The sequence below is a fragment of the Campylobacter sp. CFSAN093227 genome (genome assembly GCF_012897855.1).
Taxonomy (GTDB): Bacteria; Campylobacterota; Campylobacteria; order Campylobacterales; family Campylobacteraceae; genus Campylobacter_D; species Campylobacter_D jejuni.
The window spans coordinates 344872-402305 of record NZ_CP040610.1; the positions used below are offsets into that span (position 1 = coordinate 344872).

At 30.7% G+C, this 57434-nt stretch carries 59 protein-coding genes, 2 tRNA genes, 2 rRNA genes and 1 pseudogene (2 of these 64 only partly in view); 44 read left to right on the plus strand and 20 right to left on the minus strand.

What is annotated here, in order from left to right:
* The 5 genes in view from FBF06_RS01810 to FBF06_RS01830 are tightly spaced (at most 10 nt apart) and all read left to right on the plus strand, a layout consistent with a single transcriptional unit that may run on beyond the window.
* On the plus strand, window positions 1-773 hold the 3' portion of the coding sequence (locus tag FBF06_RS01810) for a D-2-hydroxyacid dehydrogenase (RefSeq protein WP_002854730.1). 163 nt of this gene lie to the left of the window's left edge; 773 of the gene's 936 nt are visible here — the last part of the coding sequence; its start codon lies beyond the left edge, outside the window; the stop codon is at window positions 771-773.
* Complete coding sequence (locus tag FBF06_RS01815) at window positions 763-1254, plus strand: YajQ family cyclic di-GMP-binding protein (RefSeq protein WP_052791660.1); 492 nt, start codon at window positions 763-765, stop codon at window positions 1252-1254. Before FBF06_RS01810 ends, FBF06_RS01815 begins: the two co-directional genes overlap by 11 nt.
* Before the next feature lie 8 nt (window positions 1255-1262).
* The gene (locus FBF06_RS01820) at window positions 1263-1739 is read left to right on the plus strand and encodes a hypothetical protein (protein ID WP_002854442.1); all 477 of its coding nucleotides are present in this window, start codon (window positions 1263-1265) and stop codon (window positions 1737-1739) included.
* 10 nt (window positions 1740-1749) lie between these two features.
* Window positions 1750-2574 (plus strand): hypothetical protein, encoded by an 825-nt coding sequence (locus tag FBF06_RS01825; RefSeq protein WP_002868686.1) that lies wholly within the window; start codon window positions 1750-1752, stop codon window positions 2572-2574.
* Complete coding sequence (locus FBF06_RS01830) at window positions 2574-4286, plus strand: ATP-binding protein (RefSeq protein WP_002854291.1); 1713 nt, start codon at window positions 2574-2576, stop codon at window positions 4284-4286. The genes FBF06_RS01825 and FBF06_RS01830 overlap by 1 nt, the downstream gene beginning before the upstream one ends.
* Here the strand turns inward: FBF06_RS01830 and FBF06_RS01835 are convergent.
* The 8 genes from FBF06_RS01835 to FBF06_RS01870 are packed head-to-tail and all read right to left on the minus strand — an operon-like array spanning window position 4251 to window position 9993.
* Entirely contained in the window at window positions 4251-4823 is a 573-nt protein-coding gene (locus FBF06_RS01835; RefSeq protein WP_002857273.1) for a sulfite oxidase heme-binding subunit YedZ, read from the minus strand. The two genes, FBF06_RS01830 and FBF06_RS01835, sit on opposite strands and share 36 nt — an antisense overlap.
* Window positions 4823-5716, minus strand: a complete 894-nt coding sequence (gene msrP, locus FBF06_RS01840) for a protein-methionine-sulfoxide reductase catalytic subunit MsrP (RefSeq protein WP_002872445.1) — start codon at window positions 5714-5716, stop codon at window positions 4823-4825. The genes FBF06_RS01835 and msrP overlap by 1 nt, the downstream gene beginning before the upstream one ends.
* Window positions 5717-5771: 55 nt before the next feature.
* A complete protein-coding gene (locus tag FBF06_RS01845) occupies window positions 5772-6557 on the minus strand; it encodes a hypothetical protein (protein WP_002824766.1) in 786 nt (261 codons plus the stop codon).
* Window positions 6554-7393 carry an orotidine-5'-phosphate decarboxylase gene (gene pyrF / locus FBF06_RS01850; RefSeq protein ID WP_002854427.1) on the minus strand — a complete coding sequence of 280 codons (840 nt, stop codon included), beginning with the start codon at window positions 7391-7393 and terminating at the stop codon, window positions 6554-6556. Before pyrF ends, FBF06_RS01845 begins: the two co-directional genes overlap by 4 nt.
* Entirely contained in the window at window positions 7390-7788 is a 399-nt protein-coding gene (gene nusB / locus FBF06_RS01855; protein ID WP_002824771.1) for a transcription antitermination factor NusB, read from the minus strand. Before nusB ends, pyrF begins: the two co-directional genes overlap by 4 nt.
* On the minus strand, window positions 7788-8252 hold the full coding sequence (gene ribE, locus FBF06_RS01860; protein ID WP_002854278.1) for a 6,7-dimethyl-8-ribityllumazine synthase: 465 nt from the start codon (window positions 8250-8252) through the stop codon (window positions 7788-7790). The genes nusB and ribE overlap by 1 nt, the downstream gene beginning before the upstream one ends.
* Window positions 8249-9064 carry a 3-deoxy-8-phosphooctulonate synthase gene (gene kdsA, locus FBF06_RS01865; protein WP_002854449.1) on the minus strand — a complete coding sequence of 272 codons (816 nt, stop codon included), beginning with the start codon at window positions 9062-9064 and terminating at the stop codon, window positions 8249-8251. Before kdsA ends, ribE begins: the two co-directional genes overlap by 4 nt.
* Window positions 9061-9993, minus strand: coding sequence for a DMT family transporter (locus FBF06_RS01870; RefSeq protein WP_002865582.1), 933 nt, complete (start codon window positions 9991-9993; stop codon window positions 9061-9063). The genes kdsA and FBF06_RS01870 overlap by 4 nt, the downstream gene beginning before the upstream one ends.
* A gap of 100 nt (window positions 9994-10093) precedes the next feature.
* Between FBF06_RS01870 and der the strand changes: the two genes are divergently transcribed.
* Genes der through pflB form a run of 5 tightly spaced genes read left to right on the plus strand, consistent with a single transcriptional unit; the run spans window position 10094 to window position 16634 of the window.
* Entirely contained in the window at window positions 10094-11476 is a 1383-nt protein-coding gene (der, locus tag FBF06_RS01875; RefSeq protein ID WP_002869749.1) for a ribosome biogenesis GTPase Der, read from the plus strand.
* Window positions 11463-11960: a shikimate kinase gene (locus FBF06_RS01880; protein WP_072227258.1), complete on the plus strand. Its 498-nt coding sequence runs from the start codon at window positions 11463-11465 to the stop codon at window positions 11958-11960. The genes der and FBF06_RS01880 overlap by 14 nt, the downstream gene beginning before the upstream one ends.
* On the plus strand, window positions 11957-12916 hold the full coding sequence (gene trpS, locus FBF06_RS01885) for a tryptophan--tRNA ligase (protein ID WP_002860279.1): 960 nt from the start codon (window positions 11957-11959) through the stop codon (window positions 12914-12916). The genes FBF06_RS01880 and trpS overlap by 4 nt, the downstream gene beginning before the upstream one ends.
* A gap of 10 nt (window positions 12917-12926) precedes the next feature.
* Window positions 12927-14162 carry a serine--tRNA ligase gene (gene serS / locus FBF06_RS01890; RefSeq protein WP_002858681.1) on the plus strand — a complete coding sequence of 412 codons (1236 nt, stop codon included), beginning with the start codon at window positions 12927-12929 and terminating at the stop codon, window positions 14160-14162.
* 9 nt (window positions 14163-14171) lie between these two features.
* Entirely contained in the window at window positions 14172-16634 is a 2463-nt protein-coding gene (gene pflB / locus FBF06_RS01895) for a motility protein PflB (protein WP_002873349.1), read from the plus strand.
* Between the two features lie 30 nt (window positions 16635-16664).
* On the opposite strand, the gene FBF06_RS01900 is transcribed toward pflB, so the two are convergent.
* The 7 genes from FBF06_RS01900 to FBF06_RS01930 all read right to left on the minus strand — a co-directional run bounded on the left by FBF06_RS01900 (window position 16665) and on the right by FBF06_RS01930 (window position 22829).
* On the minus strand, window positions 16665-17300 hold the full coding sequence (locus FBF06_RS01900; protein WP_002860276.1) for a hypothetical protein: 636 nt from the start codon (window positions 17298-17300) through the stop codon (window positions 16665-16667).
* Window positions 17301-17397: 97 nt separating this feature from the next.
* Complete coding sequence (gene pyk, locus FBF06_RS01905) at window positions 17398-18840, minus strand: pyruvate kinase (RefSeq protein WP_168977508.1); 1443 nt, start codon at window positions 18838-18840, stop codon at window positions 17398-17400.
* Window positions 18841-18888: 48 nt separating this feature from the next.
* Window positions 18889-20235 carry an FAD-dependent oxidoreductase gene (locus FBF06_RS01910; RefSeq protein ID WP_002902577.1) on the minus strand — a complete coding sequence of 449 codons (1347 nt, stop codon included), beginning with the start codon at window positions 20233-20235 and terminating at the stop codon, window positions 18889-18891.
* Window positions 20236-20352: 117 nt separating this feature from the next.
* Complete coding sequence (locus FBF06_RS01915) at window positions 20353-20982, minus strand: type III pantothenate kinase (protein ID WP_002908485.1); 630 nt, start codon at window positions 20980-20982, stop codon at window positions 20353-20355.
* Window positions 20969-21259 carry a hypothetical protein gene (locus FBF06_RS01920; RefSeq protein WP_002859475.1) on the minus strand — a complete coding sequence of 97 codons (291 nt, stop codon included), beginning with the start codon at window positions 21257-21259 and terminating at the stop codon, window positions 20969-20971. Before FBF06_RS01920 ends, FBF06_RS01915 begins: the two co-directional genes overlap by 14 nt.
* Window positions 21256-22254 carry a hypothetical protein gene (locus FBF06_RS01925; protein ID WP_002908484.1) on the minus strand — a complete coding sequence of 333 codons (999 nt, stop codon included), beginning with the start codon at window positions 22252-22254 and terminating at the stop codon, window positions 21256-21258. Before FBF06_RS01925 ends, FBF06_RS01920 begins: the two co-directional genes overlap by 4 nt.
* On the minus strand, window positions 22251-22829 hold the full coding sequence (locus FBF06_RS01930) for a hypothetical protein (RefSeq protein ID WP_032580912.1): 579 nt from the start codon (window positions 22827-22829) through the stop codon (window positions 22251-22253). Before FBF06_RS01930 ends, FBF06_RS01925 begins: the two co-directional genes overlap by 4 nt.
* Before the next feature lie 143 nt (window positions 22830-22972).
* Here FBF06_RS01930 and gatC point away from each other — a divergent pair, with 143 nt between their 5' ends.
* The 8 genes from gatC (at window position 22973) to FBF06_RS01970 (ending at window position 29287) form a co-directional block, all read left to right on the plus strand.
* The gene (gene gatC, locus FBF06_RS01935) at window positions 22973-23257 is read left to right on the plus strand and encodes an Asp-tRNA(Asn)/Glu-tRNA(Gln) amidotransferase subunit GatC (protein WP_002860269.1); all 285 of its coding nucleotides are present in this window, start codon (window positions 22973-22975) and stop codon (window positions 23255-23257) included.
* A gap of 67 nt (window positions 23258-23324) precedes the next feature.
* Window positions 23325-23846 (plus strand): CvpA family protein, encoded by a 522-nt coding sequence (locus tag FBF06_RS01940; RefSeq protein ID WP_168977509.1) that lies wholly within the window; start codon window positions 23325-23327, stop codon window positions 23844-23846.
* 43 nt (window positions 23847-23889) lie between these two features.
* Window positions 23890-24363 (plus strand): Fur family transcriptional regulator, encoded by a 474-nt coding sequence (locus tag FBF06_RS01945; protein WP_002854230.1) that lies wholly within the window; start codon window positions 23890-23892, stop codon window positions 24361-24363.
* Window positions 24364-25869 carry a lysine--tRNA ligase gene (lysS, locus tag FBF06_RS01950; RefSeq protein ID WP_002858694.1) on the plus strand — a complete coding sequence of 502 codons (1506 nt, stop codon included), beginning with the start codon at window positions 24364-24366 and terminating at the stop codon, window positions 25867-25869. It begins immediately after the preceding gene.
* Complete coding sequence (locus FBF06_RS01955; RefSeq protein WP_002860267.1) at window positions 25866-27110, plus strand: serine hydroxymethyltransferase; 1245 nt, start codon at window positions 25866-25868, stop codon at window positions 27108-27110. Before lysS ends, FBF06_RS01955 begins: the two co-directional genes overlap by 4 nt.
* Window positions 27107-27652: a DUF1882 domain-containing protein gene (locus FBF06_RS01960; RefSeq protein WP_002859481.1), complete on the plus strand. Its 546-nt coding sequence runs from the start codon at window positions 27107-27109 to the stop codon at window positions 27650-27652. Before FBF06_RS01955 ends, FBF06_RS01960 begins: the two co-directional genes overlap by 4 nt.
* A gap of 13 nt (window positions 27653-27665) precedes the next feature.
* Window positions 27666-28502: an SPOR domain-containing protein gene (locus FBF06_RS01965; RefSeq protein WP_002935674.1), complete on the plus strand. Its 837-nt coding sequence runs from the start codon at window positions 27666-27668 to the stop codon at window positions 28500-28502.
* Window positions 28499-29287, plus strand: coding sequence for a shikimate dehydrogenase (locus FBF06_RS01970; protein ID WP_002858718.1), 789 nt, complete (start codon window positions 28499-28501; stop codon window positions 29285-29287). The genes FBF06_RS01965 and FBF06_RS01970 overlap by 4 nt, the downstream gene beginning before the upstream one ends.
* Window positions 29288-29361: 74 nt before the next feature.
* Here FBF06_RS01970 and FBF06_RS01975 read toward each other — a convergent pair whose 3' ends face one another.
* On the minus strand, window positions 29362-30261 hold the full coding sequence (locus tag FBF06_RS01975; RefSeq protein WP_038401046.1) for a membrane lipoprotein lipid attachment site-containing protein: 900 nt from the start codon (window positions 30259-30261) through the stop codon (window positions 29362-29364).
* Window positions 30262-30351: 90 nt separating this feature from the next.
* On the opposite strand from FBF06_RS01975, the gene lgt reads away from it, so the two are divergent.
* The 11 genes and pseudogenes from lgt to FBF06_RS09655 all read left to right on the plus strand — a co-directional run.
* Window positions 30352-31167: a prolipoprotein diacylglyceryl transferase gene (lgt, locus tag FBF06_RS01980; protein WP_057044138.1), complete on the plus strand. Its 816-nt coding sequence runs from the start codon at window positions 30352-30354 to the stop codon at window positions 31165-31167.
* A 68-nt stretch (window positions 31168-31235) separates the two neighbouring features.
* The gene (locus FBF06_RS01985; protein WP_002854660.1) at window positions 31236-32018 is read left to right on the plus strand and encodes a fumarate reductase cytochrome b subunit; all 783 of its coding nucleotides are present in this window, start codon (window positions 31236-31238) and stop codon (window positions 32016-32018) included.
* Window positions 32002-33993, plus strand: a complete 1992-nt coding sequence (locus tag FBF06_RS01990; RefSeq protein WP_057044137.1) for a fumarate reductase flavoprotein subunit — start codon at window positions 32002-32004, stop codon at window positions 33991-33993. The genes FBF06_RS01985 and FBF06_RS01990 overlap by 17 nt, the downstream gene beginning before the upstream one ends.
* Window positions 33986-34711: a fumarate reductase iron-sulfur subunit gene (locus tag FBF06_RS01995; RefSeq protein ID WP_002854302.1), complete on the plus strand. Its 726-nt coding sequence runs from the start codon at window positions 33986-33988 to the stop codon at window positions 34709-34711. Before FBF06_RS01990 ends, FBF06_RS01995 begins: the two co-directional genes overlap by 8 nt.
* Before the next feature lie 27 nt (window positions 34712-34738).
* Window positions 34739-36925, plus strand: a complete 2187-nt coding sequence (locus FBF06_RS02000) for a dynamin family protein (RefSeq protein ID WP_057044136.1) — start codon at window positions 34739-34741, stop codon at window positions 36923-36925.
* Window positions 36915-38744: a dynamin family protein gene (locus FBF06_RS02005; protein WP_032592040.1), complete on the plus strand. Its 1830-nt coding sequence runs from the start codon at window positions 36915-36917 to the stop codon at window positions 38742-38744. The genes FBF06_RS02000 and FBF06_RS02005 overlap by 11 nt, the downstream gene beginning before the upstream one ends.
* Complete coding sequence (locus FBF06_RS02010; RefSeq protein ID WP_057096437.1) at window positions 38744-39448, plus strand: tetratricopeptide repeat protein; 705 nt, start codon at window positions 38744-38746, stop codon at window positions 39446-39448. The genes FBF06_RS02005 and FBF06_RS02010 overlap by 1 nt, the downstream gene beginning before the upstream one ends.
* A 135-nt stretch (window positions 39449-39583) precedes the next feature.
* On the plus strand, window positions 39584-40312 hold the full coding sequence (locus FBF06_RS02015) for a gluconate 2-dehydrogenase subunit 3 family protein (RefSeq protein ID WP_002855611.1): 729 nt from the start codon (window positions 39584-39586) through the stop codon (window positions 40310-40312).
* A gap of 1 nt (window position 40313) precedes the next feature.
* Entirely contained in the window at window positions 40314-42035 is a 1722-nt protein-coding gene (locus FBF06_RS02020; RefSeq protein WP_002859491.1) for a GMC family oxidoreductase, read from the plus strand.
* A 205-nt stretch (window positions 42036-42240) separates the two neighbouring features.
* Window positions 42241-42414 (plus strand): hypothetical protein, encoded by a 174-nt coding sequence (locus FBF06_RS09650; RefSeq protein WP_002889036.1) that lies wholly within the window; start codon window positions 42241-42243, stop codon window positions 42412-42414.
* Window positions 42415-42701: 287 nt separating this feature from the next.
* Window positions 42702-42935: pseudogene (locus FBF06_RS09655) on the plus strand (hypothetical protein); the annotation flags it as partial.
* A gap of 105 nt (window positions 42936-43040) precedes the next feature.
* On the opposite strand, the gene FBF06_RS02030 reads toward FBF06_RS09655, so the two are convergent.
* Window positions 43041-43745, minus strand: a complete 705-nt coding sequence (locus FBF06_RS02030; protein ID WP_002859493.1) for a putative metalloprotease CJM1_0395 family protein — start codon at window positions 43743-43745, stop codon at window positions 43041-43043.
* Between the two features lie 107 nt (window positions 43746-43852).
* Here FBF06_RS02030 and FBF06_RS02035 point away from each other — a divergent pair, with 107 nt between their 5' ends.
* Complete coding sequence (locus tag FBF06_RS02035) at window positions 43853-44215, plus strand: HIT family protein (RefSeq protein ID WP_002855609.1); 363 nt, start codon at window positions 43853-43855, stop codon at window positions 44213-44215.
* 73 nt (window positions 44216-44288) lie between these two features.
* A complete protein-coding gene (locus tag FBF06_RS02040) occupies window positions 44289-44861 on the plus strand; it encodes a YceI family protein (RefSeq protein WP_002855621.1) in 573 nt (190 codons plus the stop codon).
* Between the two features lie 4 nt (window positions 44862-44865).
* Here FBF06_RS02040 and FBF06_RS02045 read toward each other — a convergent pair whose 3' ends face one another.
* Together FBF06_RS02045 and FBF06_RS02050 are read right to left on the minus strand one after the other, a co-directional pair.
* Window positions 44866-45822, minus strand: coding sequence for a membrane protein (locus FBF06_RS02045; protein ID WP_002859494.1), 957 nt, complete (start codon window positions 45820-45822; stop codon window positions 44866-44868).
* A gap of 60 nt (window positions 45823-45882) precedes the next feature.
* Window positions 45883-46092, minus strand: a complete 210-nt coding sequence (locus FBF06_RS02050) for a transcriptional regulator (RefSeq protein ID WP_002778401.1) — start codon at window positions 46090-46092, stop codon at window positions 45883-45885.
* Between the two features lie 168 nt (window positions 46093-46260).
* On the opposite strand from FBF06_RS02050, the gene FBF06_RS02055 reads away from it, so the two are divergent.
* From FBF06_RS02055 to FBF06_RS02085, 7 genes are all read left to right on the plus strand, one after another.
* The gene (locus FBF06_RS02055; RefSeq protein WP_002855619.1) at window positions 46261-46488 is read left to right on the plus strand and encodes a superinfection immunity protein; all 228 of its coding nucleotides are present in this window, start codon (window positions 46261-46263) and stop codon (window positions 46486-46488) included.
* 8 nt (window positions 46489-46496) lie between these two features.
* Complete coding sequence (locus FBF06_RS02060; protein ID WP_052796114.1) at window positions 46497-47129, plus strand: toxin-antitoxin system YwqK family antitoxin; 633 nt, start codon at window positions 46497-46499, stop codon at window positions 47127-47129.
* Between the two features lie 12 nt (window positions 47130-47141).
* Window positions 47142-47303: a hypothetical protein gene (locus FBF06_RS02065; protein ID WP_002902074.1), complete on the plus strand. Its 162-nt coding sequence runs from the start codon at window positions 47142-47144 to the stop codon at window positions 47301-47303.
* Window positions 47304-47360: 57 nt separating this feature from the next.
* Window positions 47361-47558, plus strand: coding sequence for a hypothetical protein (locus tag FBF06_RS02070; RefSeq protein WP_002889042.1), 198 nt, complete (start codon window positions 47361-47363; stop codon window positions 47556-47558).
* A gap of 129 nt (window positions 47559-47687) precedes the next feature.
* The gene (locus FBF06_RS02075; RefSeq protein ID WP_002873477.1) at window positions 47688-49265 is read left to right on the plus strand and encodes an ABC-F family ATP-binding cassette domain-containing protein; all 1578 of its coding nucleotides are present in this window, start codon (window positions 47688-47690) and stop codon (window positions 49263-49265) included.
* The gene (locus FBF06_RS02080) at window positions 49255-49590 is read left to right on the plus strand and encodes a hypothetical protein (protein WP_002859498.1); all 336 of its coding nucleotides are present in this window, start codon (window positions 49255-49257) and stop codon (window positions 49588-49590) included. Before FBF06_RS02075 ends, FBF06_RS02080 begins: the two co-directional genes overlap by 11 nt.
* A 74-nt stretch (window positions 49591-49664) precedes the next feature.
* A complete protein-coding gene (locus FBF06_RS02085; RefSeq protein ID WP_038816747.1) occupies window positions 49665-50048 on the plus strand; it encodes a hypothetical protein in 384 nt (127 codons plus the stop codon).
* Between the two features lie 43 nt (window positions 50049-50091).
* Here the strand turns inward: FBF06_RS02085 and FBF06_RS02090 are convergent, their stop codons facing one another.
* Window positions 50092-50676: a YigZ family protein gene (locus FBF06_RS02090; RefSeq protein WP_052796113.1), complete on the minus strand. Its 585-nt coding sequence runs from the start codon at window positions 50674-50676 to the stop codon at window positions 50092-50094.
* Between the two features lie 126 nt (window positions 50677-50802).
* Here FBF06_RS02090 and FBF06_RS02095 point away from each other — a divergent pair, with 126 nt between their 5' ends.
* From FBF06_RS02095 to FBF06_RS02120, 6 genes are all read left to right on the plus strand, one after another.
* Window positions 50803-52029 (plus strand): hypothetical protein, encoded by a 1227-nt coding sequence (locus FBF06_RS02095; RefSeq protein WP_052796112.1) that lies wholly within the window; start codon window positions 50803-50805, stop codon window positions 52027-52029.
* Complete coding sequence (locus FBF06_RS02100; RefSeq protein WP_002872783.1) at window positions 52022-52759, plus strand: hypothetical protein; 738 nt, start codon at window positions 52022-52024, stop codon at window positions 52757-52759. The genes FBF06_RS02095 and FBF06_RS02100 overlap by 8 nt, the downstream gene beginning before the upstream one ends.
* A gap of 463 nt (window positions 52760-53222) precedes the next feature.
* Window positions 53223-54735, plus strand: a 16S ribosomal RNA gene (locus FBF06_RS02105).
* Between the two features lie 102 nt (window positions 54736-54837).
* Window positions 54838-54913: transfer RNA gene (locus FBF06_RS02110), tRNA-Ala, on the plus strand.
* Between the two features lie 8 nt (window positions 54914-54921).
* Window positions 54922-54998: transfer RNA gene (locus FBF06_RS02115), tRNA-Ile, on the plus strand.
* A gap of 534 nt (window positions 54999-55532) precedes the next feature.
* A 23S ribosomal RNA gene (locus FBF06_RS02120) occupies window positions 55533-57434 on the plus strand; it runs 1005 nt beyond the window's last position.
* Together the 16S and 23S rRNA genes with 2 tRNA genes alongside form the textbook arrangement of a ribosomal RNA operon.

Genomic DNA, 57434 nt, shown 5'->3' on the forward strand with positions numbered 1-57434 from the left:
AAGATGTGATTGATGCTTGTAAAAATTTAAAACTCATTTTGGAAACTGCTACAGGTGTTAATAATATCGATATTGAGTATGCTAAAGAAAAAGGTATTATTGTAAAAAATGCTGCTGGGTATTCTACTATGAGTGTGGTGCAACATACTTTTGCGTTTATGTTTGCTTTTTTAAATCAAGTGCTTTATTATGACAAATGGAGCAAAGAGGGTAAATGGTGTGAAAGTCCTATTTTTACAGATTATAGTAGAATTTTAAACACCTTAAGTGGTAAAAAACATGGTATTATAGGTTTAGGAACCATAGGTAAAGAAGTGGCAAAAATTTCAAAGGCTTTTGGAGCCGAAATTTATTATTATTCTACGAGTGGAGCTAATAAAAACGCAGATTTTGTACATTTGGAATTAAAAGATTTATTAAAAACTTGCGATATTATAAGTATCCACGCACCTTTAAATGAAAAAACCAAAAATTTACTCGCCTTTGAAGAATTAAAGCTTTTAAAAGATAATGCGATTTTGATTAATGTAGGAAGAGGTGGGATTGTCAATGAAAATGATTTAGCTAAAATCATAGATGAAAAAAATATTCGTGTAGGGCTTGATGTTTTAGAAATTGAACCTATGATGAAAAATCATCCACTTTTAAGCATTAAAAATAAAGAAAATCTTATTATCACTCCTCATGTTGCGTGGGCGAGCAAGGAGGCTTTAAATGCTTTAATGGATATAGTTTATAATAATTTAAAAGAATGGATAGAAAATGGCAAGTGAACATAGTTTTGATATTTCAGCAGCTTTAGATAAACAAGAGTTAAAAAATGCTTTTGAACAAGCTAAAAAAGAACTTGATAGTCGTTATGACTTAAAAGGAATTAAGTGTGAGATTGATTTAAGCGAAAAAGAGAGTATTTTTAAACTCAGTTCTTCTAGTGAAGGAAAGCTTGATGTTTTAAAAGATATAGTGATTTCTAAACTTATCAAAAGAGGAATTAATCCTAATGCTATTGAAGAGCTTTCTCGTGAAAGTGGAGCAATGTTTCGTTTAAATTTGAAAGCAAACGATGCTATTGATAGTGAAAATGCCAAAAAAATCAATAAAGCTATCAAAGATAGCAAACTTAAAGTTAATTCTTCGATTCGTGGTGAAGAAATTCGTGTTGTAGCAAAACAAATTGATGATTTACAAGCTGTGATGAAGCTTGTAAAAGAGCTTGATTTAGAGTTAAATATCAGTTTTAAAAATCTTAAATAAGGTCAAATTTGAAGCATTGTTTAGCTCTGTGTTTTATTTTTTTTCTTTGTGCTTGTAGTGTGAAAAATCAAAATTTTTCGAGTCAAAGCTTGATGGTTTTGATTGCTTCTCCTATGATAAAAATCAATGACGCAGCTTTTTTAAAAAAAGAAAATAATGCTTTAAATTTAGAAGTTTATAAACTAGGGCAAGCTTTTTTTGAACTCAAAATCAAAGATAAAATTTGTATCAATGCAGTGTGTTATGATAAAAAAGTGTTTAATCAAAAATTTTTTAAAAATGTATATTATGATGATATTTTAAGTGATATTTTAAAGGCAAATGCTTTATGGCAGGGTAAAAATTTAGAAAAAACTGATTGTGGTTTTGAACAAAATTTAAAAGCAAAAAATTATGAAATTTTTTATCAAGTTTGTGATAATAAAGTAAGTTTTTTTGATAAAATTTCACATACTAAAATTATCTTAACGCATATTCAAAATTAAAGGATAGAGTTTGAAATTTTTTTTACTGGTATTTTGCTTTGTAAATCTAGCTTTAGCGCAAGTTTATAAAGGTGAATTGTATTTTTATCATTTGCAGGATAAAGAAATTTTTGCCATAGTTTATGATAATGCGCCTATGACTCCACTTTTTGACAGGGATAAAAATCAAACAAGTTCTAGTTTTTTAATTATTGATGATATAAATGGAAATTTAGAGATTCCGCTCGTTAAGACAAATGATTTTTGGCAGGATGAGCGTAAAAAATATAAAATCAATTCTTCTAAAATGCTTACATATGATAATAAAAATTTTCAAGGAGAAAATTTAGGAACAACTACTTTAGAACTTGTTGAAACGCAAGATGGCATTCGTATAAAGCGTAGTCTTGATTTTATAGGTTTTAATGATGATTTTAAAGAATTTCATCCTGTTCATAAGAGTGTATTTAGTTTTGAACAAATTCGCCAAAAGCCTATTTTTTTACAAGATGGAAAAATTAGTTTTGAAGAATGGTATTATTTTTATGAAGATGGTATGAGCCGTGCTATTTTAGAGTTAAATAATTTTGTTTATGATATTAATGCTCACGCATTTGTAAAACTAAATGATTTGTATAATACTAAAAATCAAAAATTTCAAAATCTTTTACATGAGAAGCTTAAAAATACATGTGATGAGTGTTTTGAAGATCTGCAAAATTTACAATTTAATAATAATTTTTTGCTTAATAATGGAAAACTAAAAATTTGTTATCTACCTTTTGAAGGTCATTTTTTAGATGAAAATATTTGCGTAGAATTTAACGAAGATGAGCTTAAGGAATTTAAAAAATAATGGAAAAATTAAAAAATTTTTTAAGTTTGAAAAATATAGAAGATACTCAAATTTATAAAGAGCTTAAGTGTGCTAAAAATGAGGCTTTGATTCTTAGAGAACTTTGTAGAAATTATGTCGTTTCTATTTCTTCTATCAATGCCTTTACTTTATTATCGACAATTTTTGGAAATGATAAGTATCTTTATCTTGATGCTTTGGAGGATTTAAAAAAACTTATCGAAAGAGGTTTTGTAAATCAAAATTCGAGTTTTTTTAAAAGTTTAGAAAATAATAAAACTCAAACATTAACTCTTGCCTTATTGCAAAGTGAGCTTAGTCTAAGTGAATATTTTTTAGAATTTTTAGAAGCAAAACCTCGTTTAAATTTTGAGAAACAAGAGGCTTATGCAGATTATTTAGAATATTTAAAAGATGAATTTGCGCGTATTCAATTATACGAAAGATTAAGTTTTATACAAAAAAGTGCTTATAATAGTGAAATAAAAAATCAAATTAAACTTTATGAAAAACATATCAAAGAAAGACTAAAAAAAAGTAAATTTTATAATGTATTGGCTGATATTTTTAAAGAATACAATCTTGAACATAAAGAACAAATTATTTTTCTAGCACTTTTAAAAGAAGAATACGCCTTAAGTAATGAAAGTTCGATTTCTAGAGAAATGAATTCTTTACTTTCTTTAATCAGTGAAAATGATTTAGAAAGGCATAAAAATAAAAAACTATTACAAGAAAATGCTCCTCTTTTAAACTTAATCGAGTATGATGAATATTTAAATGCTTTTGGAGATATTTCTAAAAGTTTTTTTATTATCGATGAAATTTTACAAAGAATTATAAATTTTGAACCAAAACAAAGTAAAAAAATCAAAATTGAAAGTGTTTTAAAAGATCAAGATATTTTCGAGCTTATAGAACCAAGCACTGACATCAATGATATTATTATGCCTGAAAATACAAAAGAGCTTTTAGAAAATATTTTAAAACAACAAGATAAAAAAGTCCTAGAAAGACTTCATTCTTGGGGTATAAAGAGTAATAAAAATATAGAAGCTAAAATTATTTTTTATGGTCCTGCTGGTACTGGAAAAACTATGTCAGCTTTAGCTATGGCTAAATCAATGAAAAAATCTGTTCTTAGTTTTGACTGTTCTAAAATTTTGAGCAAATGGGTTGGAGAGAGTGAGCAAAATGTAAGAAAAATTTTTGATACTTATAAAAATATCGTGCAAACTTGTAAACAAAGTCCTATTTTACTTCTCAATGAAGCTGATCAGTTTTTAAGTACGCGTGTAGATGGAAGTAGTGGTAGCGATAAAATGCATAATCAAATGCAAAATATATTCTTAGAGCAAATTGAGCGTTTTAGTGGTGTGATTATCGCTACGACAAATTTTTTAGAAAGCTTAGATAGTGCATTTTCAAGAAGATTTGATTATAAGATAGAATTTAAAAAACCTGATTTTAAAGATAGGCTTAAAATTTGGGAAAAATTTCTACCTAAAAAAGCATTATTTGAAAAAGATTTTGATATAAATATTTTATCAAATTATGAATTAAGTGGAGCACAAATTTTAATGGTGGTGAAGAATACAGCTTTGAAAGTAGCTGTATCAAAAGATGGGGTTTTTAAAATGCAAGATTTTATAGAAAGCATACAAAAAGAATTAAATTCAAGTTTTGATAAAAGTAAGATTGTTGGATTTTAACTTTTTTAATGTTTTTGTATAGCGAACTATAAAATAAAACAAAGCTATAATTAAAGCACTCCATTCCCAAAACATAGGAATTTTTGGGGTTAAAAAATAATGATAACTTGCCAAAACTAAGCATAAATATCCTAGTTTTCTGATTTTACTAAGTTTTTTAAAGATTTTAAAAGAACTTAAAAGCATTAAAAATATGATTAAAAATGCGATAAATCCACTTGCTTCTAATAAACGATGTGAAATATCATCGAAAAGCCTTAAAATTTGAGCATTTCTATCAAAAATAAAATAATTTAAAAAGTGCAAAATCGCCCAAAAAGCTGCAAAAATACCTAAAATTTTAGGATAATTTTTTGTTTTTTTAAATTTAAGTAAAGAAAATAAAAGACTTAAATTTAAAAAGATTAAAGCAAATATTCCAGTGTAAATATAGGCTTCTTTTACAAAATCAAAGGCTTTTATGATATGATAAAAGCCATAGATTAAACTTATGATAAAGCTAAAATAAGCAAGAAATTTAAAGTATTTTGTCTGCATTAAAAATTCACTTTCAAGTCCATGTTTTTATATAAACTTGCCACTTCTTTTTCATAACCATTAAACATTAAAGTAGGCTTGGTAAAGAAGTCTCCTAAAGCCCTTTCGTTAGCTTGAGACCATCTAGGATGAGAAACATTAGGATTGACATTGGCATAAAAACCATATTCACTTGGAGCGTAACTTTCCCAAGTGGATTTAGGCTGTTCTTTAGTAAATTCTATTTTAACTATAGATTTAATACTTTTAAAGCCATATTTCCAAGGAACAACAAGGCGTATTGGAGCACCATTTTGAGGCTTTAAGGCTTTTTTATACATTCCTACTGCAAGCAAGGTAAGAGGATGCATAGCTTCATCCATGCGAAGTCCTTCTACATAAGGATAGTCTATAGTTGGAAATAAAGCGTCTTGATCGGGAAATTGACTCTTATCTAAAAGAGTGGTGAATTTAACAAATTTTGCCTCGCTTGTAGGTTTTGCCATTTCAATCAAACGACGCAATTCAAAGCCTACCCAAGGTACCACCATAGACCAAGTTTCAACACAGCGAAAACGATAAATTCTTTCTTCTAGTGGAAATTTTAAAATATCTTCCATGCTTAAAGTTAAAGGTTTTTCTATTTCTCCACTGATATCGATTTTCCAATTTTGAGTATTGAAATTTTGTGCCAATGATACAGCCTTTCTTTTATCTGTTGAAAATTCATAAAAATTGACATAATTTGTAGCCAGTTCTTCATCGCTGATTTCAAGTTTGTTTGGATTAGTATCGCTTGTGAAATTTAAAGCAGATAGTTTAGAAGCAAGCACGCTTGAACTTATTAAAGCACCCGCTCCAAGTTTTAAAAAATCTCTTCTTTTTTTATATAAATTCTCAGGAGTTATAATCATAATTTTTCCTTGTTAAAAATTTTTATTATTAAACTATAACAATGTTAATACAGGATTAATTTTGTGTGATTTTTTCAAGTTCTATATTGTAGAATATTTCTTCGCAAAATTCTTTATAGTGATTAAGTAGTTTAATTTTTGAAGTTTCTTGCATTAGAATTTTAAATTCTAATTTTTTTAATTTTCTAAGTTCATCCTTGAGCTCTTTATCTTTTGAAAACAATAAAAAATATTCTTTAAAGATGAGCTCATAAATTTCAAAAGTTCCATCGACAAGATAATTAATCGCTTTATCAAGATGCCGATTAGAGTCTTTAAAATTTAAAGGATTTAAAACCATGAAACAAAGATGAATCATGGCGAAGTGAAAATATTTAAGATGTTTTTCAGGTAAGGTGAACAAATCGCTTTTTTGAAAATTTTGAAGATTGTTAAAGTCAGAATTCAAGAAATGATAGCCAAAACAGTCATTGATATTTGAAATCAAATTTTTAATTTTTTGTTCTCCATCAAGTTTTTTTCTAAAGGCTACAAAATAAGCGAGAGCCTTGTAAAATATTTGAAAAAATTCAATATGTTTATTTTCTCTTAGACAAATAAGACTTAAATCTTTTGGAGAAGTGGAGTGCTCTTGCATATAATTATAAACTTTCAGGGAAATTTTATTTCTTACCTCAAGCAAGTAGCTCAAGTCTTTTTGTTTTAAAATTTGATAATAAAAAAATATAAAATCTTTAATTAAACCTTTATGATCTTTTTCAAATAATGAAATTTGAAAATCCACGCTAAGAAACTGATTGTAAAGATTAAAGTAATCGCATTCTAATTGTTGATAATTCAATATTTTATCCCACACTTAGCATAAAATTCTTTTAAAGCATGTTCTTTATCAGGCTGAGTTTTAATCCATTCTTCAAAGTGATTACACATATCCCATTCTTTTTGCTGAATTGCTTCATAATTTTGCTCTATATCGTTTTCGCTTATATTTTTTCTGTGTATTTTGTTTAAAATTTTTTCACATACAGCCCTAGGATTTTCATTTTTATATATAGGCCTTCCCACAACGATATAATCACTCAAATTTTCTCTAGCCATTGCAAGATTAGCAACACGTTTTTGATCATCACTTGTTTCTCCAAAAGGACGAATTCCAGGAGTAAGGGTTAAGAAATTTGAACTTGTGTGCTCTTTAATTTTTTTGCTTTCAAAAACAGAGCATACCATACCATCAAGTCCATTTTCATAGGATATTTTTGAAAAATTAATTACAGCTTCTTCAATTTTTTGTCTATAAATACTAAAGAAATTTTCTTCATCAAAACTCGTAAGAGCAGAAACTGCTAAAACTAAAGGTCTTTTTGAAAATTTGCTAAGCCGTGTCATAACTTCTTGTATGGCTATTTTTCCAGCACTTGCGTGGATATTGATCATATCAACACCAAGTTTTGATACTTCTTCGCAAGCATCTGCCATAGTGTTGGGAATATCATGAATTTTAAGATCAAGAAATATTTTAAAATCATCAACTTTTTTAAGTTCTTCTATGAATTTAAAACCATCTCTTAAATATGCTCTTAAACCTACTTTTAACCATATGTCTAAATTTTTTAATTCTTTGGCAAGTTGCAAGCATTCTTCTTTTGTAGAAAGATCAAGTGCGACACAAAGCTTCATTTTTTAGCCTTTATTAAGGCATCTAAAACTCCATTTATAAATTTTGGAGAATTGTCATTAGCAAGTTCTTTAGCAAGTTCTATAGCCTCATTGATGACAATGGCGCTAGGAGTATCGGTAAAAAGTAACTCATAAGCTCCAAGTCTTAGTATAGCTCTTTCTACATGTCCTAAAGCTGTAATTTGATTATCATTTAGAAATGAATTTAAGGTTTCATCAATATTGTTTAAATTATCTAAAATTCCATTATATAAATTTAAAGTAAAATTTTTTTGTTCATTGCGTATTTTTTTTTCATCTAAAATTTCATCTACAAAAACGTTGTTTTGAGAATTTAATTCAAAAGCATAAAGTAAGGAGATGACGCTTTGGCGAACTTGATGACGCGTTGCCATTAAAGCTCCTTGCTTAAATTTAACATCTCGATTACAGTTGTCATAGCTTCAAAGCCTTTATTGCCTGCTTTGCTTCCAGCTCTTTCTATGGCTTGTTCTATTGTATCTGTAGTTAAAACACCAAAGCTTACAGGGATATTATGATTTAAACTCACATTGGCTATGCCTTTGGTGGTTTCTGCTGAAACATAGTCAAAATGCGGAGTTGAGCCACGAATTACTGCACCTACGCAACAAATTGCATCAAATTTTTTGCTTTCTATAGCTTTTTTTAACGCATACGGAAGTTCAAAAGCACCAGGAACAAGTATAAGGCTTAGATTTTCCTCTTTGCCTCCGTGTCTTAAAAAAGCATCTTTTGCTCCTTCTACAAGGCGATCTGTGATGATATGATTAAATCTTGCATTAATGATAGCAATTTTTGTATTTGAGTCTAAATTTAATTTTCCTTCAATAATATTCATTTGTTTTCCTTTATGATATTTTGTATTTCTAGTAATGTATTAACGCAATTTTTAAGGCGTGTAAGATTAAGCATATTGGGTCCATCGCATAAAGCCTCGCAAGGATTAATATGTGTTTCAAAGAAAAAGCCATCTATGCCTACGGCTGCTGCCGCTCTTGCTAAAGGTTCTACAAATTCGCTTTTCCCTCCGCTACTTCCACCTGCAGCCCCTGGCATTTGTACGCTATGGGTAGCATCAAAAATAACTGGAGCAAATTCACGCATGATAACTAAAGAACGCATATCTACTACTAAATTTCCATAGCCAAAGCTAGCTCCTCTTTCAGCTACAAAAACACCATTTTTTTGAGCAGCTTCATAGCCTTCATCTTCTATACCACGGGTTTGTAGAACTTTTTTAACGCTGTATTTGATATCGCTTGGGTTTAAAAATTGTCCTTTTTTGATATTAACTTTTGCCTTAGTTTTTGCTGCGGCTACAAGTAAATCGGTTTGACGACATAAAAAAGCAGGAATTTGCAAGACATCAGCTACTTCACTTACAGGGTTTGCTTGATTGCTTTCGTGTATATCGGTTAAGATTTTCATACCAAATTCATCTTTTACGCTTTGTAAAATTTTTAATCCTTCTTCAAGACCAGGACCTCGAAAAGAATTAATACTTGTGCGATTGGCCTTATCAAAACTTGATTTGAAATAAAATTCTATATTTGGATTTTCATTAAAATTTTTTAACTGTTCAGCAACTTTAAAAATCAAATCTTTGCTTTCTATCACGCAAGGACCAGCAATGAGTATCATTTTTTTCATTTTTTTCCTTTGTTCTTAACTAAAATTAATCCACCAAAAATAATGCCTATTATACCTAAAAAAACCATAGTACTTGGTAAATTATCTCCCAAAATTATCCCAACTATCATACTAAATACTACATCAAGATAACTAACTCCGGCAACCACTCCTGCTTGTTTAGCGATACCATAAGCTTTAGTGACATGAATTTGATAAATGGTGCCTAAAGTTCCCATAATGGCAATGATAAGCCAAGCTGTAAGACTTGGCATCACAAAAGGTGCTAGAATGAAATCTAAATGTAAAGAATCAAGATGCTGTGGTTCAAAAAATTCAGCACTGATCATAGAAATTAAAGGCATTAAGGTTCCTAAAAGGATAAAAGAAAAGGCAATTTGTTCTGTAGTGTAAGATTTTCTAAGTTCTCTTACACTTGTAAGAGCTAAAGCGGCTAAAAATCCACTCGTGATACCTATAACTGAATTTTTTAAATCAAAGCCTGAATGATTTAAATTATGAGCCCAAGGCTGAGCGATTAAAAGCACTCCACCAAATGCTATTAAAATTCCTATCCAGCCTTTGATGCCAATATTTTCTTTAAAAACAACAAAAGCTATTAAAGTAATAAAAATAGGAGCAGTTTTTTGAAAAGCAAAAGCTCCACCTAGTGTAATATTTGAAACATTATAGAAAAACATATATAGTGAAAGCGTGCCTACTACTCCACGAAATACCAAGAGCCAAAAATATCCCCCTTCTTTATGCGCCTTAGATCGTTTTAAAAGATAGACTATGAAAAAAATTCCTATGATATTTCTAAAAAACATAATTTCTATAGAACTCATTTCCTTGCTAAGAATTTTTGCACAAGCTCCCATAAGTGCAAAATCCAAACATGCTAAAATCATGAAATAAATTCCTAAATTATGCTTGATTACTTTTAGCATTTTTTTCCTTGACTAAAATCTGGGTTAATTCTAGTCTTTTTTTGCTTAATATTAAGCCAAATTTTATATAATTTTAAAAATATAATTTTCTAGGAAAAAAATGCAAAGCATCATACTTATAGGCAAGCCAAATGTTGGTAAATCAAGCCTTTTTAATAGAATGGCAAGACAAAGAATAGCTATTACAAGTGATATTTCAGGTACAACTAGAGATACAAATAAAACGCAAATTCATATTCATTCAAAAAAAGCCATGCTTATTGATAGTGGAGGGCTTGATGAAAGTGATGAACTTTTTAAAAATGTGAAAAAAAACACTTTAAAAGTAGCCAAAGAAAGCGATATCATACTTTATCTAGTTGATGGGAAATTAGCGCCTGATGATGAGGATAGACAATTTTTTTATTCTTTAAAAAAACTTGGAAAACCTATAGCCTTAGTGATTAATAAAGTAGATAATAAAAAAGATGAAGAAAGGGCTTGGGAGTTTGCAAATTTTGGTATAAAGGAAATCTTTAATCTTTCAGTAACCCATAATGTAGGCTTAGATGAACTTTATGAATGGCTTGAAAAATTTTTACATGAAGAGTTTTTAATCCCCGATGAAGAAGAAAATTTAGAAGATTTTTTAGAGTATTATGAAGAAGGAAAAGAATTTCAATTTAAAGAAGTCGATCAAAATCATATCAGAGTGGGTATTGTAGGGCGTGTAAATGTTGGAAAATCAAGTCTTTTAAATGCTTTGGTTAAACAAGAACGCAGTGTTGTAAGTTCTATTGCAGGAACTACTATAGATCCTGTTAATGAAAGTGTAGTTCATAAAGATAAAGTGATAGAATTTGTTGATACTGCAGGTATTAGAAAAAGGGGTAAAATTCAAGGACTCGAACGCTTTGCCCTAAATCGCACGGAAAAAATTTTATCTCATTCTCAAATAGCACTTTTGGTTTTAGATGCGCATGAGGGCTTTAACGAGCTTGATGAACGCATTGCTGGGCTTGTGGCTAAGCATTATTTGGGTGTGATTATTGTTTTAAATAAATGGGATAAAAGTGAGATGGATTTTGATAAGACTGTAAAAGAATTGCGTCTTGATCGTTTTAAATTTCTAGCTTACGCACCCGTGATTAGCGTATCAGCTTTAAGTGGAAAAAGGGTGCATGTTTTACTCGATAAAATTTTGCAAATTTTTGAAAATTTCACTCAAAAAATCCAAACTTCTAAGCTTAATATCTTGATAGAAAATGCCACAAGAGCACATCCTTTGCCGCATGATTATGGGAAATTGGTTAAAATTTATTATGCAGTACAATATGACTTAGCACCGCCAAAAATTGCACTTATTATGAATCGTCCTAAGGCCTTGCATTTTAGCTATAAGCGTTATTTACAAAATCAAATCAGAAAAGAATTTAATTTTGAAGGTGTGCCTTTAGTGATTGCTTCGCGTAAAAAGGGCAGTAAAGAAAATGATGAAAGCTAAAAATATCGTTTTTATAGGATTTATGGGTTCTGGAAAAAGCACTTTAGCAAGAGCTTTAGCTAAGGATTTAGATCTTGTTTTTTTAGATAGTGATTTTTTAATAGAACAAAAATTTAATCAAAAAGTCAGTGAAATTTTTGAACAAAAAGGGGAAAATTTTTTTAGAGAACAAGAGCAAAAAATGGCTGATTTTTTCAGTTCTTGTGAGAAAACTTGTATTGCTACAGGTGGGGGTTTTGTTAATGTTTCAAATTTAGAAAAAGCAGGTTTTTGTATTTATTTAAAAGCAGATTTTGAATATTTAAAAAAGCGTTTAGACAAAGATGAAATTTCTAAAAGACCTTTATTTTATGATGAAATTAAAGCAAAAAAATTATATAATGAGCGTTTAAGCAAGTATGAACAAAAGGCAAATTTTATTTTAAATATAGAAAATAAAAATATAGATGAGCTTTTAAGCGAGATTAAAAAGGTGATAAAATGAGAGTATTAACAGGCCTTCAGCCAAGTGGCGATTTGCATATAGGTAATTATTTTGGTGCGATTAAGCAAATGGTAGATGCACAAGAAAAAAGCCAAATGTTTATGTTTATTGCTAATTATCATGCCATGACTTCTTCTCAAGATGGAGAAAAACTTAAACAAAATTCCTTAAAAGCTGCTGCGGCTTTTTTAAGCCTTGGTATAGATCCTCAAAAAAGCGTTTTTTGGTTGCAAAGTGATGTTAAGGAAGTTATGGAGCTTTATTGGATTTTATCGCAATTTACTCCTATGGGTTTATTAGAGCGTGCACATAGTTACAAGGATAAAGTTGCTAAGGGACTTAGTGCTTCACATGGGCTTTTTTCTTATCCTGTTTTAATGGCGGCAGATATTTTACTTTTTGATACACGAATTGTCCCTGTAGGAAAAGATCAAATCCAGCATGTTGAAATCGCACGCGATATTGCTTTAAAAATTAATAATGAATGGGGTGAAATTTTTACCCTTCCAGAAGCGAGAGTTAATGAAGAAGTAGCTGTGGTTGTGGGTACTGATGGAGCAAAAATGAGTAAATCTTATCAAAATACTATAGATATTTTTAGCAGTGAAAAAACCTTAAAAAAACAAATTTCTTCCATAGTTACAGATAGTACCGCTTTAGAAGATCCAAAAGATCATGAAAACTGCAATATTTTTAAAATCGCAAAGCTTTTTTTAGATGAATCAGGGCAAAAAGAATTACAAATACGCTATGAAAAAGGTGGTGAGGGTTATGGACATTTTAAAATATATTTAAACGAGCTTGTAAATGCTTATTTTAAAGAAGCAAGAGAAAAATATAATGAGCTTTTAGAAAAGCCTTCGCATTTGAAAGAAATTTTGGATTTTGGTGCGACAAAAGCAAGAAAAATCGCCCAAGAAAAAATGCAAAAAATTTATGAAAAAATCGGACTTTAAGGAGTAGAAAATGCTAGATTTAAAAAATTTGCAAAATAATTTTGATGAAGTGGCTAAAAAGTTAAAAAATAAAAAAGTTGATGAAAATATCTTAAAAAAACTTGCTGAACTTTTTGCAAGTTTAAAAAAAGAAAAAATAGCCTTGGAAGAATTTCAAGCTTTTCAAAATAAATTCAGTAAAGAGCTTGCTACAGCCGAAGATAAAGAAAGTTTAAAAGCAAAATTAAGCGAAAATAAAAGCAAAATTAATGAGCAAAGCGCTAAAGTAAATGCTTTAGAAAATGAGCTTGAGGAAATCGCTCATGCCATCCCAAATATCCCTGATGAATGTGTGCCTGTGGGTGAAGATGAAAATGAAAATGTGGAGCTTAAAAAAGTTTTAAATCCACCTAGCTTTGATTTTACTCCAAAAGAACATTTTGAATTAGGCGAGAGTTTAAATTGGCTTGATTTTATGCGTGGGGTAAAAATTTCACAAAGTCGTTTTTGTGTGCTTAAAAATGAAGGAGCTTTATTAAGCCGTGCTTTGGTAAATTATATGATAGATTTTAATAGAAGTCGTGGATTTGAATTTGTTAATGTACCTTTTTTGGTAAATGGTGCTACTATGTTTGGGACGGGTCAGTTGCCAAAATTTAAAGAAGATATGTATAAGGTAGATGATGAGGATTTGTATTTGATCTCAACTTCTGAAATTCCAGTAACCAATCTTTACAGCGGAGAAATTTTAGCGAGTGAAACTTTACCGATAAAAATGACTTGTTATAGTGCTTGTTTTAGAAAAGAAGCAGGCAGTGCAGGGCGTGATACAAGGGGTATTATAAGACAACACCAGTTTGAAAAAGTAGAGCTTGTAAGTATCACTAAACCTGAGCAAAGTGATAGTGTGTTTAATGAAATGCTTGAGTGTGCAAGTGATTTGCTGAGTTCTTTAGGTTTAGCGCATAGACATTTGATGCTTTGCACTGGAGATTTGGGTTTTAGTGCAGCAAAAACTGTAGATCTTGAAGTGTGGCTTCCAGGACAAAATAAATATCGTGAGATCAGCTCGGTTTCAAATTGTCGTGATTTTCAAGCAAGACGCGCTAAAATTCGCTATAAAAACGAACAAGGAAAAAATGAACTCGTCCACACTCTTAATGGCTCATCTTTGGCAGTAGGAAGAACCTTGGTAGCGATTATGGAAAATTATCAAGATAAAGAAGGAAAAATTCATATTCCTGATGTTTTGAAAAAATATTTTTAAAGAGTATAGATGGCTGAACAAGAAGATATAATACTAGAAAAACCCGAAGATGGCTTAAATCAACCAAGACTTGATGAGAGTTTAGAGGGATTTAAGGGGCAAGAGGGGCAAGCTCCAGAAGATGAAGAATTTGCATCATTGCCAGAAGAATTACCTCAAGAAAATAGTGATAGTGGTTTTAAATTTACAAGAGAAAGTGCGCCTGAAGATGTATCAACTTTTGAAGAAGTTGAAAGTCAAGAGCCTACGCCTTGGTATAAAGATCGTAAGTTTATGTCTCTTGTGGGTTTATCTTTGGGGATTATTTGTATTTTAGTTTTTACACTTTTTTATTTAACTTTTAGTGAAGGAAAAATTAAACCAGATATTATAGCTTCTAAGCCTTTAGAACAACCTGTTGTTATGCCTGATGAATCATATAAATACAATGATATGCAAAGAATTGATGGTATGATCCAAAAAGCAAATGCTTTATATTTAAAGGGTGAGGTTGAACAGGCTTTAAAAGTTTATGAGCAAGTTGCCGTATATAACGAATCTTTATCTAATTATAATTTAGGCGTTTCTCAAATGAATGAGAATAAATTCCAAGAAGCTTTTGAAAGCTTCAAGAAAGCTATAGCCAATGGAGAAAATCAAAGTGTAGCTGCTATCAATGCTGCTGTTTGTGCTTTAAAGCTTAATGATAAGGAAAAATTTAGATATTATATTGATTTAGCTCAAGTGTATCTTCCAAAAGAAGGAAAATCAAAATTATATGATTATTATTTAAGCTTGATTAATTATTACAAAGGATATTACCCTGAGGCCTTACAAATGTTACAAAGAACAGATGTGGAGCCGTATTCTGATGTTGCAAAGTATTTGTCTGCTAAAATTTATGCAAAAATGGACTTTGATTCCAAGGCTATACAGCAATTAAATTCTCAAGGCAATTTTGAATCTAGTTTATCTTTAGGTCTTTTATACGCTAGAATAGGAGAATATGCTAAAGCTAAAGTCGCTTTAAGTACAGCGATGAAAATTGAAAGAGATTTTAATCAGAGTTTGGCGGCTTTAACATTGGTTGATATTAAAACAGGAAATTATCAAGATATGTTAGCGCGCTTGCAAAATTCTTATGATAACGATAAAGATAGATATAAGATTTTAGATACTTATAAAATTCAAGTTCGTTTAAATAAGGATCTTTTTAATATAGCAGTTGCTCAAAATTCTTTTTCAAAAGATTTGCTAAAAAAACAAAAAGATCAATTCGATTTGCTTTTTTATTTTGCACCTTATCAGGTTTTTGATAGTAAGCAGGCTGCTTTATATATTAAAAAAGCTAATGTTACAGATTTCGTTGATGATAGTACTGATGTGGGAATTTATCTTAATATAAGCAAGGCTCTTTCATCTACCAATGTAAAAATTGCCAATATTATTAACTATGCATTAAATCAGAAGTTACGCCTTGCTAACCAAGAATTTCAAAAACTTATCAAGGATTATCCAGAACATAGTATTTTACATTATAATTTGGCTTTAACTTATGCCCAAATGCAAAATTATGAACTTGCTTATAAGCATTTTTCAAGTTCATATCATCTTAATCCTAAAAATTACTTAGCAGGTGCTTTTGCTATGTTTTGTGCAAAATTAATTGATATTGATACAACTAAACTTTACAATGAAATTCTTGATAATATAGCTGCTGATTCTAATTTTAAAGCTAATATGCAAAAAAGTATGTTATTTTTAGTTAATAATAATTATATTTCTATGCTTCCTTATTTAGATGAAACAAAAAAAGATACGCCTTTGAGTTTGATTTTTGAAGCTATTGTTGCTAAAAATAATAACCTTAATAATCAAGTAGATGTGAAAATTGCTAAATTGCGTTCAGAGTTGCCTGAAGATATTTTGGCAAATATTTTGTATTTTAATTCTTTAAATTCAAATTTAAATATTAAAGAATATGCTCAAAATGCTCAAATTCATTTTAAAAATTTAAAACTTGATTATCGTAGTGTTTTTGGTGGGCCAAATATAGCTAGGGAATTTTATGTTAATTTAATGCATATTGCAGGGCTTTTAAATTTAGAAAGACAGAAATTTAAAGAGTTGATTAATGTTTCAGGAGCAAAAGATGAGGGTATTTTACAAACTTTAGCTTATTTGGATATTTTTGCACAGCAATACGAGGAGGCTTATGCGCTTTATAATTCTTTGATTGATGATTATGGAGCTAAAGATACTAAAACTTTATTTTTAGCAGCCGTAGCAGCCGTAGGTGCAAATAATCCAAATTCAGCTATAGCGCTTTTGCAGCTTTCTAAACTTACAGATAAAAATAACAAAGAGAGTAAAGCAGCTCTTGGTATGTTGTATCAAGAAGTAAAGAACTATGAAGCTGCGATATCTCAGTATAAAACTTTACCTAATAATTTTAAGAGTGAATTTTTTACTTTTGATATTAATAACAACTAAAAATGCTTAGAAATTTCTAAGCATTTTTAGTTAAGCTTGAAGATCTAGAGTTTTTCCGCCTAGTTCATCGATGCGATCGCTAACTTTTTTAAGTGCCGCATCTATTGTATCTTGACTGATTTGAGGAAGTTCTCCACCCCACATTTTTTCTGCTTGCTCAAATCCTTTTTTCATACCTTCAAGACCTTTTTTTAATTTTTCAACATCATCGCCACCGCCTTTAATAACAAAATCCGCGATGCGATTGGCTGTATTTTCCACTCCAAAAAAACCATCTTCACTTACAAGTTGTTGAAGTTCATCTGTATTCATATCAAGTGGATTTTTGCCACTGTAGCCTAAGGATGCAAAATCAATATTTGTAAGTATAGATTTCGCAGTATCTAAATTGGCACCATTTAAAAGACTATCTAGTCCAGTTTGGGCATTGCTCGAACCTATTACAGCATTCATTGTTTGCTGTTGAAACTGAACTAGGTAAATTTGTGTAATGCCTTTTCCACCAAGTGCATTTAATTTTTCAAGGGTATTTTTATCTACATCCTTGCTAGAATTAGCACTTTGAACATTTTTGTCTTTTGTGTTTTCCTTAGCATCATCTGCCTTCTTATTGCTAACTTGTGTTTGTGCCATGCTAGCGATATTTGAAAAAGTATTCACTTGCATATTTGCTCCTTTGTGTGAGGCTTTAATTTATATCGACTTTTGACTTAAAAAATTTATAAGGACATTAAATTCCTTATTTTCAAAGGAATTTAATGTTTTATTGTAGATAATAAGCAATTTGCTCTTTATTGAGAATGCGGATAAGATTGCTAGTACCTTCTACTCCTGTTGGAAAGCCTGCAGTTAGAAGATAGCATTTATCTTCATCCATAAAACCTTTTTCAACACTTGATCTTACAGAGTCTTTTAATAATTCTGTAAGTTCATTACTTTTGTTAACCAAGATCGCAGGATTAACTCCCCAAACTATACTTAAAGAGTTTAAGGTTTTGTCAGAATGCCCTACTGCTATGATTTCTATATTTGGACGATATCTCGCAATCTTAATAGCAGATTTTCCGCTACTTGTTAAAGAAAAAATAGCATCAGCGTTAAGATCTGTTGCAAGATGAGCTGAAGAACGCATGATTTTATCTGTATTGTCTAAATCATTAAAATCATTAAATTTGTTATATGGATAGCGTTTTTCTGTTTCTATTATAGTTTGGCACATTATATCAACAGCGTTTGCAGGATCTATACCAACGGCACTTTCTTCACTTAGCATTACTGCATCTGTTCCATCTAAAACAGCATTTGCAATATCTGAAATTTCAGCTCTTGTGGCGGTTTTGCTTTTGGCTAATGAAAAAAGCATCTGAGTCGCAGTAATAACAGGCTTAGAGGCATTGTTTGCTTTTTGTATGATTTCTTTTTGGATATTAGGAACTTTATAATAAGGTACCTCAATACCTAAGTCTCCTCTTGCAACCATTATACCATCGCTAGATTTAATAATCTCATCAATATTTTCTACTGCATCAAATTTTTCAATTTTTGCAAAAATAGATATTTTTGCGTTATTTTGTGCTAAAATTTCACGAACTTCATCAATATCGTGCGCATTTTGTACGAAAGATATTGCTAAAAAATCTACTTCATTTTTTATACCCCAAAGTAAATCATTTTTATCTTTTTGTGTAATAACATCAATATTGATTTTAGTATTCGGAAAATTAATACCTTTATTTGAGTTTAAAAAACCATCATTTTCTATAATGGTTTCAATTTTTTGATCATCTATGTTTTCTACTTTAGCACGAATTGATCCATCATATAGATAAATATATTCATCAATTTTTAACATATCTAAAATAGATTTTTGATTAATACTGATTTTATAATGATTTTGAGCAATCTTCTCCCCTAAAATTGTTTCACGATAAAAATCAAGTTTATCACCCTTTTTTAATTCAAATGGTTCTTTAAGTTCACCTGTACGAATTTTAGGACCACTAATGTCTTGTAAAATTCCAATACGAGTATGCAATTCTTTAGCTACTCTTCTTATGGTATCTAAGTTTTTTTTATGATACTCATGTGTTCCATGAGAAAAGTTTAAACGGAAAACATTTACACCATTGATAATCATTTGGCGTAGAATTTCTTCCTTTTCACTTGCTGGACCTACTGTGGCTACAATTTTTGTTTTTTTAAGCATGGTAAACTCCTTTTGAAATTATTGTAGCTAAAAATAGAAACAAAATGATTACAATAATTCTGAAGAAAATTTATCTTCGTTAAATTCCATTCCTAGGTAATTACATATAAGCTTTGCATCTCTTTCAGCATTTCCTAAACAACTTGTTGCCCCAGGACTTGGAGTCATATTGAAAATAATACCAGGGGTTTCTGTGATGCTTGCTTCACCTAGCATTAATTCTCCTTTAGTTTTATCAATAACTTGTGGTCTTACGCCTCCAAAACCTTTCGCATAATAAATATCGCTTGCTTTAAGACTTGGGACTATTTTTTTGGCATCTTTAACAAATAAGCTTTTATCAATAAAAGGTAGTTCAAAAAGATAATTATAAAAGATGTAATTTCTAATTGTTGCATCTTTAAACATATTAAAAGTTACTTTTAAAACAGTTTTATCAAGTTTTAGTGCTTCAAAAAATTCTGGAACTGATTTTAGACCATGATAACGTTCTAGTTTTGGAATAACAAGTGCAGTAGGTCCAAAGCGAGTGTTCATATCAGCAAGCAAATCAGGATCTCCATGAAGGGCTGCAAATGGAAGTTTAGGATTTTGCACCATATAAACTTTGCCATTTAAAAGTTTTTGTTTGGTTAAATAAAAACTTCCTGCAACAGGCCAACAAGACTTATCCATACCTAAGTTCATTTTATGTGCTAAATATAAAGAGTGCGCCCCAGCATTGACAACTACGCTTTTGGCATGGTATTCTTGATGATTTGAGGTTTTTAATATAAAAATATCATCTTTTTTTTCTATGTGAATAATTTCTTGATTAAAGGCAACGAAAGTATTTTTATTTTGTTTTTGGGCTTGTTCTATTAGATTTATACTCATTTTCCCAAAATCTACAGTTGTAAAAACCTCGCCGCTTTCAACACCCATGGCACAGATATTTTCAGGTCTATCTTGATTGCAATCTTCTCCTAAAACAACCTTGGGTTCAATTTGTTTGATTTTTGCTTTATCGAAAAATTTTATATAAGGATAAAGTTCTTTAAATTCTTCATAGCGTTTTTTCATATAATCACATTCTATATCTCCAACAGCTAGAGCCATTTTTTGATGAGAAAACATGAAATTATTTTGCGCATTTTGCATGAGTCCATATTTAACTATCATATCAGCTGTTCTTTTTACTTTTCGCGCTTTTTCTAAAGTATAATTGGTTTCAATATCTCCACAATGAATGGTTTGAGAATTACTCGTTCCCTTAGAATTTAATGTTGCAGCTGTATTATATTTTTCTATCAAAGCAATATTTTTAATATTTGTATATCTTGCAAGCTCGTAAAATAATGCTGCTCCCGAAATTCCAGCTCCGATGACAAGCACATCAAATTCTTGTTGACCCATTGTTTTTCCTTTTTTTATTTTAATAAACTTTTTTCTAAATAAAGTTTAATTGAATTTGTTTTACAAAAAGTTAAATTTCATTAAGGTTTGATATCAATGAGAATTTTTGTAACATTTTTAATAAAGTAAATTGGGATTTTCTTTTATAATCTTTTTCATTCCTCGAAAGATTAAAAGTTTATCATAAATTGCGTGATCGAAATAATTTGCTAAAAATTGTCCATCTCCACCAGTGAAATAAAGCTTTTTATTTTGAGCGGCATCTTTTATCAGTAGGTAAATTCCTTTAAAAACACCATAACTTAAAGCATCCATAGTTTTTTGCGGGAATGCATCAAGACTAACTTGAGTGTTAAATTCACTTTTTAATCGTGGTGAAATATGGCTATAATTTTTTTTATAATTTGCAATACCTGGTAAGATAAAACCACCAAGATGTATAGAATTAGAAATAATATCAATTGTAATAGCACTACCTGCATCTACAACAACCCCATCTTCAATAGTATAACAAGCTGCTATGCGATCGATTCCTAATCCTTGATAAATTGTATCAAATAAAAAATAAGGTTCAAGATTGATAAAATTTTTTTGATTTTTTAAATGTTCTTTGAGATGTTCATTGACATTGATATAAAAAATTTTTTGTTCATTTTTAAATTCTAAAAACTGATCTATACTAAGAGTAAAATATTTGTTATCATCTAGGAAATTAGCATTTGAATTCCCAATATCACAGAGCAACATAGATATTAAATCCTTTCATTTCTAGATGATTTTTTGCTTTAGAGCAAAGAGAAGCCATGCTAAAAAAATATTTGTTATTTATGTTAATTTGCTGTGCTAGATTTTCTAAAAATAAGGCATCTTTCATTAAAAATTTTGTTTTTCCTGTATACATAAAAAGAATGTTATTTTGATCTTTAGCACAAATATAACTTTTTTTTCTAGTCAACATACTTAAGTCATAGGGCTTTAAATTTAATTTTAAAGACTTTATTGTTTGTTCTAAAATTTTTATCATAACAAATCTAAAATTTTATCTCCGTAGTAAAATTTACCATTCTCCATGAAAGAAATTTTATCAATAGCTTCTGAAAGTTTAAATATTTGTGCATTATCTAAATTTAGATTCATTTTGATAAGATAGCCTGTTTTTTCAAAAATATATAAATAATTATTGTATATATTACTTTTTACAAAAATAGCAAATTCAAATTTTTTTTCCGCAATTTTTCTTAAGTTATAATCAGTTTTAATAATAGTGCCATCTTTTTCTAGTATAAAAATACCATCATCGCTAAGTGCAACATCTTTTATGTCAGCATCAAGATAAAGAGTTCTAGCGGGGCTTACAATAATGATTTTTTTAGCTGTTGCTGCTATAAGTTTATCTCCGATTACGCTTAGATGGATTACATTGTTGAAAAAATTTTCTGCCGAAATAACCACGTCTTTAATGACTTGAAGATTGTTTCTTGAAAGAATTAAAATTTTGCCATCTAGCGTTGGATATACGATGATATTGTCTAAAAATATAGGATTAGCGGTACGACTGTCTTGAGCTGGAGCTGAGGTTAGGGTTTGACTAAATTTAATACCCAAAGAACGATTTGCAAGAACTATAGTATTATTTGCAAGTACAAGGGCTAAATCATCTCCATTAGAAGCTACTCCTACAACACTAGCGTCAAATTGAAAATTATAAATTTCATTATAAGAATTGTCAAAAATTTTTAAATTTCCATTATTATCTGCAGTAAAATATTCCCCATCTTGATAAGCTAAAAGCATATAATTTTTAGGAAGTTTAAACTTGTCTATGGAAATATTATTTTTTAAGATAGCTGTATTATTGCTAAGTTTTGCAGAAACTAGATTCCAATCAACGATTTTACTTTTTAAATTGCTATTATGACTTAAATCTCCATCGGTTTGTTTTGGTTCAAAATATTGTCTTTTGGTGCCACAAGCACATAGAAATATTAAACAAAATAGTGTTAAAAATATTTTTTTCATTGTGTAATGCCTTGATAATGTTTGAGATTTTTAGCTATTTGATTTAAACTTGAATTTTCTTTTATCTGAGAAAGTAAAACATTAGCTTCTTCGATTTTATTTTGCTCTAAAAATTTGTAAGCTTCTAATAATTTATCATAATTTTTTAAAAATATCGATTTATCCCCTAAAGATAATGCGATAATATTTTTAAGTAAAGTGTTTGTTTGAGTATTACTGTAAATTTGTTTTAGTTCATTTTGGAGAGCTGTATTATTAAAATCATTAATATTTTCTTTTAGTAAAAAGATAGCGTAAAGATTGGTATTTTTATTTTTAAGTTGTTCTAAAAGATTTTTATTGCTAGGATCTTGTATTAGATTGGCATAAATTTCATTTGCTTCTTTTGTTTTATAATCGTTTATTTTTGAGATTATAAAATTTCCAGCAAACCAAGCAACTAAAATTATCACAACAGCAGATATATAAAATTTATACTTGCGTATAAATCTCTCTCCTTTGATAAAATTTTCTATAAATTGTTCTTCTGTGTTAAGTTCATTTTTAACAGCTTTTAAATTATCTTTTAGTCCCAAAATTTATCCTTGAAAAAATATTTTTATTTTTGTATAGAAAAATTATGATATTGTATCATATAAATTGCAAAATATCCTAAACAATTTAAAGCTTTTTATGATATAATTTTCAAAATTTTAACTTTTTTATTAAGGTTTAAGAAATGCAAATAGATGAGAAATTATTAAGCAAGCTTGAAAAATTAAGTGCTTTACAAATAACAAAAAACAGAAATGAAACCATTGCACAGTTAAGTGAAATTGTGAATTTTGTTGCAAAATTAAACGAACTTGATTTAGATTCCCAAGAGATTACTGTGAGTACTATAAAAGGTGGAGCTCCTTTGAGGATTGATGAAATAAGAAATAGCAATGTTATTGATGAGGTTTTAGATTGTGCTCCAAAAAAACAAGAACATTTTTTTGTTGTTCCTAAAATCATAGAATGATTAACTTAGCATTTAGTGCTTATTTGTAGAATAAATTTAAAACAAAAAAAATCAGAGAGTGATTGAAATGAATTTTTATTGGTTTGATGCTTTTATTTTAGGATTTACCTTGCTTTTAGGGCTTAAGGGTATTATCAATGGTTTGATAAAAGAAATTTTTGGACTTTTGGGTATTATTGGTGGTGTTTTTATTGCTTCAAAATATGCAACTCAAGCAGCTGAATTTATACAAAGTGCTTTTTATAAGATAGAAAATCAAAGCTTAGCTGGATTTGCTGGATTTTTGGCCATATTAATTATTTTTTGGATAGTTTGTTTATTGGTGGGTAATTTTCTTTCTAAGTTGATTAAATTAAGTGGCCTAGGTTTTTTAGATCGTATTGGTGGCTTTATATTTGGTGGAGCAAAAATCTTTTTAATTTTTGCAATTTTGGTTTTTTGTGTAGCAAGAATCGATTTTTTAAATGATAAATTAGATAATTTTGCTAAAAATAGCTATACTTTAAATTTACTTAAAGAAACGGGATCTTTTATTATGAATCAACCTTTAACAGAAAATAGTCTAGATCATGCTAATGAAAAGTTGTAAGATATTGTAAGTGATTTAAACAATACTCAAAAAGGGGAGTGATATGCTGATAGAAAATGTGGAATATGATGTTTTACTTGAGAGATTTAAAAAAATATTAAGACAAGGCGGACTTAAATATACTAAGCAAAGAGAAGTGCTTTTAAAAACTCTTTATCACAGTGATACTCATTACACACCCGAAAGTTTATATATGGAAATCAAACAAGCTGAACCTGATTTAAATGTAGGAATTGCAACTGTTTATCGTACTTTAAATTTGCTTGAAGAAGCAGAAATGGTAACTTCCATTTCTTTTGGTTCGGCAGGTAAAAAATACGAGCTTGCCAATAAACCTCACCATGATCATATGATATGTAAAAATTGCGGAAAAATTATAGAATTTGAAAATCCTATTATAGAAAGACAGCAAGCCTTGATTGCAAAAGAACATGGTTTTAAACTTACAGGGCATTTGATGCAGCTTTATGGTGTTTGTGGTGATTGTAATAATCAAAAAGCAAAGGTAAAAATATAAATGTTTGATAATATTTTAGAGCAGCAAAGAATAGAAAAAGCTAAAGAGTTAAAAAATTTAGGGATTAATCCTTATCCTCATTTTTTAGAAAAGGAAATGTCTTTAAAGACTTTTAAGGATAAATTTTCTTATATTTTAGAGCAAGTTGAAAAAAGAGATGAAAGTGTCAATGCTGTTGTTGCAGGACGTTTGAAACTTTTGCGTATAGCTGGGAAATCAATTTTTGCAAACATTGAAGATGAGGATACAAATTTACAAATTTATTTTAGTAAAGATAGCGTAGGCGAAGAGCTTTATACGATTTTAAAAAAGAATTTAGAGGTGGGTGATATTGTTTTGGTTAAAGGTTTTCCTTTTGTAACTAAAACAGGTGAATTTAGTTTGCATGCAAGCGAAGTAAAACTCGCTACAAAAGCTATTGTTCCTTTACCTGAAAAATATCATGGATTAACAGATATTGAGCAAAGATATCGTAAACGTTATGTTGATATGATAATGAATGTCGAAGTTAGAAAAGATTTTTTAGTGCGTTCTAAAGTGGTGAGTTTAATCCGTCATTTTTTTGAAAATAAAGGCTTTTTAGAAGTAGAAACTCCTATGATGCATCCGATTGCAGGTGGAGCAAACGCTAAGCCTTTTGTAACTTTTCATAATTCTTTAGGCGTAGAAAGATTTTTAAGAATTGCTCCAGAACTTTATCTTAAAAGACTTATAGTAGGTGGTTTTGAGGCGGTTTTTGAAATCAATCGTTGTTTTAGAAACGAAGGTATGGATTTAACTCATAATCCCGAATTTACAACTATAGAATTTTATTGGGCCTATCATAATTATAAAGATTTAATGGATTTAACCGAAGAACTTTTTGCTTTACTTTTGGATAAACTTAATTTAGGAAAAACAATAGAATTTGATGGAAAAATGATAAATTTTTCTAAACCTTTTGAAAGAATAACCTATAAAGACGCACTTTGTAAGTATGGTGGTTTAGATAGGGATTTAATCGAAGATAAGGAAAAAATTCTTACTAAATTAAAAGCAGATGGTTTTGAAGCGAATGAAAAGCTTGAACTTGGACATTTGCAAGCTGAACTTTTTGACAATTATGTGGAAGAAAAATTGATCAATCCTACTTTTGTGATTGATTTTCCTATTTCCATAAGTCCTTTATCAAGACGTAGCGATGAGGATTCTCAGATTGCTGAGAGATTTGAGTTGTTTATTTGCGGAAGAGAATTGGCAAATGGTTTTAATGAGCTTAATGATCCTCTTGATCAATATGAGAGATTTTTAAAACAAATTGAAGCTAAAAATGCAGGCGATGAAGAGGCTTGTGAAATGGATGAAGATTTTGTAAATGCTTTGGGTTATGGAATGCCTCCAACGGCAGGGCAGGGCATAGGTATAGATAGACTTGTTATGCTTTTGACAAATAAAAAATCCATTCGTGATGTGATATTGTTTCCTGCAATGCGTCCATTAAAATCAGAACTAAAGGAGAAAGAATGAGTTTAGAAATGTTTGATAAAGAAATTTTTGATTTAACAAACAAAGAGTTAGAGCGTCAATGTGAAGGTCTTGAAATGATAGCGAGTGAAAATTTCACTTTACCTGAAGTAATGGAAGTTATGGGAAGTATCTTGACAAACAAATACGCAGAAGGTTATCCGGGTAAAAGATATTATGGTGGTTGTGAATTTGTTGATGAGATTGAAACTCTAGCCATTCAAAGATGTAAAAAACTTTTTAATTGTAAATTTGCTAATGTTCAGCCTAATTCAGGTTCTCAAGCTAATCAAGGTGTTTATGCGGCTTTGATTAATCCAGGTGATAAAATTTTAGGAATGGATTTAAGTCATGGTGGACATTTAACTCATGGTGCAAAAGTAAGTTCTTCGGGCAAAATGTATGAAAGCTGTTTTTACGGCGTAGAACTTGATGGAAGAATTGATTATGAAAAAGTAAGAGAAATTGCTAAAAAAGAAAAACCAAAACTTATAGTTTGTGGAGCTAGTGCTTATGCAAGAGTGATTGATTTTGCTAAATTTAGAGAAATTGCTGATGAAATAGGTGCCTATCTTTTTGCTGATATAGCGCATATTGCAGGTCTTGTTGTGGCAGGTGAGCATCCAAGTCCTTTTCCATACGCTCATGTAGTAAGCTCAACTACACATAAAACTTTGCGTGGCCCAAGAGGTGGTATTATTATGACAAATGATGAAGAGCTTGCTAAAAAAATTAATTCTGCCATTTTTCCAGGTATTCAAGGTGGTCCTTTGATGCATGTAATTGCTGCAAAAGCAGTAGGATTTAAATTTAATCTTAGCGATGAGTGGAAAGTTTATGCAAAACAAGTAAGAACTAATGCTCAAGTTTTAGCTAATGTTTTAATGGATAGAAAATTTAAACTTGTTAGCGATGGAACGGATAATCACCTTGTTTTAATGAGTTTTTTAGATCGTGAATTTAGTGGAAAAGATGCAGATTTAGCTCTTGGAAATGCAGGTATTACTGCAAATAAAAATACCGTTCCAGGAGAGATTAGAAGTCCTTTTATCACAAGTGGATTAAGACTTGGAACTCCAGCCCTTACTGCCAGAGGTTTTAAAGAAAAAGAAATGGAAATTGTGTCAAATTATATTGCAGATATTTTAGATGATATTAATAATGAAAAATTACAAGAGAATATTAAACAAGAATTAAAAAAACTTGCAAGTAATTTTATTATTTATGAAAGGGCTATGTTTTGATTTCACCAATGGATATGTCGCTAATTAAAATAATTGGCGATCATTATTATATAAGACGCGATAAAATTGTAAATAAAATTACACATAGAGGTCGCTTATTTTTTGATAAATTTGAAAGAGTTGATGCTCCTTTAAATTTAAATGTCATGAGAGAACACGCTGCTAAAAAAATTGTTGTCGCTCATGATTTAATAACAAAAGATAATAAAGTAGAAAATATTGTCTTTGATTATAATGGTTTTAATGCTGAAAGATTTTATCACCGTGCACAACTTATTTTAAGAGAAGAAGGTTTTATAAATTTCACAGCCTATAAGACTAAAACTCCAGGACATTTACATCTTTATATTCACAAAGGACACACGGCGTTAAACGAAGGTTATTCTTTAGCGTCTAAACTTTCAATGATGTTTGCAAGTAAAATGCCAGTAGAATGGAAGGTGTTTCCTAGCATGGATGTACCTAGGGAATTTAATATTTTAATATTGCCTTATGAGGTTTATCAAAAAGAACGAGGAAGTTCTTGGTCTAAGCATATGTAAGAAAGGACAAATTATGGAAAATCAAAAAAATGAATTTGATGATATTATTTTAGAAAAAAGTAATAAAAGTGAAAAAGTAAAAAAAATTCTTTTACGAGTTATTGCTTTAGTTATTTTGTTTTTAGCTATCATGATAGTTATGAAGCTTATTAATGGTAGTGGTGATGAAAATACGCAAAATCAAAGTGTATTGCCAAGTGAACCTATAGCAACTCAAGACAATAACAATGATACTTCTTTTGAAAGTATGCCAATTACAGATAATACTTCAGCAGAAGATCAATTTGAGGCATTAAGAAAACAATTTCAAGATGAACAAAATACAACTCAAAATACAACAACCTCTAGTTCAAATAACAATGATACTACAAATTTTGCTATGCCTGATCAAGAAGTTCCAGCAGAACCAACAGCAACTACTTCAGAAAATACCACTCCACAAGCAAGTACTCCTAAACAAGAAGTAACACAAACTGCAAAACCTAAAGAAGAAGCAAAAAAACAAATAGCTGTAAAAAAAGAAAAAGAAAGTGCAAAACAAACCCCTAAAAAAGAACAAAATGCAAATGATTTATTTAAAAATGTTGATGCTAAACCTGTACATCCAAGTGGTTTAGCATCGGGTATTTATGTGCAAATTTTCTCAGTAAGTAATTTGGATCAAAAATCAAAAGAACTTGCTTCTGTAAAGCAAAAAGGTTATGATTATAAACTTTATAAAACTACAGTTGGAGGTAAAGAAATTACCAAGGTTTTAATAGGACCATTTGAAAAGGCAGATATTGCAGCAGAACTTGCTAAAATCCGTAAGGATATTGCAAAAGATGCTTTTTCTTTTACTTTAAAATGAAATTTTTAGCAGTTATAGGCGATCCTATTTCTCACTCTAAATCGCCTAGAATGCATAATAATGCTATTAAAGCCTTAGGGCTTGATAGCATTTATACACGCTATCATTTAAGAAATGCTAACTGTTTAAGAGAAGATTTTTTTAAATTAGGACTTAGTGGAGCTAATATTACTTTGCCTTTTAAGGAAAAAGCTTTAGATATTGCTGATGTGAAGGATGATTTTGCTAGAAATATTGGCTCTGCAAATACTTTATGCTTAAAAGAAGATAAAATTTACGCTTATAATACTGATGCTTTAGGTTTTTTAGAAGCTATTAAGGATTTTGATAATATAAAAAAAGCTTTGATTTTGGGTGCTGGAGGTACAGCTTTGGCGCTTGCTTATGCATTAAAACAAAAAGGCGTAGAAGTGTATATAGCTAATCGTAGTAAAGAAAGATTTAAAGATTTTTTAGCTTATCCAACTTATCTTTATAAAAACTTGCAAGATTTTGACTTTGATTTGGTTATAAATTCAACTTCTGCTGGATTAAAAGATGAAAATTTACCTTGTGATAGAGAGCTTTTAGATAGAATTTTACCTAAAGCTAAATTTGCTTTTGAGGTAATTTATGGTAGAGAAACACCTTTTTATAGATTGTGTAAAGAGTATCATTTAAAAATTAAAGATGGACTTGATATGCTTTTATGGCAAGGAGTTTTTGCTTTTGAACTTTTTTTTGAAATACAAGATAAAAGAGAGATGATAAAAAATGCAATGCAACAGGCATTGATTTTAAAGTAGAATGATAGTTATTTTTCTTGTATAAGAAAATCTTATTTTTTGTGTGAGAAAGTTTAATTTTCCCACAAGTTTTATCATTCAAATATTTCTACCCCATCTTGATTTTTACTTTGATTATTTTGATTTGTTGAAGATGGATTTGTAGGAATATTTTGTGTAGGCGTGTTTTCAATTGTATTATTTTGATTAGAATTTGTTTGAGGTAAGCTTTCTTCAAAGGTAGCATCGCCATCAAAACTATTAAAACCACTGTTTGTATTAGGTATAGTTTTGCCTATGTCTGTTGCTTTTGGTAGATTGTTATAAAGTGTATTTAATGTATTTTTATAAAAAGCTAAAAAACTTTTATCAATTTCAAAAGCAGGTTGCTCTAAACCTTTATTGAGTTGAGTTGGTACGGTAGAGATAGTAGTTTTAAACATATTAACCCCATCATCATTTTTAATAGGATAGTTAAGCGCAACTAAAGAATCTAGTTTAGTGCTACTTGAAAGATTGGTTGAATTTTGTGGATTGTGTGCATCTATAAAATCTATTTTACCTTTAAAATTTATACCTAAATTGGATTTTACATAATCTCCACTCATAAAATTGCTTGTTTTTTGTGCATTTTTTTCTTCCGTATAAATACTGATTGAACTTTTAAGAGTGTAGTCTGGATTAGTAGTAACTATTTTATAGCCTTTTAGTTGAGCGATGGTTTTGATCTGCTCTTCTAAATTTTGTTTTAAAAGATCAATTTCTTTTTCTATGCGAATTTTAAGCACTGAATTTTCAAAATAATCAGAATAATTGTTATTTTGTTCTATATTAATAGGCTCAAGAGCAATGCTTACTCCAGAATCAATAGATTCAACCTTTGTTGGAACTTGGGGTTTAAAATTTGGCATAGAAACATTGACAAAATTACTGCTTGTACTTCCACAAGCTGCTAAAATTAACATACTACTAGCAAGTAAAATATATTTTTTCATTTTTTACCTTTATTTAATGTGTTTGTGTTAATTATAGCAAGTTAAAGTTTTTTTTGTTATATTTTTATAAAAGAAAATTAGGAAAGATATATGGAATTTTGGCAGCATATTTATTCAAATTTTAATGTTATAGCTTTTAGCATCTTTGGTTTAAAGGTGCATTGGTATGGCATTATGTATGTTATAGCTTTGCTTTTGGCTTTGCTTTTGGCTAAATTTTTTGTAAGAAAATTTCAACTAGACATTAATGAAAAACATTTGGATAGTTATTTTATATGGGTTGAAATAGGGGTTATTTTAGGTGCAAGGCTTGGATATATTTTGATTTATGATGCAAATACTATGTATTATATTACTCATCCTTGGCAAATTTTTAATCCTTATATTAATGGTGAATTTATAGGTATTCGAGGTATGAGTTATCATGGAGCAATTATAGGATTTTTGATAGCTACTTTATTGTTTTGTAAAAAATATAAAACAAATCCTTGGATTTTTCTTGATTTGGTTGCTTTAAGTGTTCCATTGGCTTATGTTTTTGGTCGTATAGGAAATTTTTTAAATCAAGAGCTTTTTGGTCGCATTACAAATGTGCCTTGGGGAATTTATGTTGATGGAGTATTGCGCCATCCATCGCAACTTTATGAAGCATTTTTAGAAGGTATTGTTGTTTTTATTATAGTTTATTTAGCAAGATTTAAGCAAAGTTTTCAAGGGGAATTGATTCTTGTGTATGCTGGTGCTTATTCATTGGCAAGATTTATATGTGAATTTTATCGCGAGCCCGATTTTGGTATAGGTTTTGTTTTATGGGGTATGAGTATGGGGCAAATTTTAAGTTTTATAATGTTTATAACAGCTTTGTTAGTTTATATTTGTATAAAGTTTAAAAAAGTAAATATTTAATCTATCTTAAAGACTTTTGTAATATAATGAAATGGATTTTTTTAATTTCTTTTTACAAAGGAGTAAAGATGCGTGAGCTTATCGAAGGTTATTTGGGTAAGAGCATTGAGGGCAAAAAAAGTAAAATGCCTGCGAAATTAGACTTTATCCAAAGCGCCTCAGGGCTTTTTTTAGGTCTTTTTATGTGGGTGCATATGCTTTTTGTTTCTACAATTTTAGTCAGTGAGGATTTTTTTAATTCTGTGGTACATTTTTTAGAATTAAAATTTGTTTACGATAATCCTGTTATGAGTTATCTTACTTCATTTTTAGCCGCCTGTGTTTTAGTGGTTTTTTTCGTTCATGCTTTACTTGCAATGAGAAAATTTCCTATTAATTACCGTCAGTATCAAATACTAAGAACACACAGTAAAAAAATGAATCACAGCGATACTTCGTTATGGTGGGTTCAAGCTTTTACAGGTTTTATTATGTTTTTCTTAGGTTCTGCTCATCTTATTTTTATTGTAACCAATGCAGATAAAATCAGCGGCGATATGTCAGGAGATAGGGTTGTAAGCCATTTTATGTGGCTTTTTTATGCTGTTCTTTTAGTCTGTGTTGAACTTCATGGAAGTATAGGGCTTTATAGACTTTGTGTTAAATGGGGTTGGTTTGAAGGAAAAAATGTAAAAGAAAGTCGCAAAAAGCTTAAAACTGCTAAATGGATAATCAGTATTTTCTTCCTAGTTTTAGGTGTGTTAAGTCTTGCAGCATTTATAAAAATAGGTTATGAAAACTACCAAAATCAAACTCAAACTACTGCGATGATAAAAAACTACAATGGAGCAAATTATGAATATACAATATAGTGATGCTTTAGTAATAGGCGGAGGATTAGCAGGTCTTAGAGCGGCTATTGAAGTAGCAAAGAGTGGCCAAAGTGTAACACTTTTAAGTATTTGTCCAGTGAAGCGTTCTCACTCTGCAGCGGTGCAAGGAGGTATGCAGGCAAGTTTAGCAAATGGGGCAAAAGGTGAGGGTGATAATGAAGATCTTCACTTCGCAGATACAGTAAAAGGAAGTGATTGGGGCTGTGATCAAGAAGTAGCAAGAATGTTTGCTCAAACTGCGCCAAAAGCAGTGCGTGAGCTTGCGGCTTGGGGTGTGCCTTGGACTAGAGTTACTAAAGGTCCAAGAACTGTTGTAATCAATGCACAAAAAACTGTGATTGAAGAAAAAGAAGAAGCGCACGGGCTTATTAATGCTAGAGATTTTGGTGGAACTAAAAAATGGAGAACTTGCTATATCGCAGATGCAACAGGGCATTGTATGCTTTATGGTGTAGCAAATGAAGCTATTAAATATCAAGTAAAAATTATTGATAGAATGGAAGCAGTAAGAATTATCCATGATGGTAAAAAATGCTTAGGTGTGATTGCTAGAGATTTAACCAATGGACAACTCATTGCTTATATCGCAAGAGGAACTATGATAGCAACAGGGGGCTATGGTAGAATTTATAAACAAACTACAAATGCGGTAATTTGCGAAGGAACAGGTGCGGCTATCGCTCTTGAAACGGGACTTTGTAGACTTTCTAATATGGAAGCAGTGCAATTTCACCCAACTCCTATTGTGCCAAGCGGTATTTTGCTTACTGAGGGTTGTCGTGGCGATGGCGGAATTTTACGTGACGTGGATGGATATCGTTTTATGCCTGATTATGAGCCAGAGAAAAAAGAACTTGCAAGCCGTGATGTGGTAAGTCGTAGAATGATGGAGCATATTCGTAAAGGTAAAGGTGTAAAAAGTCCTTATGGAGATCATTTATGGCTTGATATTTCTATATTGGGTCGTGCGCATGTGGAAAAAAATCTTCGCGATGTGCAAGATATTTGTAAAACTTTTAATGGTATTGATCCAGCAGATGAAGGTCCAAAAGGTTGGGCTCCAGTTCTTCCAATGCAGCATTATTCTATGGGTGGAATTAGAACTAAACCAACGGGTGAAAGTCAATGGTTAAACGGACTTTTTGCTTGTGGAGAAGCAGCTTGCTGGGATATGCACGGATTTAATCGTTTAGGTGGAAATTCATGTGCTGAAACTGTTGTAGCAGGTATGATAGTGGGAGATTATTTTGCAGATTATTGTAAAAATAATGGTGAAGTAATTGACACAAATGTAGTAAAAGACTTCTTAACTAAAGAGTATCAATATTTAAAATCTTTAGTAGATAAAGAGGGTAAACATAATGTTTTTGAAATTAAAAATAGAATGAAAGAAATTATGTGGGATAAGGTAGCCATCTTTAGAACAGGTGAAGGTTTGAAAGAAGCAGTAGATGAACTTGAAAAACTTTATAAAGATTCTCAAGATGTTAAAGTACATTGTAAAGAACTTGATTGTGCAAATCCAGAGCTTGAAGAAGCGTATAGAGTACCAAGAATGTTAAAAATAGCACTTTGTGTAGCTTATGGAGCGCTTTTAAGAACAGAAAGTCGTGGGGCGCATTATAGGGAAGATTATCCAAAAAGAGATGATTTAAATTGGATGAAAAGAACCAATACTTTTTGGGTAGAAGGCGAAACATTACCACGCATAGAATATGAAGAGCTTGATATTATGAAAATGGAAATTCCACCAGCATTCCGTGGATATGGAGCTAAAGGAAATATTATAGAAAATCCTTTAAGTGAAAAACGCCAAGCTGAAGTGGATGCAATACGTGAAAAAATGGAAGCTGAAGGCAAAGGTCGTTATGAAATTCAAAACGCTTTAATGCCTTATGAATTACAAGCTAAATATAAAGCACCAAACCAAAGAATAGGAGTTGATTATGAGTAGAAAATTGACAATAAAGGCATTTAAATATAATCCTTTAAGCAAAATTTCTAAACCACATTTTGTGACTTATGAGCTTGAAGAAACTCCTTTTATGACGGTTTTTGTATGTTTGACTTTGATCCGTGAAAAAATGGATGCGGATCTGAGTTTTGACTTTGTTTGTCGTGCAGGGATTTGCGGATCTTGTGCAATGATGATTAATGGAGTGCCAAAACTTGCTTGTAAAACTTTAACTAAAGATTATCCTGATGGAGTGATAGAGCTTATGCCTATGCCTGCATTTAGGCATATTAAAGATTTAAGCGTGAATACAGGCGAGTGGTTTGAAGACATGTGTAAGCGTGTTGAAAGCTGGGTGCATAATGAAAAAGAAACTGATATTTCTAAACTTGAAGAACGCATTGAGCCAGAAGTTGCGGATGAAACTTTTGAACTTGATCGTTGTATAGAGTGTGGAATTTGTGTAGCTTCTTGTGCAACTAAACTTATGCGTCCAAATTTCATAGCTGCTACAGGACTTTTAAGAACAGCTAGATATTTACAAGATCCGCATGACCATAGAAGTGTGGAAGATTTTTATGAATTAGTGGGCGATGATGATGGTGTTTTTGGTTGTATGTCATTGCTTGCTTGCGAAGATAATTGTCCTAAAGAATTACCTTTACAAAGTAAAATCGCTTACATGAGAAGACAACTTGTCGCTCAAAGAAATAAATAAATCTTTCCCCTTTTTAAGGGGAAGATTATGAAAGAATTATTCCAAAAAATTTGGCAAAATGAACTTCAATTTTTAAATTTTGATGCTAAATTTCAAGATAAAAACAAACTTAATACGACCGAGTGCGCGATTATTTTAAGTGTCAATAAAGACAATTATGAAAGATATTTTCTCTTAAAAGAATTTCAAGAGCTTTGCAAAAAAATTGATTTAAGAGTGGATATTTTTAGTATACAAAATGCTCAAATTTGTATTTTAAATCTTTTGAAATCAGGTTTTGTTCCAAAGCAAGATTTACTTAAGGCTCTAAAAATTTTAGAAAAAATTTCGAAAAATACCGAAATGTTTGATTTTATTTCTCAAGAAAAAGTTCAAAGTATAGATCAAAAAGCTTTATTTCAAAATGATTTTAAAGAATTAAACACCATTAATTTGGAGCTTCAAAAGCTAAGTTTTGATGAAAATTTAAAATCAAGACTTCAAAAAACTTTGGAAAAATTTCAAAATTTAGAGTTTAATATAGCCATCACTGGCGTGATGAATGCAGGAAAATCAAGCCTTTTAAATGCTCTTTTAAAAGAAGATTTTTTAGGGGTTTCAAACATACCTGAAACAGCTAATTTAACAGTATTAAGCTATGGTAAGAGTGAAGAAGCAAAGATATATTTTTGGGATAAAAAAGAATGGCAAAATATACTTGAAAGTTCGCACTTTAATGCAGATTTAAAAGAATTTATTGATAAACTGGATAAGAGTGTAAATATAGAGGATTTTATCAAGGATAAACCTTTAATACAAAATATCGCACTTTGTGAACTTAAAAATTTCAGTTCAGCTAAAAATAAAATTTCAGCTTTAATTAAAAAAATAGAAATTAAAAGTCATTTAGATTTTTTAAAAAATAATATTTCCATAGTTGATACCCCAGGGCTTGATGATGTTGTAGTTCAAAGAGAAATTGTTACAAATGAGTATCTTAGAGAAAGTGATTTTTTAATTCATTTAATGAATGCTTCTCAAAGCTTAACTCAAAAAGATGCAGACTTTTTGGTGCATTGTCTTTTAAATTCAAGGCTGAGTAAGTTTTTAATTGTTTTAACTAAAGCGGATTTGTTAAGCAAAAAGGATTTAGAAGAAGTCATTGTTTATACCAAAGAAAGCTTAAAATCAAGACTTGTGGATTTAGATGAAAATTTGGTGGAAAAGATTGATTTTTTATGTGTGAGTGCTAAAATGGCAAGTGATTTTTATAAAGGTTTAGCACCTAAGGAAAGTTTGCAAAAAAGTGGTATGCAAGAATTTGAAAACTATCTTTTTAACGAGCTTTATGCAGGAGAAAAAAGCAAGATTGCCTTAAGAGCTTACAAAAAAGAATTACATTTGGAACTTAAAAATATTCTAAGCAAATATGAAATGCAAAATCGTCTTATTAAGGAGAATAAACAAGGTGTAAGTGAAGAAAATCAAAAGCTTTTACTTGAACTTCAAAAGCAAAATATCTTATTAAAAGAAGCACAAGATGAAATTTCAAATTCCATTGTAAAACTTAAAAATATAGATAATGGTATAGATAATCTTGTTCTACTTTTGGCTAAAAAATTAAAAGAACGCTTGATAGATGAGTTTAAATATTTAAAAAATAATGCACAAAAGCTTAATCTTTCTCGTATTTTAAATATAGTTGATATTACTACAAAAGATGGGATTAATGATATTTTAAGAGAAATTAAATTTGAAAATATTAAAAAAATCGAGGAGCTTAAAACAAATTTGTCTTTAAAATATGATTTTTTAAAAGATGATTTTGATAATGGTTTTGAAGGTTTTAAAGATGGAATTTCAAAAAATATAGATAGTATTTTTCAAAGTGAAAAATTTGCACTTTTAAGATTGAAAATTGAAAAATTAAGCAATTTAAAATCAGATTTATATGAGCTTGAAACGAATTTAGATACAGTTATTTTTGATACTTTTAAAGAATTTAAAATGAGCGAAATTTTAAATTCTTTAAATATCAATGGAGCATTTTTTGAGTTTTTAAATGATAAATTAAAACATTATGAAAAAAATCAAAAATCAAAATTAGAAAGTCTTGAAAAAGTTTTACAGAGTCTGAAAAATCAAGATATTAATATTTTAAATTCTTTTGAAGAAAATTTAGAAAAAATTGAAAAATTAAAACAACTTGAAATGGGGCTTTTAAATGCAGATTAATCTTTTAAATGATTTTATAAAAGCCTATGAAAATACTTATAGTGTGAGTTTTGATGATAGTTTTAAAGGGCGTATTCAAGAGCTTTGCAAGGAACTTAATGAGCCTTTTATGCATGCAAGTTATGCTTTAGAAAATGAATTAAAAGAGCTTGTGTTTTCTTTGGATAAGAATGTTAATATCGCTATTATAGGGCAGTTTTCAAGTGGTAAATCAAGTTTACTAAATTTGATCTTGGGGTGTGATTGTTTGCCTACGGGTGTTGTTCCTGTTACTTTTAAACCTACTTTTTTACGCTATGCAAAAGAATATTTTTTAAGAGTAGAATTTGAAGATAGAAGTGATATTATCACAAATATAGAAAAATTAGCCTTTTATACGGATCAAAGAAATGAAGTAAAACAAGCAAAAAGTTTGCATATTTTTGCACCTATTCCTTTACTTGAAAAAATCACTCTTGTAGATACTCCGGGTTTAAATGCAAATGAAAATGATACTTTAGCAACTCTTGATGAGCTTAAAAATATTCATGGAGCGATTTGGTTAAGTTTGATTGATAATGCAGGTAAAAAAAGTGAAGAAGATGCCATAAAAGCAAATTTAGAACTTTTAGGAGAAAATAGCATTTGTGTATTAAATCAAAAAGATAAATTAAACACAGAAGAGCTAGATAATGTTTTAAATTATGCAAAAAGTATATTTTTAAAATATTTTGATGAGCTTATTGCCATTTCTTGCAAAGAAGCTAAAGATGAGCAAAGCTATGAAAAATCTAATTTTCAATCTTTGCTTGATTTTTTAACTCAGCTAGATACAACAGCTTTAAAAGAAAAATTTGTTAAAAGAAAAATTTTAAATTTATGCGAAATTTTAGAAGATGAAAATCAACTTTTTGTAGGTATTTTTGATCGTTTATTAAATCAATTTCAAAGTTATGAAAAGCATTTACTTTTAGCGTATGAATTTTTTTTAAAAGAGATTGAAATTTTAAATCATCAGATTTTAGAACAGCTTAAAAGCATTAGCGAAAGAATTTCTAGTGAAATTTTTGCAAGTGTTAAGGAAAAAGATGCTTATTTTTACAAAGAAAGCAAAGGATTTTTAAAGAAAGATTTATACACAAGATATGATTATAAAGCACCTTATATTTCAAGTGACGATGCTTTTTTGGCGATGTTTTACAATAGTGATGCAATGAGTAAAGAGTTTAAAAAAATCAAAAATGAACTTTATAAATCTTTTGAAGAAATCAAGATGAAATTAAAAGACTTTATAAACATACTCGAGAGAGAAATTTTACTTTTTAAAGCAGAATTTTCAAACATACAAAAAGATCATATTTTCCAAAGTGATAAAAATTTTAGTGAATTAAGAGCTTTTTGCAATGCAAGTGATGAGTACTTTTTGAAAGATTTTAAAGAGCTTTTATTTAAAAGTATTTTAGAACTTGATTTATTTTTTGAAAAATTAAATCTTAAGGCTTTTACAAATTATGAAAATGCTACAAAACTAAGCCTTGCATTTTTTAGTCGTAAAATCAATGAAAGCCGTGTTCTTTATGAGCTTGATAGTTCTGAATTTGTACTTTTTTATCCTAAAAAAAGTGAAATTTATGAAAGAGTTTTAAATGAATTAAATGTTTATGAGTTTGAAGCTTTGCTTATTAATAAGCCTATTTTGACAAAAATTGCAAAAAATTTTTTAGAACAAAGTCAAATTTTAATCCAAGAAAAAAGTAAATTTTTAGATCTTAAAAAAGCAGAACTTCGAAAAAGAAGAGTACAGATTTTAAATGTTAGAGAAAGTATAAAGGAAGATTGATGAGAATATTTTTAGCTTTATTTTTATTTTTTAATTCATTACTTGCATTAAGTGAATTAGAAGAAGGTTTAAAACTTTATGAAGCAAATAAATTTGATAAAGCTTATGAAATTTTTAAAAGCCTTTGTGAAAAAGATATTTCTAAAGCTTGTTTTTCTTTAGCTTTTATGTACGAAAGTGCTAAGGGTATGAGTAAGGATTTAAATCAAGCTTATAAATTTTATGATAAAGCTTGCAAATTAGGTTTAGCAAGTGCGTGTTCTAATATGGCTTTGCTTTTGCAAAATCAAGGTTATAAAAATGAAGCTCTTTTGGCTTTTAATAAAGCTTGTACTTTAGGAGAATCGTTAAGTTGTAATAATATAGCTTTATTTTATGAAAAAGAAAAAGATGGACAAATGGCCTCAAGTTTTTATAAAAGATCTTGTGATTTAAAAAATGCAAGAGCTTGTTATCAATTAGGGTCTTTATATGATAAAGGAGAGCTTGTTAAAGCAAGTATAAAATCTGCCTTTGCTTTTTATTCTAAATCTTGCACTTTAGGTTTTGGTGAGTCTTGTTATTTGTTAGGACGCTATAATCAACTAGAAAAACAAGATTTAACAAAGGCAAAAAGATATTTTGGTATGGCTTGTGATCAAAAACATCAAGAAGCTTGTGCAGCTTATAAAGAACTTAATTCTAAAGATATAGAGCTTTATTAAAAGTTCTATTTTCATTACTTTCAAAGATATTCTTAAATAAAATTAAGAATAACACAAAATTTATCGCTTTTTAAAGTTAAATTTATATTAATAGGGCTAATATAGTCTTGTTTAAATTATTATCAAGGAGAAGTAATGCAAGACAATATTATTGATCGCAGAAGCTTTTTTAAACTAGGGCTTTTAGGTGGTTCTGTAGTAGCAGCTAGTACTATAGGTGGCGGTGCTGTTTTAAAGGCAGCAGAACTTACGCATTCGCATCAAGCTTCACAAGGAAAATCAAATAAAGTTAGAGGTAGAATGTTTTTTCAAACTCAAACTGAATTTGATACCTTAAGTGCAGCCTGTGAAAGAATTTATCCTAAAGATGAGCAAGGAGAAGGAGCTATAGGTTTAGGCGTACCTTATTTTATCGATAATCAGCTAGCTAGTGCTTATGGTTATAATGATAGAGAATATATGCAAGGACCTTTCATTGAGGGTAAAGCTGAACAAGGCTATCAAACTCCTATGCAACGCAAAGATATTTTTTTAGAAGGTGTGCATGCTCTTGAAGAAAATGCTCAAAAGCGTTATAAAAAATCTTTTTCTCTGCTTAAAGGTGGAGATCAGGATAAAATTCTAAGCGATTTTGAAAAAGGAAAAATTCAAACTACGGGTTTTAAATCTTCTTATTTTTTCACTCTTTTAAGAGATATGACAGTAGCTGGAGTTTTAGCTGATCCAATTTATGGCGGAAATGATAATAAAAATGGTTGGAGAATGATGCAATATCCAGGCGCACAAATGAGCTATGTGGATAAAATTGCAAGTGATGAATTTTTTAACATTGAACCTATGAGTTTAGCAGATATGGAGAGTTAAAATGGCTGAAGTATTAAAAAAAGTAGATGTGGTAACAGTTGGGGCAGGATGGACTGGAGGTATAGTGGCTGCAGAGCTTACTAAAGCAGGTTTGAATGTACTTAGTTTAGAACGCGGACATATGCAAAGTACTGAAAATTTTAATTTTATCCATGATGAGTGGAGATACGGGATTAATTATGGTTTGATGCAAGATTGCTCGAAAGACACTGTGACTTTTCGCCATGATCCTAGTGGTTTAGCCTTGCCTTATCGTAAAATGGGTTCGTTTTTATTGGGTAATAATGTTGGCGGTGCAGGGGTGCATTGGAATGGTTGGACTTTTAGGTTTATGCCTTATGATTTTGAAATTCAAACCCTAAGCAAACAAAGATATGGTAATAAATTAGGTAATGATTATACCTTGCAAGATTGGGGTGTGACTTATAAGGATATGGAGCCTTATTATGATAGATTTGAAAAAACCTGTGGGGTATCAGGTGAGTCAAATCCTTTAGCGGAAAAAATGGGAGCTTTTAGATCCAGTCCTTATCCACAAGAACCTCTTGAAAATACTAAAATGCTTAAACGATTTGAAAGTGCAGCAAAAAGTTCAAATTTACACACTTATCGTTTGCCAGCTTCAAATTCTAAAGGTGGCTATACAAACCCTGATGGTCAAGATTTAGCTCCTTGTCAATACTGTGCGTATTGTGAGCGTTTTGGTTGTGAGTATGGCGCAAAAGCAAGTCCTTTAAACACAGTAATTCCAAAGGCTATGAGCACAGGTAAATACACTATACGCACTTATAGCAATGTAACGCAAATTCTTAAAAAAGACGGAAAAGTAACGGGGGTAAAATTTGTCGATACTAGAACGATGAAAGAGTATATTCAACCTGCTGATATAGTTGTGCTTACAAGTTATATGTTTAACAATGCTAAGCTTTTAATGGTAAGCAACATAGGTGAGCAATACGATCCAAAAACAGGTAAAGGAACTTTAGGTAGAAATTATTGTTATCAAATGAACATGGGTACAACAGCTTTCTTTGATGAGCAATTTAACACCTTCATGGGTTCAGGTGCTTTGGGAACTACGAGTGATGATTTTAACGGAGATAATTTTGATCATTCTAAGGAAAAATTCCTTCATGGAGCTATGATTTATAGCGTTCAGCTTGGAACTCGCCCTATACAATCAGCCCCACTTCCAGCAGGAGCTCCAACTTGGGGTGCTGAATTTAAAAAAGCATTAAACTATAATTTCACAAGAGCTATTACCGTAGCAGGACAAGGTGCTTCTTTGCCTCATAAGAATAATTATTTAAGTCTTGATCCAACTTATAAAGATGCTTTTGGTATGCCACTTTTACGCTTAACTTATAATTTCACTGATCAAGATAGAGCTTTGCATAAATTTATCACAGATAAAACAGCTGAGGTAGCAAAAAGAATGCAAGGAGTAAAATCAATCAAAAAAGGTGCTTATCTTAAGGATTATAGCGTTGTGCCTTATCAATCTACTCATAACACAGGTGGAACAACAATGGGTGCAGATAGAGAAACTAGTGTGGTTAATACTTATTTACAACACTGGGATGCGGATAATCTTTTTGTTGTAGGAGCAGGAAATTTCCAACACAATAGTGGATATAATCCAACTGATACTGTAGGAGCTTTGGCTTATCGCTGTGCTGAAGGTATTTTAAAGTATCATAAAAGTGGAAAAAGCTTAGCTTGATAATAACTTGAGAGTTTTTGAAAACTCTCAAGATTATAAATTTTTAATTTTCTTCCGATATAGTATAATATCAAGGAAGGCAAAAATGATTAATGGTGTAAATTCTTATTTAAACTACAATTATACAAAAAGGCAAATGTAGTCTGCTCTTGGTGGTTGGAATCCAAGATTATTTTAATAAAATATCATAAAAAAAGGGTTTTCTATGGTAAATTTTGATACTCAATATACAAATATCAATTATCCAAATAATAACACAAGCAATAAAAAAGCTGTGCTTAAAAATGATGATGATGCTTATTATGAATCCATAATAAAAAATTTGGAGATCTTGAAAAATTTAAAGAAGAAAATGGCTATAATGGATCTCCTGATGTAAAAGAAGTAGAAAACTCTTTATATAAAAGATATATGGAAGATAGACTAAGCAAGGATGAAATAAAAATACTTAATAAATTTGGCACAGACTATCTTACAGAAGGCGTAGATTTGTCCGCACTTCATAAACGAAAAGTTGATCTTTTAAAAACTCTTACAAGTATGAATGAATTTGAGAAAATATGGGGTGCTGAAAGGGCACAAAGAGAAAAACAATTCTTTAATGAACTTGGTAAGCCACTTACTCAAGAAGATATAGATAGGTTCTTAACTAATAAAAACAATCAAAAAGAAGACAAAGAAGCTTTCAAACCTATACAAGCAGAAAGTAAAAACAAAGAAACTTACAAAGATGATAATACAAGAAACGAGCTTGTAAAAAAACTATTAGAAGGTAAATTTAGCACTAGCAAAGAATTAGAAATTCTTTTTGGTGTGAAATTTAGTGATGATGATGCAGGAGAATTTAATAAAATTCTTTCTTTAAATTCTGCACCAAAAAGTATAGATATAAAAGCTTGAAAATGCAAAAATTTAAATTATAAAAAAGAAAAAATGTTAAATATCTTAACATACAAATTCAAGTCATCGTTTTTATAAGGAAATTTTTTATTTAAATTAAGAATTTTAAGATGCGATATTGAATTTAATGTCGTTATTTTGTGAGTTTTGTTGATAAGTTCTAGCAACAAAATTTTTAAAGTCTTTATCAAAATTTGAATTTTTATCGTTGTTTTTTGAATCTTTATCTGTTTTTTCTAAGCTATTTTCTGAATTTTTGTCATCTTTTTCTTTATTTTCTTCTTCTTTTTCTTTGGCTTCTTCGGCTTTAAGCTTCATTGCTTCAGCTCTTGCTTCAAATTCCATTTTTGCAGCATTTGCTGCAACTTTATAGTCTTGTGGGCTAGGATCAGCAGGAGCCATAGCTGCTGCTGCGATTTGTCTTGCATTGGCTATAGTTTCTTCTGGTGTGTTTCCTTTTTGCATGCTGATAGGAACTTCACCCGCTGTAGCATACATTTGATTATCAGGGCCTCTTGTATAAGTAAAACTTGCAGCACCTGCTAAGCCGCCACCCGCTGCTTGATGCGCAGCTTCATGAGCCTTTACATTTCTATCGATACTTTGGAGTTCGCGAACTTGAGCTACTTCTTTTTGGCTTAGCTCTACGCCATTAACCATTTGGGTTTGTTCGCCATTTTTTTCTTTATCATCTTTATTTTCACTAAGATTTTTTTCATCTTTTTGAGTGGAATCAGATTGATTTGTTTTATCAAAAGAAGGTTTGCTAGAGTAGTAATCATAAGAGTTATAACTTGAACTAATTTGCATTTATCCTCCTTTTTGTTTTTTAAATTTTTAGGAATTTTAACGCATTTTGACTTAAAAATTTGATAAATTTTGTAAAATAATCATAAATACAATTTCAAAGGAATGTAATGATTTATGAAAATGATTTGATTTATATAGAGAAAGAGGAGGCTCAAGTGCCTTGGCTTAAAATTTTTACTAAAGAAATTTATAAAGAATTTAGCGATTGTCCTTTAGAGTTGCAAAAGGAACTTTTTGAAAAAATTTTACTTTGTGAAAAGGCTATGATAGAATTTTACAAACCTGAAAAAATCAATATCGCCTCTTTTGCAAATTATGTGCCAAGGGTGCATTTTCATGTTATGGCAAGATTTAAAGAAGATGCGTTTTTTCCAGAGTGTATGTGGGGAAAACAGCAAAGAGAAACAATAAAGCTTGATTTGCCTAAATTTGAAGAATTTGTAAAATTTTTAAATAGTAAAATTTTTTGATTTTTATTAATGATTTGTTATGTTTTATCTAATAAAATTTTTATATTGAAAATTACTATAAAAAAGGAAAAAAATGAAAAAAGTTTTATTGAGTTCATTGGTTGCGGTGTCTTTGTTAAGCACAGGTTTGTTTGCTAAAGAATATACTTTAGATAAAGCACATACAGATGTAGGTTTTAAAATCAAACATTTACAAATTAGCAATGTAAAAGGAAATTTCAAAGATTATTCTGCGGTGATTGATTTTGATCCTGCGAGTGCTGAATTTAAAAAGCTTGATGTAACTATAAAAATCGCATCTGTAAATACAGAAAATCAAACAAGAGATAATCACTTACAACAAGATGATTTTTTCAAAGCAAAAAAATATCCTGATATGACTTTTACAATGAAAAAATATGAAAAAATCGATAATGAAAAAGGCAAAATGACAGGAACTTTAACTATAGCTGGAGTTTCTAAAGATATCGTTTTAGATGCTGAAATCGGCGGTGTAGCTAAAGGCAAAGATGGAAAAGAAAAAATAGGATTTTCTTTAAATGGAAAAATCAAACGCTCTGATTTTAAATTTGCAACAAGTACTTCAACTATTACTTTAAGTGATGATATTAATTTAAATATCGAAGTTGAAGCGAACGAAAAATAATTTTTTAGTCTAAGAGTCTTGCTCTTAGACTTTGTAAATTTTTATCCAAATTTTCTTCACTTTCTTGCCAAATCAATTTAAAATCCGGTTTAAAATTTTCATTTTCTAAATTAAATTCCGTGTTTTTCAAGGTGGATTCTAAAAAAGCAAGATGATTTAAAGCTTGATTTTTATCATTAAAAATTAAAATAAAATCATTTTCTACGATAAAAATTTTTGCTCTAAAGCGTTTTAAAATTTTTGCAATTTGTTTTAAAATGAGTTTGGTATAGCTTTCTTTGGTATCTTTTAGTTCATTAAAATGAAGCAAGGCAATGATATAGTTGTTTTTTCCTTTTGTAAAGCGTGTAAGGCTTTTTTCATTGGGTAGCTTTGTTAAGGTGTCAAAAAAAGCTAACCTATAAGCGTGATTTAAAAGATAAAAACAAAAAACCAAACTTGCAAATTCAAAATATCTTATTCCTGTTCCTTCTTGGAATAAAAACTGAAAATATGCAGCAAAAAATGCGATAAGAAGATAATATTCTTTAGTTTTAAAAGTTTTGATAAAAATGAGTATTAAGCCGACTAAAAAAAATAAAAATCCTAATTCACTCACAGGTTTAAAAAAATTTAATGTAATAAAATGGAATTCTAAACCAGCGCTATTGAAAGTAGTATTTCTAGGTAAAATGATGCTTAAAACGCCTATAAAAATAAGGGTTGTAATTGAGGCGATATTTTTTTTATTTAAAATTAAAACATGATGTTTTCCAAGGCAAAATAGAGTAAAAATCATAGGTAAAAACAAAGCCACAAATAAATTAGCTTGAAAAAAACTTGTATAAAAATAAGGCAGCTTAGCTCCTAGTAATACTAAAGTCAAAAAGAAAATTTTTGAATTTTTAAAGTAAAAGGATAGCACAAGAGCTGAAATTTCAAAAATAAAACTCAATGATATTAAAAAATCTAATAAAAACATTTCAAATCCTTGATTTTAATAAAAGTGATAATTGTATAGAAAAAAGCTTAAAAGCGGATTTTATTTAAATTTAGCAATCTCATCTTGTATAGTTTGTTCTATATGGAGTAATTCTTCATGAGTTTTTTTACTATTTTCTAAAAGTTCATCAAATTTAAAGCCAAGCATAACAATACGATATAAATTGGGTTTATATTTTCTCCAATTATATAAAGTGCTAACATCAATGTCTAGTTCATATGCCATATCACGCTTGCTCTTTTTTGTCATTTTTTACCTTAAAAATTTAGCCTTTAAAAAATTTTACATTAAAATTTCTTTATTAAAAACACTTGAAATATTCAATCTTTTATATAAAATATATTTAATATTTCAATATTAATTAAGTTATAGTGTGGAATAATAGTTTTTATAAAATTTTTATTTAAGGAGAATTACATGGAAGGTGCAAGTGGCGGGTCTATTTTTGTAACAATATTATTGTTTGTATTATACATGTTGCCCGCTATTATTGGTTTGAGCAGAAAGCATTCTAATTGGCTGATAATTTCTTTGCTAAATTTGTTTTTTGGTTGGACTATTATTGTTTGGCTTGTTTGTTTAATATGGTCTTTTACGGGAAGTTTTAAGCAAACTATTATTATTAAAGAAAAAAATGAGAAATAGGAGAAAAAATGACAAAATTTTTAAGCATTTGTAGTTTAATTGCGATGTTGTTAAGTGGTTGTGGAAGTGATTTTCCTGGACAACCTAGCGATGTGGCTAGAGTTCAGCAAAACAAATATCCAAATGGAAATTTAAAAGAAGAAATTCCCTATAATAAAGATTCAAGAATACATGGGTTAAAAAGAGCTTTTTATGACAATGGTCGGCTAAGAGCTGAAGAAAATTATAAAAATGGAAAAAAAGATGGAATTAGCAGGGAATATTCTAGAAATGGGCAATTACTTGAGGAGGTGCATTTTAAAGATAATCGCGGATATGGTGATTTTGCAAGCTATTATGAGAATGGAAATATGAGAGCAAAGGGAAAACTACTTGGCTATAATGAAGATGGTATGCCAGAATTTGAAGGTAATTACAAGGAATATTATGAAAATGGAACTTTAATGTGTGATTATAATTTTGATAATAAAGGTAAATTTGATGGAGTACAAAAGCGTTATGATGAAAATGGCGCCTTAGAAGACGAAGAAAATTATAAAAATGGACTTAAAAATGGAGTCTTTAGAGAATATAAAAAAGGGGAGATTGTAAGAGAAGAAGAATATAAAAATGGTATTTTAGTAGCAAAACCTAAAAATTAGAGGAGTTTAGATATGTTTAAAAAAGTAATTTTATTTTTCTTAATGGGATTTGCCTTGCTTCAGGCCAACTCATTAGACAAATGTGATAATACGGCAGTTGTTTCAAATCTTAAAGAAAAAATTCCTAGTGAAATTTTTAAAAATCTTTATGAATTATCCGGACTTAAAGCCTAAGGGATTGATTATGAAGATTATGCAAAAGACCTCAAAGAAATAGCCAAGCATGATGGAATGGTAAATTACACTGATATGATCGAAATTAATTCCATTTCAAATTTTGATCTTAATTTTGATTCTTGTATGGCTACGATTAATGCTGCATTAAAAGGGGAACAGAGAAAAGGTCTTTGGAGTGTTGTTTATAAGGTTTCTAACATAAATCAAGTGAAAATTACAGATATAACTTATATCAATGGAGATTTCCAATAATATTTTTATTAAAGTAAGTCAATAGAATTAATTTCATGACTTACTAATATTTTATACTCAATTAATTTCAAGTCTTTTTTTGATACAATTTCTTAAAAATTTTTATAAGTAAAAAATTTAAGGAAAATCATGGTTGAAGTAAAAAATCTTACTATGCGTTTTGCAAATCAGCTTTTATTTGAAAATGTTAATTTAAAACTTGTTCGAGGACAAAGATACGGACTTATCGGTGCTAATGGTGCGGGAAAATCGACTTTTTTAAAAATTCTTTCAGGAGAAATTGAGTCAAGTAGTGGTGAAATAGTATTTGATGAAGGTTTAAAAATTGCAGTTTTAGGACAAGATCAATTTGCTTTTGAAAACTACACCATCAAAGATGCAGTGATGTGTGCAAATAAGCGTTTATATGAGGCCTTAAAAGAAAAAGAAAAGCTTTATATGAGCGAGGAATTTACTGATGAGATCAATGAGCGTTTAGGTGAGCTTGAGATAATAACGGCTGAAGAAGATCCAAATTATGATTGTGAAACACGTTGTGAAAAAATTTTAAGTTCTTTAAAGATTAAAGATTTCGATGCTTTAATGAGCACCTTACAAAGTGCGGATAAATTTAAAGTTTTGTTAGCTCAAGTTTTGTTTTTAGGTGCCGATGTGCTTTTTTTAGATGAGCCTACAAATAACCTTGATTTAGAGGCGATTTCTTGGCTTGAAAATGAACTTTTAAGACATGAAGGAACTTTGGTTGTCATCTCTCATGATAGGCATTTTTTAAATAAAATTTGCACAAGAATTTTAGATGTGGATTTTAAACAAATTCGTGATTTTGCGGGAAATTATGATGATTGGTATATGGCTTCAACGCTTTTGGCAAAACAAGCTGAGCTTAAACGCGATAAAACCTTAAAAGAAAGAGAAGAATTAGAAAATTTCATTCGCCGTTTTAGTGCAAATGCTTCTAAGGCAAAACAAGCTACAAGCCGCGCTAAGGCGCTTGAAAAACTAGAGCTTGAAGAGATTAAAATTTCAAGCCGTAGAGATCCTAGTATAGTATTTAGAACCAATCGTGAAATAGGTAATGAAGTTTTAGAAATTAAAGGTATAGGCAAGGCTTATGATAAACAATTGTTTTCAAATTTGGAGCTAAAAATAGAAAAAAATGATAAAATCGCTTTGATTGGGGCAAATGGTGTGGGTAAAAGTACTTTAGCAAAAATCATCGCCCATGCTATAAGTCCAGATAGTGGATCTATACATCTTGGGGCAACTATAGAACTTGGATATTTTCCTCAAGATACAAGTAATTTAATTTGTGAAAATTTGAAACTTTATGAATGGCTGATGAGTGAAAAATTTAAAGATCTAGATGAAATCCGCAAGTGTTTAGGTAGAATGCTTTTTAGTGGCAGCGATCAAGAAAAAATGGCAGCAAGTTTAAGTGGGGGTGAAAAACATCGTTTAATGCTTTCTCGTTTAATGCTAGAGCGTCCGAATTTCTTGCTTTTAGACGAACCTGATAACCATTTAGATCTTGAAAGTATTATTGCATTAGGTGAAGCTTTGTATAATTTCAAAGGTGTAGTGCTTTGTATCAGCCACGATAGGGAGTTAGTTTCTGCTTTTGCTAATAGAATTTGGCATTTAGAAAATGGTAAGCTTACAGATTTTCGTGGAACTTATCAAGAATTTTTAGGAGAAAATGATGGCTAAATTTAGAATTCAATACAGCGCAGGTTTTGGGCATTATACACAAAATCATAAGGGTTTTGGGCCTACGATTTATATAGAAGAAGTCGTAGAGTTTGATAATGGCAAGGATTATTTTGACTATATAGATTTTTATAAAACTTATTCAAAGAGCGATGATACTTATTTTCATATCAGTTTTTTAGAAGATAGACCTCTAAGCGATAAAGAGATCACGATTCGCAATGAATACCGCAAAATGCGTGATGAAAACTGTAAAAAAGCCAAGGAAGAATTTATAGCCAATAATGAGCTTGATGTGGAGCATTTGCCTACTCACCATGATTAAAAAACATTGATTTTTACATAAAAAGGAACGCTTTTTGCTTGTATAGTTTTTGCATATTTTGAAAGGAGAAAACTATGCAGGTAAATTATAGAACGATTAGCTCGTATGAATACGATGCTATTAGTGGTCAGTATAAACAGGTGGATAAACAGATTGAAGATTATTCTTCATCTGGAGATTCTGATTTTATGGATATGTTAAATAAGGCGGATGAGAAGTCAAGCGGAGATGCTTTAAATTCTAGCAGTAGTTTTCAAAGTAATGCGCAAAACTCAAATTCAAATTTAAGTAATTATGCTCAAATGTCAAATGTTTACGCTTATCGTTTTAGACAAAATGAAGGCGAGTTGTCTATGAGAGCTCAAAGTGCTAGCGTTCACAATGATCTTGCGCAACAAGGTGCAAATGAACAAAGTAAGAATAATACTTTGTTAAATGATTTATTGAACGCAATTTAATCAAAAGCTCCATTTTGGAGCTTTTGTATTTACTTGCAAGAATTTATAATTTCTCTATTTCAAAAGGTGCAAAATTTTTACAAAAAATTTCAAATTCTTGCTCCTCTTTTTCATTTAATTTGATATGTAATATAGCTTTGCAATCCTTAAAATCTTTTGTGAAATTAAAAGAATAAGTTTTTAAAAAATGTTCAAAACGATTTAAATTTTTTAAATCAATAGCAATGGTTATATTTTTTTTCAATTCAAATGAAAGTAAAGAAGAATTATTGATCACGGCATTTGCCGCATCGCTATAGGCTTTTACAAGTCCCCCTGTACCAAGTTTTATACCACCAAAATATCTTACAGTGATTAAAGCCGCATTGATAAGATCATAGCCCCTTAGAACATTTAAAGTTGGCATTCCAGAAGTTCCTTTAGGCTCTCCATCATCGCTTTTATCTTCTACAATTTGATTAAAATCATTTAAAACACGATAAGCATAGACAAAATGAACAGCTTTTGGATGTTCTTTTTTTAGCGTTTCTATTAAAAATTTAAAATCTTTAAAAGGGCAAAGAAAAGATAAGAAAATAGATTTTTTAATATCGATTTGTGTTTGAAAAATTTGATCAATAGTTTGCATTTTTGCCTTTTTTGTTTAAAATTATACTTATAAAAACTAAAATCAATTTGATGTTAATTTTTAAGATATTTGATATTTATATGATTTGCATTGATATTTTAAGTTTAATTTTGTAAAATTTTCATTATGGAAAAAATCAAAAATTATAAACTTATCATCATTTTACTTAGTCTTGATTTGTTGGCTTTGCTTTATGGAATTTCAACACTGAGTATTAGTGCTGATGAAGCTGATATTTATTTTGGTGAGCAGGGTAAATCACTTATTTTTTCCCATAGTTTGCTTTATTATATATCTCATTTTGGAACTTTTATTTTTGGGCAAAATGATTTTGGTTTAAGGCTTCCTTTTTTATTTTTTCATTTTTTAAGTTGTTTGCTTTTGTATTTGCTAGCTTTAAAATATACTAAAACTAAAATTGATGCTTTTTTTTCTTTATTGTTATTTGTTTTATTGCCGGGTACTGTTGCAAGTGCTTTACTGGTTAATGCCGCATCTTTGGTGATTTTTTTAACCCTTGCTATATTATGTGCTTACGAATATGAAAAAAAATGGCTTTTTTATATATTATTGATTATAGTATTATTTGTTGATAAATCTTTTAATATTTTATTTTTAACTTTTTTCTTTTTTGGGATTTATAAAAGAAATGCTATTTTATTTACCTTATCTCTTGTTTTGTTTGGAGCGAGTATCAGTTTTTATGGTTTTGATACAGGTGGTCGTCCAAGAGGTTATTTTTTAGATACCTTAGGAATTTTTACTGCATGTTTTTCTCCTTTGGTTTTTGTGTATTTTTTTTATACTATTTATCGTTTGACTTTTCAAAAATATAAAAATTTATTATGGTTTTTAATGAGCGTAACATTTGTATTTTGTTTGTTGCTTTCTTTAAGACAAAAACTTTTTTTAGATGATTTTTTGCCTTTTTGTGTTATTTGCACTCCTTTGCTTATAAAAACTTTAATGCAAAGTTATAGGGTGAGATTACCAGTTTTTCGATTAAGGTATAAAATCTTTATAGAATGTTCTATAATTTTTTTGATATTTTGTTACTTTTTAATCGTCGCTAATCAATTATTGTATTATTTTATAAACAATCCAAATCGTCATTTTGCCAATAATTATCATTTTGCTAAAGAATTGGCACTAGAATTAAAAAAACAAGATGTTTTAGAACTTGCAACAGCCCCAAGTTTGCAAAAAAGATTGCGATTTTATGGAATAAAAAATAGCAATAAGTTTTATTTAAAAGCTTTAAAACAAGGCGATAAGCATGATATGGACAAAAAAATTGTTAAAGTAAAACTTGGAAAATATGAAAAAGTATATCAGATTTTAAACTATGATTAAAGCTTTCAGTTTGTTGGAATTTGTGTTTATAATTCTCATTTTAGGTATAGTTTTTAATTTAGGCAGTCTTTACTTAAAAAAAGACAATCTACTAGAAGGTGCAATACAAATTCTTAATGATATCCAATATACCCAAAGTTTAGCCATGATGCAAGAAGGCATAAGAGTTGATGAGTTGGCTATCGCAAAAAGAGAGTGGTTTAAAAGTAAATGGCAGATTTATTTTATAAAATCAGCTGCCACAGGTTATGATCAAACATATACTATTTTCTTGGATAAAAATGGCGATGGAAATGCTAATTTAGGTAAAACTGAAATCAATATAGATAGAGAAATTGCTGTTGATGTAATCAATCATAACAAATTAATGAATTCAGGTCAAAGTGGAGTTATTAGTAAAGATGATGAAAAAACTACACAAAGATTTAATCTTACAAAAAGATTCGGAATAGAAAAGGTTGAATTCAAAGGATCTTGTTCAGGATTTACTAGATTAGTATTTGATGAAATGGGCAGAGTGTATTCTCCGTTAAAAAATGCCAATTATGCATATGAAAAAACTTTAGCAAAGAATAATTCAGATTGCATTATACGTTTGTTATCAAAAAAGCATGCTCTTTGTATCGTTATAGATACGCTTAGCGGTTATGCTTATATTCCAGATTTTAAAACACTTAAAAGTCAATTTGTTAGTATAAAAAATAAAAATTACGAGTGCTCTAAAATATAGCCCCCATTATACTTATATAAATACTTACACAAATATTTATACTATTTAATCCTTTGTTTAATACACTTTTAAGTTTAATTGGTTATACTTTCATTTCCTTTTTTTGAAAAAAGGACTTAAAATCTTTTAAATTATAAAGTTTCACTAGCTTAGTAGATTTTATAAATTAACTCTTTTGGTTTTTGTCTTATAAACTAAAAGCTTTTTTATAAATCTTGTTTTTTAATTTAAAAACTTTTCTTTTAAAAATGATTTTTTGTTTTGTTCTTTTAACTTAGTATTGTTATTCAAATCTTATTAGTCAATCTTTGAAATCTAAATAAGTGATCGATTGAGCCAGAAAGATTTAGGCATAAGTAATTATGTAAAATCTATTCAATCTAATAATTAAAAAGATTAAAAGTTTTTCTTTTAATCTTTCATAACTTTTTCTTTGAAGAAAAAGATTAAACTATCTATAATTTTTATGGAGAGTTTGATCCTGGCTCAGAGTGAACGCTGGCGGCGTGCCTAATACATGCAAGTCGAACGATGAAGCTTCTAGCTTGCTAGAAGTGGATTAGTGGCGCACGGGTGAGTAAGGTATAGTTAATCTGCCCTACACAAGAGGACAACAGTTGGAAACGACTGCTAATACTCTATACTCCTGCTTAACACAAGTTGAGTAGGGAAAGTTTTTCGGTGTAGGATGAGACTATATAGTATCAGCTAGTTGGTAAGGTAATGGCTTACCAAGGCTATGACGCTTAACTGGTCTGAGAGGATGATCAGTCACACTGGAACTGAGACACGGTCCAGACTCCTACGGGAGGCAGCAGTAGGGAATATTGCGCAATGGGGGAAACCCTGACGCAGCAACGCCGCGTGGAGGATGACACTTTTCGGAGCGTAAACTCCTTTTCTTAGGGAAGAATTCTGACGGTACCTAAGGAATAAGCACCGGCTAACTCCGTGCCAGCAGCCGCGGTAATACGGAGGGTGCAAGCGTTACTCGGAATCACTGGGCGTAAAGGGCGCGTAGGCGGATTATCAAGTCTCTTGTGAAATCTAATGGCTTAACCATTAAACTGCTTGGGAAACTGATAGTCTAGAGTGAGGGAGAGGCAGATGGAATTGGTGGTGTAGGGGTAAAATCCGTAGATATCACCAAGAATACCCATTGCGAAGGCGATCTGCTGGAACTCAACTGACGCTAAGGCGCGAAAGCGTGGGGAGCAAACAGGATTAGATACCCTGGTAGTCCACGCCCTAAACGATGTACACTAGTTGTTGGGGTGCTAGTCATCTCAGTAATGCAGCTAACGCATTAAGTGTACCGCCTGGGGAGTACGGTCGCAAGATTAAAACTCAAAGGAATAGACGGGGACCCGCACAAGCGGTGGAGCATGTGGTTTAATTCGAAGATACGCGAAGAACCTTACCTGGGCTTGATATCCTAAGAACCTTTTAGAGATAAGAGGGTGCTAGCTTGCTAGAACTTAGAGACAGGTGCTGCACGGCTGTCGTCAGCTCGTGTCGTGAGATGTTGGGTTAAGTCCCGCAACGAGCGCAACCCACGTATTTAGTTGCTAACGGTTCGGCCGAGCACTCTAAATAGACTGCCTTCGTAAGGAGGAGGAAGGTGTGGACGACGTCAAGTCATCATGGCCCTTATGCCCAGGGCGACACACGTGCTACAATGGCATATACAATGAGACGCAATACCGCGAGGTGGAGCAAATCTATAAAATATGTCCCAGTTCGGATTGTTCTCTGCAACTCGAGAGCATGAAGCCGGAATCGCTAGTAATCGTAGATCAGCCATGCTACGGTGAATACGTTCCCGGGTCTTGTACTCACCGCCCGTCACACCATGGGAGTTGATTTCACTCGAAGCCGGAATACTAAACTAGTTACCGTCCACAGTGGAATCAGCGACTGGGGTGAAGTCGTAACAAGGTAACCGTAGGAGAACCTGCGGTTGGATCACCTCCTTTCTAGAGTACAAAGTAATAAGTCTCACAACTATTACTTCAATATATAAACTCAATTGATTCTTGTTTAGATTTCAAAGATTGATGATAAAGCTAATTGTTTATGGGGAATTAGCTCAGCTGGGAGAGCGCCTGCTTTGCACGCAGGAGGTCAGCGGTTCGATCCCGCTATTCTCCACCATTTATTAAGGGCCTATAGCTCAGCTGGTTAGAGTGCACCCCTGATAAGGGTGAGGTCACAAGTTCAAGTCTTGTTAGGCCCACCATAAAAAAGATTTGAATAAAGAAGCTTTAAAATCTAAAGCAAGTATATAAAATAGATTAAATATAAAATATAAACTCTATACTTAGATTTATTTTTATCTTTAACTATAAAAGAATATACTTTAATAGATATAAGTAGCATATACATTATGCATTTATATTTATAATGATTATGTTAATATATATACTTCCTTTAGGTTTTAAACCTAAATGTTCTTTTTAATTATCATTGTTAAGAGTCACAAGCAAGTTTTAATAAAAACAATTTTACAGGACTTGTTAAAGGATAAAACCTATTTATCTTTTCTTTAGTTTAACTTAACTTTTAGCTGTCTTCTCTTCTATGAATAAAGAGAATATTAGATTTAAGGATTATAAATTAAAGACAAGTTTCAAACTCACTGCTTAGTTGAGACTAAATCATTTAGTTTTATATTAAGTGTTTGAATGCTTTCCGTCTTAAGATAAAGAAGTCTTATCATAAAAACTTTAACAAGGAAGTGATGCGTTTTAGAATCAATAATAAAAGGTAAAAAAGGTAAGCTACTAAGAGCGAATGGTGGATGCCTTGACTGGTAAAGGCGATGAAGGACGTACTAGACTGCGATAAGCTACGGGGAGCTGTCAAGAAGCTTTGATCCGTAGATTTCCGAATGGGGCAACCCAATGTATAGAGATATACATTACCTATATAGGAGCGAACGAGGGGAATTGAAACATCTTAGTACCCTCAGGAAAAGAAATCAATAGAGATTGCGTCAGTAGCGGCGAGCGAAAGCGCAAGAGGGCAAACCCAGTGCTTGCACTGGGGGTTGTAGGACTGCAATGTGCAAGAGGTAAGTTTAGCAGAACATTCTGGAAAGTATAACCATAGAGGGTGATAGTCCCGTATGCGAAAAACAAACCTTAGCTAGCAGTATCCTGAGTAGGGCGGGACACGAGGAATCCTGTCTGAATCCGGGTCGACCACGATCCAACCCTAAATACTAATACCAGATCGATAGTGCACAAGTACCGTGAGGGAAAGGTGAAAAGAACTGAGGTGATCAGAGTGAAATAGAACCTGAAACCATTTGCTTACAATCATTCAGAGCCTTATGTAGCAATACAGGGTGATGGACTGCCTTTTGCATAATGAGCCTGCGAGTTGTGGTGTCTGGCAAGGTTAAGCAAACGCGAAGCCGTAGCGAAAGCGAGTCTGAATAGGGCGCTTAGTCAGATGCTGCAGACCCGAAACGAAGTGATCTATCCATGAGCAAGTTGAAGCTAGTGTAAGAACTAGTGGAGGACTGAACCCATAGGCGTTGAAAAGCCCCGGGATGACTTGTGGATAGGGGTGAAAGGCCAATCAAACTTCGTGATAGCTGGTTCTCTCCGAAATATATTTAGGTATAGCGTTGTGTCGTAATATAAGGGGGTAGAGCACTGAATGGGCTAGGGCATACACCAATGTACCAAACCCTATCAAACTCCGAATACCTTATATGTAATCACAGCAGTCAGGCGGCGAGTGATAAAATCCGTCGTCAAGAGGGAAACAACCCAGACTACCAGCTAAGGTCCCTAAATCTTACTTAAGTGGAAAACGATGTGAAGTTACTTAAACAACCAGGAGGTTGGCTTAGAAGCAGCCATCCTTTAAAGAAAGCGTAATAGCTCACTGGTCTAGTGATTTTGCGCGGAAAATATAACGGGGCTAAAGTAAGTACCGAAGCTGTAGACTTAGTTTACTAAGTGGTAGGAGAGCGTTCTATTTGCGTCGAAGGTATACCGGTAAGGAGTGCTGGAGCGAATAGAAGTGAGCATGCAGGCATGAGTAGCGATAATTAATGTGAGAATCATTAACGCCGTAAACCCAAGGTTTCCTACGCGATGCTCGTCATCGTAGGGTTAGTCGGGTCCTAAGTCGAGTCCGAAAGGGGTAGACGATGGCAAATTGGTTAATATTCCAATACCAACATTAGTGTGCGATGGAAGGACGCTTAGGGCTAAGGGGGCTAGCGGATGGAAGTGCTAGTCTAAGGTCGTAGGAGGTTATACAGGCAAATCCGTATAACAATACTCCGAGAACTGAAAGGCTTTTTGAAGTCTTCGGATGGATGGAAGAACCCCTGATGCCGTCGAGCCAAGAAAAGTTTCTAAGTTTAGCTAATGTTGCCCGTACCGTAAACCGACACAGGTGGGTGGGATGAGTATTCTAAGGCGCGTGGAAGAACTCTCTTTAAGGAACTCTGCAAAATAGCACCGTATCTTCGGTATAAGGTGTGGTTAGCTTTGTATTAGGATTTACTCCGAAAGCAAGGAAACTTACAACAAAGAGTCCCTCCCGACTGTTTACCAAAAACACAGCACTCTGCTAACTCGTAAGAGGATGTATAGGGTGTGACGCCTGCCCGGTGCTCGAAGGTTAATTGATGGGGTTAGCATTAGCGAAGCTC

Coding starts and splice junctions, on each gene's coding strand:
- FBF06_RS01925 (WP_002908484.1), bottom strand. CDS start 22,254: ATGAAAAAAATATTTTTAACACTATTTTGTTTAATATTTCTATGTGCT.
- FBF06_RS01940 (WP_168977509.1), top strand. CDS start 23,325: ATGAATTTTTATTGGTTTGATGCTTTTATTTTAGGATTTACCTTGCTT.
- FBF06_RS02090 (WP_052796113.1), bottom strand. CDS start 50,676: ATGCAAACTATTGATCAAATTTTTCAAACACAAATCGATATTAAAAAA.
- pflB (WP_002873349.1), top strand. CDS start 14,172: ATGGCTGAACAAGAAGATATAATACTAGAAAAACCCGAAGATGGCTTA.
- pyk (WP_168977508.1), bottom strand. CDS start 18,840: ATGCTTAAAAAAACAAAAATTGTAGCCACAGTAGGTCCAGCAAGTGAA.
- FBF06_RS02030 (WP_002859493.1), bottom strand. CDS start 43,745: ATGCAAATTAGTTCAAGTTATAACTCTTATGATTACTACTCTAGCAAA.
- FBF06_RS02060 (WP_052796114.1), top strand. CDS start 46,497: ATGACAAAATTTTTAAGCATTTGTAGTTTAATTGCGATGTTGTTAAGT.
- FBF06_RS01835 (WP_002857273.1), bottom strand. CDS start 4,823: ATGCAGACAAAATACTTTAAATTTCTTGCTTATTTTAGCTTTATCATA.
- FBF06_RS02100 (WP_002872783.1), top strand. CDS start 52,022: ATGATTAAAGCTTTCAGTTTGTTGGAATTTGTGTTTATAATTCTCATT.
- serS (WP_002858681.1), top strand. CDS start 12,927: ATGCTAGATTTAAAAAATTTGCAAAATAATTTTGATGAAGTGGCTAAA.
- FBF06_RS01985 (WP_002854660.1), top strand. CDS start 31,236: ATGCGTGAGCTTATCGAAGGTTATTTGGGTAAGAGCATTGAGGGCAAA.
- FBF06_RS02005 (WP_032592040.1), top strand. CDS start 36,915: ATGCAGATTAATCTTTTAAATGATTTTATAAAAGCCTATGAAAATACT.
- FBF06_RS01880 (WP_072227258.1), top strand. CDS start 11,463: ATGATGAAAGCTAAAAATATCGTTTTTATAGGATTTATGGGTTCTGGA.
- kdsA (WP_002854449.1), bottom strand. CDS start 9,064: ATGAAAAAAATGATACTCATTGCTGGTCCTTGCGTGATAGAAAGCAAA.
- FBF06_RS01975 (WP_038401046.1), bottom strand. CDS start 30,261: ATGAAAAAATATATTTTACTTGCTAGTAGTATGTTAATTTTAGCAGCT.
- FBF06_RS01870 (WP_002865582.1), bottom strand. CDS start 9,993: ATGCTAAAAGTAATCAAGCATAATTTAGGAATTTATTTCATGATTTTA.
- FBF06_RS01945 (WP_002854230.1), top strand. CDS start 23,890: ATGCTGATAGAAAATGTGGAATATGATGTTTTACTTGAGAGATTTAAA.
- FBF06_RS01900 (WP_002860276.1), bottom strand. CDS start 17,300: ATGCAAGTGAATACTTTTTCAAATATCGCTAGCATGGCACAAACACAA.
- FBF06_RS01955 (WP_002860267.1), top strand. CDS start 25,866: ATGAGTTTAGAAATGTTTGATAAAGAAATTTTTGATTTAACAAACAAA.
- nusB (WP_002824771.1), bottom strand. CDS start 7,788: ATGGCAACGCGTCATCAAGTTCGCCAAAGCGTCATCTCCTTACTTTAT.
- FBF06_RS01965 (WP_002935674.1), top strand. CDS start 27,666: ATGGAAAATCAAAAAAATGAATTTGATGATATTATTTTAGAAAAAAGT.
- FBF06_RS02010 (WP_057096437.1), top strand. CDS start 38,744: ATGAGAATATTTTTAGCTTTATTTTTATTTTTTAATTCATTACTTGCA.
- FBF06_RS01815 (WP_052791660.1), top strand. CDS start 763: ATGGCAAGTGAACATAGTTTTGATATTTCAGCAGCTTTAGATAAACAA.
- FBF06_RS02055 (WP_002855619.1), top strand. CDS start 46,261: ATGGAAGGTGCAAGTGGCGGGTCTATTTTTGTAACAATATTATTGTTT.
- FBF06_RS02075 (WP_002873477.1), top strand. CDS start 47,688: ATGGTTGAAGTAAAAAATCTTACTATGCGTTTTGCAAATCAGCTTTTA.
- der (WP_002869749.1), top strand. CDS start 10,094: ATGCAAAGCATCATACTTATAGGCAAGCCAAATGTTGGTAAATCAAGC.
- lgt (WP_057044138.1), top strand. CDS start 30,352: ATGGAATTTTGGCAGCATATTTATTCAAATTTTAATGTTATAGCTTTT.
- pyrF (WP_002854427.1), bottom strand. CDS start 7,393: ATGAAGCTTTGTGTCGCACTTGATCTTTCTACAAAAGAAGAATGCTTG.
- FBF06_RS02085 (WP_038816747.1), top strand. CDS start 49,665: ATGCAGGTAAATTATAGAACGATTAGCTCGTATGAATACGATGCTATT.
- trpS (WP_002860279.1), top strand. CDS start 11,957: ATGAGAGTATTAACAGGCCTTCAGCCAAGTGGCGATTTGCATATAGGT.
- FBF06_RS02095 (WP_052796112.1), top strand. CDS start 50,803: ATGGAAAAAATCAAAAATTATAAACTTATCATCATTTTACTTAGTCTT.
- FBF06_RS01910 (WP_002902577.1), bottom strand. CDS start 20,235: ATGGGTCAACAAGAATTTGATGTGCTTGTCATCGGAGCTGGAATTTCG.
- msrP (WP_002872445.1), bottom strand. CDS start 5,716: ATGATTATAACTCCTGAGAATTTATATAAAAAAAGAAGAGATTTTTTA.
- FBF06_RS02050 (WP_002778401.1), bottom strand. CDS start 46,092: ATGACAAAAAAGAGCAAGCGTGATATGGCATATGAACTAGACATTGAT.
- FBF06_RS02000 (WP_057044136.1), top strand. CDS start 34,739: ATGAAAGAATTATTCCAAAAAATTTGGCAAAATGAACTTCAATTTTTA.
- ribE (WP_002854278.1), bottom strand. CDS start 8,252: ATGAATATTATTGAAGGAAAATTAAATTTAGACTCAAATACAAAAATT.
- FBF06_RS09650 (WP_002889036.1), top strand. CDS start 42,241: ATGGTAAATTTTGATACTCAATATACAAATATCAATTATCCAAATAAT.
- FBF06_RS02020 (WP_002859491.1), top strand. CDS start 40,314: ATGGCTGAAGTATTAAAAAAAGTAGATGTGGTAACAGTTGGGGCAGGA.
- gatC (WP_002860269.1), top strand. CDS start 22,973: ATGCAAATAGATGAGAAATTATTAAGCAAGCTTGAAAAATTAAGTGCT.
- FBF06_RS02015 (WP_002855611.1), top strand. CDS start 39,584: ATGCAAGACAATATTATTGATCGCAGAAGCTTTTTTAAACTAGGGCTT.
- FBF06_RS01830 (WP_002854291.1), top strand. CDS start 2,574: ATGGAAAAATTAAAAAATTTTTTAAGTTTGAAAAATATAGAAGATACT.
- FBF06_RS02045 (WP_002859494.1), bottom strand. CDS start 45,822: ATGTTTTTATTAGATTTTTTAATATCATTGAGTTTTATTTTTGAAATT.
- FBF06_RS02035 (WP_002855609.1), top strand. CDS start 43,853: ATGATTTATGAAAATGATTTGATTTATATAGAGAAAGAGGAGGCTCAA.
- FBF06_RS01990 (WP_057044137.1), top strand. CDS start 32,002: ATGAATATACAATATAGTGATGCTTTAGTAATAGGCGGAGGATTAGCA.
- FBF06_RS01920 (WP_002859475.1), bottom strand. CDS start 21,259: ATGATAAAAATTTTAGAACAAACAATAAAGTCTTTAAAATTAAATTTA.
- FBF06_RS01915 (WP_002908485.1), bottom strand. CDS start 20,982: ATGTTGCTCTGTGATATTGGGAATTCAAATGCTAATTTCCTAGATGAT.
- FBF06_RS01995 (WP_002854302.1), top strand. CDS start 33,986: ATGAGTAGAAAATTGACAATAAAGGCATTTAAATATAATCCTTTAAGC.
- FBF06_RS02040 (WP_002855621.1), top strand. CDS start 44,289: ATGAAAAAAGTTTTATTGAGTTCATTGGTTGCGGTGTCTTTGTTAAGC.
- FBF06_RS01970 (WP_002858718.1), top strand. CDS start 28,499: ATGAAATTTTTAGCAGTTATAGGCGATCCTATTTCTCACTCTAAATCG.
- FBF06_RS02065 (WP_002902074.1), top strand. CDS start 47,142: ATGTTTAAAAAAGTAATTTTATTTTTCTTAATGGGATTTGCCTTGCTT.
- FBF06_RS02080 (WP_002859498.1), top strand. CDS start 49,255: ATGATGGCTAAATTTAGAATTCAATACAGCGCAGGTTTTGGGCATTAT.
- lysS (WP_002858694.1), top strand. CDS start 24,364: ATGTTTGATAATATTTTAGAGCAGCAAAGAATAGAAAAAGCTAAAGAG.
- FBF06_RS02070 (WP_002889042.1), top strand. CDS start 47,361: ATGGTAAATTACACTGATATGATCGAAATTAATTCCATTTCAAATTTT.